At 39.0% G+C, this 57,671-nt stretch carries 63 protein-coding genes (2 of these 63 running past the window's edge); 24 read left to right on the top strand and 39 right to left on the bottom strand.

Features of this window, described 5'->3' with window-relative positions; genetic code table 11:
• From MKZ10_RS03765 to MKZ10_RS03740, 6 genes are all read left to right on the top strand, one after another.
• Positions 1-757, top strand: partial view of a hypothetical protein gene (locus MKZ10_RS03765; RefSeq protein ID WP_342507999.1) — the 3' portion only. 2 nt of this gene lie to the left of the window's left edge; only the last 757 of its 759 coding nucleotides appear in the window; its start codon straddles the left edge of the window (only 1 of its three bases is visible, at position 1); it ends in the stop codon at positions 755-757.
• A 268-nt stretch (positions 758-1,025) separates the two neighbouring features.
• Positions 1,026-1,373 (top strand): hypothetical protein, encoded by a 348-nt coding sequence (locus MKZ10_RS03760; protein ID WP_342507997.1) that lies wholly within the window; start codon positions 1,026-1,028, stop codon positions 1,371-1,373.
• Between the two features lie 322 nt (positions 1,374-1,695).
• Complete coding sequence (locus MKZ10_RS03755) at positions 1,696-2,880, top strand: DHHA1 domain-containing protein (protein WP_342509992.1); 1,185 nt, start codon at positions 1,696-1,698, stop codon at positions 2,878-2,880.
• A 111-nt stretch (positions 2,881-2,991) separates the two neighbouring features.
• The gene (locus tag MKZ10_RS03750) at positions 2,992-3,810 is read left to right on the top strand and encodes a purine-nucleoside phosphorylase (RefSeq protein WP_342507995.1); all 819 of its coding nucleotides are present in this window, start codon (positions 2,992-2,994) and stop codon (positions 3,808-3,810) included.
• A 21-nt stretch (positions 3,811-3,831) separates the two neighbouring features.
• Positions 3,832-4,074: a hypothetical protein gene (locus MKZ10_RS03745; protein ID WP_342507993.1), complete on the top strand. Its 243-nt coding sequence runs from the start codon at positions 3,832-3,834 to the stop codon at positions 4,072-4,074.
• A gap of 170 nt (positions 4,075-4,244) precedes the next feature.
• The gene (locus MKZ10_RS03740; RefSeq protein ID WP_342507992.1) at positions 4,245-4,757 is read left to right on the top strand and encodes a DUF6147 family protein; all 513 of its coding nucleotides are present in this window, start codon (positions 4,245-4,247) and stop codon (positions 4,755-4,757) included.
• Between the two features lie 25 nt (positions 4,758-4,782).
• Here the strand turns inward: MKZ10_RS03740 and MKZ10_RS03735 are convergent, their stop codons facing one another.
• A complete protein-coding gene (locus MKZ10_RS03735) occupies positions 4,783-5,547 on the bottom strand; it encodes a DUF4367 domain-containing protein (protein WP_342507989.1) in 765 nt (254 codons plus the stop codon).
• On the bottom strand, positions 5,540-6,121 hold the full coding sequence (locus tag MKZ10_RS03730) for an RNA polymerase sigma factor (protein ID WP_342507987.1): 582 nt from the start codon (positions 6,119-6,121) through the stop codon (positions 5,540-5,542). Before MKZ10_RS03730 ends, MKZ10_RS03735 begins: the two co-directional genes overlap by 8 nt.
• A 290-nt stretch (positions 6,122-6,411) precedes the next feature.
• Between MKZ10_RS03730 and MKZ10_RS03725 the strand changes: the two genes are divergently transcribed.
• On the top strand, positions 6,412-7,503 hold the full coding sequence (locus MKZ10_RS03725) for a beta-eliminating lyase-related protein (protein WP_342507985.1): 1,092 nt from the start codon (positions 6,412-6,414) through the stop codon (positions 7,501-7,503).
• 175 nt (positions 7,504-7,678) lie between these two features.
• Here MKZ10_RS03725 and proS read toward each other — a convergent pair whose 3' ends face one another.
• Positions 7,679-9,118: a proline--tRNA ligase gene (proS, locus tag MKZ10_RS03720; RefSeq protein WP_342507983.1), complete on the bottom strand. Its 1,440-nt coding sequence runs from the start codon at positions 9,116-9,118 to the stop codon at positions 7,679-7,681.
• A 514-nt stretch (positions 9,119-9,632) separates the two neighbouring features.
• Here proS and MKZ10_RS03715 point away from each other — a divergent pair.
• Positions 9,633-10,451, top strand: coding sequence for an aldo/keto reductase (locus MKZ10_RS03715; RefSeq protein ID WP_342507981.1), 819 nt, complete (start codon positions 9,633-9,635; stop codon positions 10,449-10,451).
• Positions 10,452-10,504: 53 nt separating this feature from the next.
• Here the strand turns inward: MKZ10_RS03715 and MKZ10_RS03710 are convergent, their stop codons facing one another.
• Complete coding sequence (locus tag MKZ10_RS03710; RefSeq protein ID WP_342507979.1) at positions 10,505-13,594, bottom strand: efflux RND transporter permease subunit; 3,090 nt, start codon at positions 13,592-13,594, stop codon at positions 10,505-10,507.
• 100 nt (positions 13,595-13,694) lie between these two features.
• Here MKZ10_RS03710 and MKZ10_RS03705 point away from each other — a divergent pair, with 100 nt between their 5' ends.
• Positions 13,695-14,528 carry a TetR/AcrR family transcriptional regulator gene (locus MKZ10_RS03705; RefSeq protein ID WP_342507978.1) on the top strand — a complete coding sequence of 278 codons (834 nt, stop codon included), beginning with the start codon at positions 13,695-13,697 and terminating at the stop codon, positions 14,526-14,528.
• Positions 14,529-14,594: 66 nt separating this feature from the next.
• Here the strand turns inward: MKZ10_RS03705 and MKZ10_RS03700 are convergent, their stop codons facing one another.
• Positions 14,595-15,329: a sulfite exporter TauE/SafE family protein gene (locus MKZ10_RS03700; RefSeq protein ID WP_342507976.1), complete on the bottom strand. Its 735-nt coding sequence runs from the start codon at positions 15,327-15,329 to the stop codon at positions 14,595-14,597.
• 201 nt (positions 15,330-15,530) lie between these two features.
• Between MKZ10_RS03700 and MKZ10_RS03695 the strand changes: the two genes are divergently transcribed.
• A complete protein-coding gene (locus MKZ10_RS03695; RefSeq protein WP_342507975.1) occupies positions 15,531-15,779 on the top strand; it encodes a hypothetical protein in 249 nt (82 codons plus the stop codon).
• 76 nt (positions 15,780-15,855) lie between these two features.
• Here MKZ10_RS03695 and MKZ10_RS03690 read toward each other — a convergent pair whose 3' ends face one another.
• The gene (locus tag MKZ10_RS03690; protein WP_342507972.1) at positions 15,856-17,337 is read right to left on the bottom strand and encodes a globin-coupled sensor protein; all 1,482 of its coding nucleotides are present in this window, start codon (positions 17,335-17,337) and stop codon (positions 15,856-15,858) included.
• A 248-nt stretch (positions 17,338-17,585) separates the two neighbouring features.
• Between MKZ10_RS03690 and MKZ10_RS03685 the strand changes: the two genes are divergently transcribed.
• Positions 17,586-18,485, top strand: a complete 900-nt coding sequence (locus tag MKZ10_RS03685; RefSeq protein ID WP_342507970.1) for a Gfo/Idh/MocA family oxidoreductase — start codon at positions 17,586-17,588, stop codon at positions 18,483-18,485.
• A gap of 76 nt (positions 18,486-18,561) precedes the next feature.
• Here the strand turns inward: MKZ10_RS03685 and MKZ10_RS03680 are convergent, their stop codons facing one another.
• Positions 18,562-18,945, bottom strand: coding sequence for a VOC family protein (locus tag MKZ10_RS03680; RefSeq protein WP_342507968.1), 384 nt, complete (start codon positions 18,943-18,945; stop codon positions 18,562-18,564).
• 208 nt (positions 18,946-19,153) lie between these two features.
• On the opposite strand from MKZ10_RS03680, the gene MKZ10_RS03675 reads away from it, so the two are divergent.
• Positions 19,154-20,452, top strand: coding sequence for an alpha/beta hydrolase (locus MKZ10_RS03675; RefSeq protein WP_342507966.1), 1,299 nt, complete (start codon positions 19,154-19,156; stop codon positions 20,450-20,452).
• Between the two features lie 59 nt (positions 20,453-20,511).
• On the opposite strand, the gene MKZ10_RS03670 is transcribed toward MKZ10_RS03675, so the two are convergent.
• The 9 genes from MKZ10_RS03670 to MKZ10_RS03630 all read right to left on the bottom strand — a co-directional run bounded on the left by MKZ10_RS03670 (position 20,512) and on the right by MKZ10_RS03630 (position 28,756).
• The gene (locus MKZ10_RS03670; RefSeq protein ID WP_342507964.1) at positions 20,512-20,679 is read right to left on the bottom strand and encodes a YtzI protein; all 168 of its coding nucleotides are present in this window, start codon (positions 20,677-20,679) and stop codon (positions 20,512-20,514) included.
• Between the two features lie 191 nt (positions 20,680-20,870).
• The gene (locus MKZ10_RS03665; protein WP_342507962.1) at positions 20,871-22,385 is read right to left on the bottom strand and encodes an ABC transporter permease/substrate-binding protein; all 1,515 of its coding nucleotides are present in this window, start codon (positions 22,383-22,385) and stop codon (positions 20,871-20,873) included.
• Complete coding sequence (locus tag MKZ10_RS03660) at positions 22,378-23,325, bottom strand: ABC transporter ATP-binding protein (protein ID WP_342507960.1); 948 nt, start codon at positions 23,323-23,325, stop codon at positions 22,378-22,380. Before MKZ10_RS03660 ends, MKZ10_RS03665 begins: the two co-directional genes overlap by 8 nt.
• Before the next feature lie 234 nt (positions 23,326-23,559).
• Positions 23,560-24,126 carry an NADPH-dependent FMN reductase gene (locus MKZ10_RS03655; RefSeq protein ID WP_342507958.1) on the bottom strand — a complete coding sequence of 189 codons (567 nt, stop codon included), beginning with the start codon at positions 24,124-24,126 and terminating at the stop codon, positions 23,560-23,562.
• Positions 24,127-24,138: 12 nt separating this feature from the next.
• Complete coding sequence (locus MKZ10_RS03650) at positions 24,139-25,197, bottom strand: LLM class flavin-dependent oxidoreductase (RefSeq protein WP_342507956.1); 1,059 nt, start codon at positions 25,195-25,197, stop codon at positions 24,139-24,141.
• Positions 25,198-25,439: 242 nt separating this feature from the next.
• Positions 25,440-26,381, bottom strand: a complete 942-nt coding sequence (locus MKZ10_RS03645) for a ring-cleaving dioxygenase (RefSeq protein WP_342507954.1) — start codon at positions 26,379-26,381, stop codon at positions 25,440-25,442.
• A 52-nt stretch (positions 26,382-26,433) separates the two neighbouring features.
• Positions 26,434-26,877, bottom strand: a complete 444-nt coding sequence (locus tag MKZ10_RS03640; RefSeq protein WP_342507953.1) for a MarR family transcriptional regulator — start codon at positions 26,875-26,877, stop codon at positions 26,434-26,436.
• Positions 26,878-27,063: 186 nt separating this feature from the next.
• Positions 27,064-28,155 carry a serine hydrolase domain-containing protein gene (locus MKZ10_RS03635; protein WP_342507951.1) on the bottom strand — a complete coding sequence of 364 codons (1,092 nt, stop codon included), beginning with the start codon at positions 28,153-28,155 and terminating at the stop codon, positions 27,064-27,066.
• Positions 28,156-28,174: 19 nt separating this feature from the next.
• The gene (locus MKZ10_RS03630) at positions 28,175-28,756 is read right to left on the bottom strand and encodes a TetR/AcrR family transcriptional regulator (protein WP_342507949.1); all 582 of its coding nucleotides are present in this window, start codon (positions 28,754-28,756) and stop codon (positions 28,175-28,177) included.
• A gap of 217 nt (positions 28,757-28,973) precedes the next feature.
• Here MKZ10_RS03630 and MKZ10_RS03625 point away from each other — a divergent pair, with 217 nt between their 5' ends.
• Positions 28,974-29,699 carry a sulfite exporter TauE/SafE family protein gene (locus tag MKZ10_RS03625; RefSeq protein ID WP_342507947.1) on the top strand — a complete coding sequence of 242 codons (726 nt, stop codon included), beginning with the start codon at positions 28,974-28,976 and terminating at the stop codon, positions 29,697-29,699.
• 205 nt (positions 29,700-29,904) lie between these two features.
• Here MKZ10_RS03625 and MKZ10_RS03620 read toward each other — a convergent pair whose 3' ends face one another.
• The 5 genes from MKZ10_RS03620 to MKZ10_RS03600 form a co-directional block, all read right to left on the bottom strand.
• Entirely contained in the window at positions 29,905-30,402 is a 498-nt protein-coding gene (locus MKZ10_RS03620) for a hypothetical protein (RefSeq protein ID WP_342507945.1), read from the bottom strand.
• Between the two features lie 182 nt (positions 30,403-30,584).
• Positions 30,585-31,520: a cation diffusion facilitator family transporter gene (locus tag MKZ10_RS03615; RefSeq protein ID WP_342507943.1), complete on the bottom strand. Its 936-nt coding sequence runs from the start codon at positions 31,518-31,520 to the stop codon at positions 30,585-30,587.
• A 17-nt stretch (positions 31,521-31,537) separates the two neighbouring features.
• On the bottom strand, positions 31,538-31,861 hold the full coding sequence (locus MKZ10_RS03610; RefSeq protein WP_342507941.1) for a metalloregulator ArsR/SmtB family transcription factor: 324 nt from the start codon (positions 31,859-31,861) through the stop codon (positions 31,538-31,540).
• A 167-nt stretch (positions 31,862-32,028) separates the two neighbouring features.
• Entirely contained in the window at positions 32,029-32,157 is a 129-nt protein-coding gene (locus MKZ10_RS03605; protein WP_342507939.1) for a hypothetical protein, read from the bottom strand.
• A complete protein-coding gene (locus MKZ10_RS03600; RefSeq protein WP_342507937.1) occupies positions 32,157-33,452 on the bottom strand; it encodes a tetratricopeptide repeat protein in 1,296 nt (431 codons plus the stop codon). Before MKZ10_RS03600 ends, MKZ10_RS03605 begins: the two co-directional genes overlap by 1 nt.
• 338 nt (positions 33,453-33,790) lie before the next feature.
• Between MKZ10_RS03600 and MKZ10_RS03595 the strand changes: the two genes are divergently transcribed.
• The gene (locus MKZ10_RS03595) at positions 33,791-33,967 is read left to right on the top strand and encodes a hypothetical protein (protein WP_342507935.1); all 177 of its coding nucleotides are present in this window, start codon (positions 33,791-33,793) and stop codon (positions 33,965-33,967) included.
• A gap of 95 nt (positions 33,968-34,062) precedes the next feature.
• On the opposite strand, the gene MKZ10_RS03590 is transcribed toward MKZ10_RS03595, so the two are convergent.
• Both MKZ10_RS03590 and MKZ10_RS03585 read right to left on the bottom strand, forming a co-directional pair.
• On the bottom strand, positions 34,063-35,430 hold the full coding sequence (locus MKZ10_RS03590) for a DHA2 family efflux MFS transporter permease subunit (protein ID WP_342509991.1): 1,368 nt from the start codon (positions 35,428-35,430) through the stop codon (positions 34,063-34,065).
• 63 nt (positions 35,431-35,493) lie between these two features.
• Positions 35,494-36,054 (bottom strand): TetR/AcrR family transcriptional regulator, encoded by a 561-nt coding sequence (locus tag MKZ10_RS03585; protein ID WP_342507933.1) that lies wholly within the window; start codon positions 36,052-36,054, stop codon positions 35,494-35,496.
• Between the two features lie 324 nt (positions 36,055-36,378).
• Here MKZ10_RS03585 and MKZ10_RS03580 point away from each other — a divergent pair, with 324 nt between their 5' ends.
• Together MKZ10_RS03580 and MKZ10_RS03575 are read left to right on the top strand one after the other, a co-directional pair.
• Entirely contained in the window at positions 36,379-36,675 is a 297-nt protein-coding gene (locus MKZ10_RS03580) for a DUF3219 family protein (protein WP_342507931.1), read from the top strand.
• A 6-nt stretch (positions 36,676-36,681) separates the two neighbouring features.
• Entirely contained in the window at positions 36,682-37,677 is a 996-nt protein-coding gene (locus MKZ10_RS03575; protein ID WP_342507929.1) for an LLM class flavin-dependent oxidoreductase, read from the top strand.
• A gap of 69 nt (positions 37,678-37,746) precedes the next feature.
• Here MKZ10_RS03575 and MKZ10_RS03570 read toward each other — a convergent pair whose 3' ends face one another.
• The 4 genes from MKZ10_RS03570 to MKZ10_RS03555 form a co-directional block, all read right to left on the bottom strand.
• Positions 37,747-38,151: a GNAT family N-acetyltransferase gene (locus MKZ10_RS03570; RefSeq protein WP_342507927.1), complete on the bottom strand. Its 405-nt coding sequence runs from the start codon at positions 38,149-38,151 to the stop codon at positions 37,747-37,749.
• Between the two features lie 104 nt (positions 38,152-38,255).
• Positions 38,256-38,684, bottom strand: a complete 429-nt coding sequence (locus MKZ10_RS03565; RefSeq protein WP_342507925.1) for an NUDIX pyrophosphatase — start codon at positions 38,682-38,684, stop codon at positions 38,256-38,258.
• A gap of 40 nt (positions 38,685-38,724) precedes the next feature.
• Positions 38,725-39,471, bottom strand: a complete 747-nt coding sequence (locus MKZ10_RS03560) for a methyltransferase domain-containing protein (protein ID WP_342507923.1) — start codon at positions 39,469-39,471, stop codon at positions 38,725-38,727.
• Positions 39,472-39,756: 285 nt separating this feature from the next.
• On the bottom strand, positions 39,757-41,139 hold the full coding sequence (locus tag MKZ10_RS03555; RefSeq protein ID WP_342507921.1) for a catalase: 1,383 nt from the start codon (positions 41,137-41,139) through the stop codon (positions 39,757-39,759).
• 173 nt (positions 41,140-41,312) lie between these two features.
• On the opposite strand from MKZ10_RS03555, the gene MKZ10_RS03550 reads away from it, so the two are divergent.
• Complete coding sequence (locus MKZ10_RS03550; protein WP_342507919.1) at positions 41,313-41,738, top strand: GatB/YqeY domain-containing protein; 426 nt, start codon at positions 41,313-41,315, stop codon at positions 41,736-41,738.
• A gap of 83 nt (positions 41,739-41,821) precedes the next feature.
• On the opposite strand, the gene MKZ10_RS03545 is transcribed toward MKZ10_RS03550, so the two are convergent.
• Positions 41,822-42,853 carry a S66 peptidase family protein gene (locus MKZ10_RS03545; RefSeq protein WP_342507917.1) on the bottom strand — a complete coding sequence of 344 codons (1,032 nt, stop codon included), beginning with the start codon at positions 42,851-42,853 and terminating at the stop codon, positions 41,822-41,824.
• Between the two features lie 226 nt (positions 42,854-43,079).
• On the opposite strand from MKZ10_RS03545, the gene MKZ10_RS03540 reads away from it, so the two are divergent.
• The gene (locus MKZ10_RS03540) at positions 43,080-43,826 is read left to right on the top strand and encodes an alpha/beta family hydrolase (protein WP_342507915.1); all 747 of its coding nucleotides are present in this window, start codon (positions 43,080-43,082) and stop codon (positions 43,824-43,826) included.
• A gap of 65 nt (positions 43,827-43,891) precedes the next feature.
• Here the strand turns inward: MKZ10_RS03540 and MKZ10_RS03535 are convergent, their stop codons facing one another.
• The 3 genes from MKZ10_RS03535 to MKZ10_RS03525 form a co-directional block, all read right to left on the bottom strand.
• Positions 43,892-44,617 (bottom strand): hypothetical protein, encoded by a 726-nt coding sequence (locus MKZ10_RS03535; protein WP_342507913.1) that lies wholly within the window; start codon positions 44,615-44,617, stop codon positions 43,892-43,894.
• Between the two features lie 110 nt (positions 44,618-44,727).
• Positions 44,728-45,906: an XRE family transcriptional regulator gene (locus MKZ10_RS03530; RefSeq protein WP_342507911.1), complete on the bottom strand. Its 1,179-nt coding sequence runs from the start codon at positions 45,904-45,906 to the stop codon at positions 44,728-44,730.
• A gap of 25 nt (positions 45,907-45,931) precedes the next feature.
• Positions 45,932-46,696 carry a hypothetical protein gene (locus tag MKZ10_RS03525; protein ID WP_342507910.1) on the bottom strand — a complete coding sequence of 255 codons (765 nt, stop codon included), beginning with the start codon at positions 46,694-46,696 and terminating at the stop codon, positions 45,932-45,934.
• Between the two features lie 329 nt (positions 46,697-47,025).
• Here MKZ10_RS03525 and MKZ10_RS03520 point away from each other — a divergent pair, with 329 nt between their 5' ends.
• Positions 47,026-47,451 carry a GatB/YqeY domain-containing protein gene (locus MKZ10_RS03520; RefSeq protein ID WP_342507908.1) on the top strand — a complete coding sequence of 142 codons (426 nt, stop codon included), beginning with the start codon at positions 47,026-47,028 and terminating at the stop codon, positions 47,449-47,451.
• A 93-nt stretch (positions 47,452-47,544) separates the two neighbouring features.
• On the opposite strand, the gene MKZ10_RS03515 is transcribed toward MKZ10_RS03520, so the two are convergent.
• Positions 47,545-48,576 carry a S66 peptidase family protein gene (locus MKZ10_RS03515; RefSeq protein ID WP_342507906.1) on the bottom strand — a complete coding sequence of 344 codons (1,032 nt, stop codon included), beginning with the start codon at positions 48,574-48,576 and terminating at the stop codon, positions 47,545-47,547.
• Between the two features lie 327 nt (positions 48,577-48,903).
• Here MKZ10_RS03515 and MKZ10_RS03510 point away from each other — a divergent pair, with 327 nt between their 5' ends.
• On the top strand, positions 48,904-49,296 hold the full coding sequence (locus MKZ10_RS03510; protein ID WP_342507904.1) for a VOC family protein: 393 nt from the start codon (positions 48,904-48,906) through the stop codon (positions 49,294-49,296).
• Between the two features lie 72 nt (positions 49,297-49,368).
• Here MKZ10_RS03510 and MKZ10_RS03505 read toward each other — a convergent pair whose 3' ends face one another.
• Positions 49,369-50,142 carry an IclR family transcriptional regulator gene (locus MKZ10_RS03505; RefSeq protein WP_342507903.1) on the bottom strand — a complete coding sequence of 258 codons (774 nt, stop codon included), beginning with the start codon at positions 50,140-50,142 and terminating at the stop codon, positions 49,369-49,371.
• A gap of 304 nt (positions 50,143-50,446) precedes the next feature.
• Between MKZ10_RS03505 and MKZ10_RS03500 the strand changes: the two genes are divergently transcribed.
• Together MKZ10_RS03500 and MKZ10_RS03495 are read left to right on the top strand one after the other, a co-directional pair.
• The gene (locus tag MKZ10_RS03500) at positions 50,447-51,610 is read left to right on the top strand and encodes a Gfo/Idh/MocA family oxidoreductase (RefSeq protein WP_342507901.1); all 1,164 of its coding nucleotides are present in this window, start codon (positions 50,447-50,449) and stop codon (positions 51,608-51,610) included.
• 30 nt (positions 51,611-51,640) lie between these two features.
• Positions 51,641-51,928: a putative quinol monooxygenase gene (locus tag MKZ10_RS03495; protein WP_342507899.1), complete on the top strand. Its 288-nt coding sequence runs from the start codon at positions 51,641-51,643 to the stop codon at positions 51,926-51,928.
• Between the two features lie 79 nt (positions 51,929-52,007).
• Here MKZ10_RS03495 and MKZ10_RS03490 read toward each other — a convergent pair whose 3' ends face one another.
• The 6 genes from MKZ10_RS03490 to MKZ10_RS03465 form a co-directional block, all read right to left on the bottom strand.
• The gene (locus MKZ10_RS03490) at positions 52,008-52,802 is read right to left on the bottom strand and encodes an EcsC family protein (protein WP_342507897.1); all 795 of its coding nucleotides are present in this window, start codon (positions 52,800-52,802) and stop codon (positions 52,008-52,010) included.
• A 40-nt stretch (positions 52,803-52,842) separates the two neighbouring features.
• Positions 52,843-53,442, bottom strand: a complete 600-nt coding sequence (locus MKZ10_RS03485; RefSeq protein WP_342507896.1) for an RIO1 family regulatory kinase/ATPase — start codon at positions 53,440-53,442, stop codon at positions 52,843-52,845.
• Between the two features lie 658 nt (positions 53,443-54,100).
• On the bottom strand, positions 54,101-54,370 hold the full coding sequence (gene rpsN / locus MKZ10_RS03480) for a 30S ribosomal protein S14 (RefSeq protein ID WP_342507894.1): 270 nt from the start codon (positions 54,368-54,370) through the stop codon (positions 54,101-54,103).
• A 52-nt stretch (positions 54,371-54,422) separates the two neighbouring features.
• The gene (gene rpmG, locus MKZ10_RS03475; protein WP_342507892.1) at positions 54,423-54,572 is read right to left on the bottom strand and encodes a 50S ribosomal protein L33; all 150 of its coding nucleotides are present in this window, start codon (positions 54,570-54,572) and stop codon (positions 54,423-54,425) included.
• Between the two features lie 31 nt (positions 54,573-54,603).
• Positions 54,604-55,710 carry a GTP-binding protein gene (locus MKZ10_RS03470; RefSeq protein ID WP_342507890.1) on the bottom strand — a complete coding sequence of 369 codons (1,107 nt, stop codon included), beginning with the start codon at positions 55,708-55,710 and terminating at the stop codon, positions 54,604-54,606.
• A gap of 25 nt (positions 55,711-55,735) precedes the next feature.
• Positions 55,736-56,824 carry a zinc ABC transporter substrate-binding protein gene (locus MKZ10_RS03465; RefSeq protein ID WP_342507888.1) on the bottom strand — a complete coding sequence of 363 codons (1,089 nt, stop codon included), beginning with the start codon at positions 56,822-56,824 and terminating at the stop codon, positions 55,736-55,738.
• A 525-nt stretch (positions 56,825-57,349) separates the two neighbouring features.
• Here MKZ10_RS03465 and MKZ10_RS03460 point away from each other — a divergent pair.
• Entirely contained in the window at positions 57,350-57,520 is a 171-nt protein-coding gene (locus tag MKZ10_RS03460; RefSeq protein ID WP_342509989.1) for a LysR family transcriptional regulator, read from the top strand.
• Positions 57,487-57,671 carry the 5' portion of a hypothetical protein gene (locus MKZ10_RS03455; RefSeq protein ID WP_342507886.1) on the top strand. It continues 82 nt past the right edge of the window, so only the first 185 of its 267 coding nucleotides appear in the window; its start codon is at positions 57,487-57,489; its stop codon lies beyond the right edge, outside the window. Before MKZ10_RS03460 ends, MKZ10_RS03455 begins: the two co-directional genes overlap by 34 nt.

Below are 57,671 nucleotides of genomic sequence, written 5' to 3'. Positions count from 1 at the left end.
GAATCCCATCGATAAGCAAGCAAAAGAAGCTTTAGATATTCAGACTAAAAAACAAACCTATGGCCTACAAGAAGAAATATGGAATAGTCTAGAACAAGAATTATTCAGCGAAGAGCCACAATCCAGAGGAGATGTGAAGAAAAAGAATAAGAACAAGAAAAGTCGTGTAATTCCCATTATCCTAACAGCGGCGGCAGCCCTAGCCATCGTATTCAGCTTAACAACAGATACAGGAATGGCATTCATGAAAGGCATTAAGGATTTATTCGTCCCAGAAAAAGAAATCATTCAAAGCATTGAAGGTCAAGATGAAGAAACCGACGTTCATTTGAACGAAGGAACAAACTCTGATTATGTGATTTACCTCGATGAAACACGTTACAAAATGATAAACGGTGAAGATAGCGACACCATTACAACAATCGAGCCACTTCCAGCACAGTATCCAGAAGTAACGATGGATATTAAACAAGTTGCAGATGAAAAACCAGAAGATCTTGTGGGTAAAATAGAAGCTGAATTGAAAGAAGATTTCCCTGAGCTGCGGGCAATCGAAACAGTAACCGAACCAATTGAAGGGTTCTGGTTGCACGGCGTGGCAGGTAATGACGCAAAAAGCAAAGTCGTCACAGCTTACGTAATCAGTAATGGCAAAGAAGGCAGCTTCGTCATTACAGAACACTACTTCCTCGAAGCAGCAGAAGGCCATGGTGCAAGATTCCATCATATGTTGGAGAGCTTTGAGATAGTTGAATAATTGGCAAAGGAGAGCGTCCGTTGTCAGCTCTCCTCTCCAGACCCATTTATGACCGGCACAGGGAACTTTGTGACCGCCTTGCGTCCCATTATGACCGCCACGGATATCTTTATGACCGCCTTGAGCAAGTTTATGACCGCCACCAGCCAAAAGAAAAAATTTGAGTATAGTCGTGCATAATAACGGGAATCCTCGGGTATAGATTTAATAAACCATTTTTTAAAGAAGGATCGAACTATATCCTTCTCCCAAGGAGGTCACGATAGTGATGGATGGATTCATAATCGTCATCGACTTACTCGTTATCCTATTCTATATACTGCTGATTGCTTTACTTTCTCCTTATATGATGCGGTTTCTCAAAAAAAGAAATAGTGATCTGTTTTTCCAGCTAATTCCTGTCTTATCACTTATTCTTGTCAGTAGTATTATGGTTTCCATTGGCTACGGTGGATTTTCGGAAACATTTTTCTTCCGACTGACAAGTATTCTTTCTTTAATCCTTTTGCTCTGCCTATTGTTCTTAACACTATTAATGAAAAAAATCTGGTCGGAGAACTACGAGAAGTTACTCATAAAGTTGTCCTTTCCTAAAAAAAAACACCTATCAATCTAAACACATAGTCCTTAGCAAATTCCATGCTAAAGGCTATGTGTTTTTATCTTTGTTCAGCAAAAGACTCCCACCTCTATGGCGAGATGAATGCGGTTTCGTCTTCCTGTTCAGCAGTTGTCCAAAAGCCGGCTGAACAAAGCGGAACGCAGGTTAAGACCGCCACGTCCTGTCGCAACGGTTGCATGACCAGCATCGCGCTGGCCTCAAGCTCGATTCAAAATCTGGACGCAATTACGCCTAGACTTAATTGATGATGATTTCGAATCAAACCTTTTCATCCGTGGTAAAATAAACAAAACAACTAGTGGGAGTCGATAAAATGTTGAAAAATCGGTTGTATTACATAGATGCCTATTGTAAATCGTTTAAGGCGAACGTCATCAAAGCTACGCAGGATGAGCAAGGGCAACCTTATATCGTATTGGATAATACGGCTTTTTATCCCGAAGGTGGGGGACAGCCCTCTGATACAGGAGCATTGAATGGTATTCCAGTGCTACATGTAGAGGAAATAGATGGTGAAATCCGACATACGTTGGTAGAAGAGCTTAGTTCTACTCATGAAGTGGAGGGTATTATCGACTGGGAGCGTCGCTTCGATCATATGCAACAACATGCGGGGCAACATATTTTGTCAGCGGCGTTTGTGGAGTTGTTCGATTTTCCAACGGTTAGCTTTCATTTAGGGAAAGAGATTGTGTCGATTGATTTGGATGTAGAAGAGGTCTCGCCTGCACAATTGGCAGCTGTGGAACGATTGGCGAATGACATCATCCTCGAAAATAGACAAATAGAAACGAAATGGGTGACGGAGGATGAGCTTGACCAGTATTCTCTTCGCAAACAAGTGGCTGTGACAGATGAAATTCGGTTGGTTATTATTCCGAACTTTGATGATAACGGCTGCGGAGGGACACATCCAAGTTCCACAGGCCAAGTAAATGGCTTGAAGATTTTATCGACTGAAAAGCAAAAGCGCAAAGTGCGTGTGCATTTTGTTTGTGGTATGCGTGTGCTGCAGCAATTACAGCAGAAAAATCAGCAGCTAACGTTAGCATCTCAATTGTTAAATGCACCCGAGGACGGTGTAGCTGGGGCCATTGAAAAACTGCTCACTACTAATCATACACTTGAAAAATCACTGGAAGAAGTACAGGAAACGTTATTAACATTTGAAGCAAAAGAACTGTTAAACACACAACAACAAGGCGTTGTCAAAGCAGTATTTACAGGACGGACTGTTCAACAATTACAGAAGCTTGCCAAACTGCTAGTGAAAGAAAATGAGAACGTCATTGCACTTCTCGTCGCAGACAATGAAGAACGACTGCAGTTTGTCGCAGCACGCGGGGCTTCCATCGAAGTAAGCATGAAGAAAGTTTCAGCTACTGCACTTCCCCTCATTAACGGCAAAGGTGGCGGCAATGATGCCTTTGTACAAGGTGGTGGGGAGCAGCTAGTGACTGCGGAGGAGTTAGTGCAAGCTATGATTGAGCAAGTAATCTGAAGCATTTAACAACAAGGTGATTAGTATTCGCCGTGCTATACTAGTAGTACTGCAAACTTTCATAGATGCTAAAAGTAGGTATTGATTATCAAATAAAAGGAGGCACTCCCCGTGCATAAAACAGAAGAAATTGTAGAAGCAAAAAATTATATTCTTAGTAAAACAACAGCTATTCCTGAAATAGGAATTATTCTAGGTTCAGGATTGGGAAGCCTTGCTGACGAAATCACTAACAGTGTTGTCATTCCTTATGAGGACATTCCTTTTTTCTCGGAATCAGCTGCAGTCGGGCACGCAAATGAGCTGGTCATTGGTCAATTGGAAGGTAAAACGGTTATCGCTATGAAAGGACGCTACCATTTTTACGAAGGCTATTCGTTAGACGAAGTGACCTTCCCTGTCCGCGTCATGAAAGCATTAGGGGCAGAGAAATTGATTGTCACAAATGCTTGTGGTGCGGTCAATACTGACTTTAATCCAGGTGAATTAATGTTGATCACGGATCATCTTAATTTAGTAGGTATCAATCCGTTGATTGGTAAAAATAATGATGATTTAGGGACACGCTTCCCAGATGCTTCTGAAATCTACAACAAAGAGTTACGGAACACAGCATTACAAGTAGCTCAGGAACATAATATTACGCTGCGCGAAGGGGTTTACGGCTGGTGGAGTGGTCCTGTTTACGAAACGCCTGCCGAAATCCGCATGATTCGTATTTTAGGTGGAGATGCAGTTGGAATGTCAACAGTACCTGAAGCTGTCGTAGCAACCCATGCCGGACTGAAAGTGTTGGGTATCTCTTGCTTAACAAATATGGCCTCTGGCATTTTAGATGAACCTTTAAGTCATGAAGATGTGATTGCAGTAGCTGCCAAATCTCGCAATTCATTTGTACATCTGATTAAAAATGTTTTGAAGGCAATTTAACCAAGAAGTGAGGGGTAAATTATGTTAAAAAAGTATGCAATCTTTCTTGCCATTTTCATGGTAGTATACGTGATCCTTCAAGTTTCTGTAGGAGCCGTTTTAACTGCGATGTATCAGCCAGACATCACTTCTGTAAAAAACGATGTGGTCTATAAGATAGGTGCCTTCGCACCGACATTGGCCATTCTTTTAGCAGCTGCCATTTCTTATTTCCTCATGCAGAAATTGAGCAAAAAATTAAACTTAAAATCAAGTAGAAAATAGCATAATTCATTATACGAAAGCTAGGTTCTCCACACAGAACCTAGCTTTTGCTATGTATTATCCCGTGATTGAGTGAGAAACACTACCATACATGACTATAGTTACAATGGAACAATTCTTCCGTCCCATTCGTTAACTATGTAACTACAACTATTAGGAGTGAGAGAGCAATGAAATTACTAAACCGGGCAATACTTTTACTACTATTTGCAATTGTAACAATGGGTTGGATCGCACATGACAGTTTGGCTGCTGAAAAAGAATCAATATCTACTATATCTCCCAAAGTCATTCTAACAGACTACTCGGGGGATAAATCAGAAAATATTTACTACGACATTACGCCTTTTGCCACTCAATATGTTAGAAGCGGTCAATCATTAATTGAACTGCTCCCTAATTCAACAACCCTAAGAGTAAGCGGAAGTACGAATGCCTATATTTCTGTAAATACGATCAAGATAACATTGCTACTACAACAATGGAGTCCAGCGCAAAGCAAATGGCTAGATGCTGTAACCATTGGTCCTGAATCAAATTATAGTTCCAATTCTGTTTCATATTCCAAGCAAGTCAAAGTAAGCGCTGGCTACTCTTATCGAATCAAGGCACAGCATGATGTTATCCACAATGGAGTCTTTGAACGATTAACAAGTATATCCAACCAAGTTTATGTAAATTAAACGGGGGCCTCTAGAGGCCCCCGTTTCACATTGATTTTGCTATTCCTATAATTTCTTCCCTTGTCAACTTTCCTTCAATCTCAAAGTAATTCGTTTGTGTTAGCCAAGTAATTTTTCGCACATCATCTTTAAATGACAGGATATTCGCTGTCTGGCCACTTATTAACACTTCTTCTACGGCGGTGTCCTCACTATCCGCTACTCCACCAAAAGCATAGTGCCCGGCTAGTTTCTTCTCGACTACTGTAAATTCACTCTCGCCGTTAACATACTGTAGGTAAACTTCGTTACTCATTTGATCTCCTTCTTGCGTCACAATAACCTTTTCTAATTGAAAGCCGGCTGGTACTGTAGGGATATGAATCGTGAAATTTGTTACCTTCTGTGCCTCTTCTAAGCTCATCTCCTGGGTATTAGTTTCTGAATCCTCAATGATAAAAATACCAGAATTGCCACCTTCATCTCCAATATCTGTATCCCCAGCTGAACTTCCAAACACTTGTACAATAGAGCCTTGCACCTTGTGGAATATCTCACTCCACCGACTATAGGCTCCTCCTTCTTGCGGATAGGCTACAACAATTAGCACTATAAAAATAGAGGCAACAGCTACGATAACCTTTTTTGAAAAAAGATTTCTTTTAGGGTTACGGAATGCTTCTTGCTGCTTGTTCTCCATTTTTCTCCATGCCTCTGCCGCAGATAATCTTGGTAAAGGTAATTCCTGCATCTGTTCATCTAAAACTTCCCGAATCAGTTGATCCAAGTTCTGCTTTTTGGATTCAGCCATGCGATATCACCTCCATCAATTCAGGCTGTTGTTCAATCGATTCTTTCAACTTCTTTTTCGCACGAAACATTCGGGATTTCACTGTTGCAAGCTGAACGTCCAATAATGTAGCAATTTCCTCATATGTCAAATCATGATGATAGAATAATAGCAGTACTTCCTTATGATCTGGCTTTAACTTATCAATTTCCTCAAGTAACAGCTCCTTCACATAAGTCTTCTCAAGTCCTGTTTCCACCGTCGAGATATGATCCAACCGTGTTACATCTGCCCCTGTATCTATATAGACGTCTGAAGTCGTGAAATCATTCCATCTATTCAAACGACGAAGATGATCAATCGCCGTACGTGTGGCGATTATTGATAACCAAGCACCCATTTTTTCTACATCTTGTACCGTATGTAAATTTTTAAATGCCTTCATGAACGTTTCTTGGGTAATATCCTCCGCCAAGTCCTGATCTTTAATAACCCGATAAGCCGCATAATAGACGCGTTTATAGTATTGTTCAAAAATAATTCGCTCTGCCTCTCTATTTTGCTGCTTACTTCTCCGGAAAATATTATTCAGCAACTCTCTCACTTCCCATCTGCTCATAAAATTATGTATGTAAATTAGACAAATATTATTGCAATCATTTCTATTGTACACTTGCTTACAAGGATATTGAAGTATTCCCACAACTTGATTGACATATCAGCCAAAATACCTTAAGCAATTTGATAATGTTAGGTAACGGCTTTAAAAAGAACAAGAAAGATTTCTTCACGAAAAAACCCGATTCCATATGAAAAAAGATTATTTTCTCATATAAGATATAGTATAATTCAAGTATTCTGAAACAGGACGGGAGAGCACAGATTATGAATCAAACAAGTCCATTACAAGATGCATATAGCCAAACCAAATACCAATTGACCAATCATGGAAAACGCAATATCGAAGTTTTAAAAAAAGCTTTTCAAAAGATAGAGGATAATTTGGAAAGTGATATATATGGAAAAGGGCCAATTATTGAAGATTTCCAAGCAAAAATGGCTCTATTACTAGGTAAAGAGAAAGCGATTTTTCTTCCTAGCGGAACGATGGCTCAGCAGATTGCTCTACGCATCTGGTGTGACGAAAAAGGAATAAGAAAAGTTGCTTATCATCCACTGAGCCATTTGGAAATTCACGAACAAGACGGGTTAAAAGAATTACATAAAATTGAAGCGGTATTGCTTGGCGACAAAAACCATGTAATAGAATTGGATGATATCCTGGAGATGGAAAAAGATATTGCATGTGTTTTGTTGGAGTTGCCCCAGCGTGAAATAGGAGGGCAATTACCGAGCTTTGAAACACTTCAACTAATTTCAAAACATTGTCGCGGCAAGGGTATAAAATTGCATCTCGATGGTGCTCGTTTACTAGAAGTACTGCCCTATTACCAAAAGTCTGCCGCTGAAGTTTGCTCACTTTTTGACAGCGTCTATCTATCGTTATATAAAGGAATTGGAGGAATTGCAGGAGCTATTTTAGCTGGCGACCAAGATTTTATAACACAAGCTACAACATGGAAAAGGCGCTATGGCGGTGATTTGATAAGTTTGTATCCCTATATCATCTCAGCGGATTATTATTTTGAGCTACGATCACACAAAATGCAGCAATATTATGAAGATGCAAAAGAGCTCGCTGAACTTTTTAATTCTTGCCATGCAATATCAACTTTACCTCTCATTCCTGTTTCAAATATGTTTCATGTCCACTTCCATCAAGCAAAAGAACAAGCGGAGCCCATTTTGACTAAAGTTCAACAGCTAACAGGGATCGGTATAACAGGCCATTTAAAAGAAATCGATGAAACGACTTGTGCTTTTGAAGTCAATATAGGCGATTTGTACGCGGATGTGCCAAAGGAATCTATAAAGCGAGCCTTTAAGCAACTTGATGAACTCATGAAAAACAACTGATGGGTGTCATTCACGTCGAAGATATTTTGGAAATTATATAAATAGTAGAAATGAGACCATTTTCCATCGCTCCTTGAAATCTTTACGTTGCTAGAGCTTTCAAAGTTTCAAAACTTTTTCTAAATACAAAAACACTCCACTCAATTGTTGCCCGAGTGGAGCTTTTTCCTATTCTTTAATAAGCACGGCCGAACCACACCGTATGCTTCGATTCTTTTCCACAATTGATACAGCTAGATTTCTCTACTGGTGGATTGAATGGAATGTTGCGTGTTGTGAATTTCGTTTCTTCCTTCACTTGTTCCTCACAAGCGTCATCTCCACACCAACCTGCAAGAATCCATCCTGGGATTTCGCCTTTTTCAGTTGAATCAGCAATATGGCTTGCTAGTTGCTCAATTGAATCAACATGCGTATGTGAATGCTGTTTGCGGAATGCGCGTGCTTTTTCGAGTAAACGTGCTTGCATCGTTACAAGTTCTTCTTCAATGCGTGCAACAAGTGCAGAAAGCTCGACGGCTTCTTTCTCGCCTTCGTCACGGGCTTTGATGAGTGCTTGGTTATTCTCCAAATCACGTGGTCCTAATTCAACTCGAACAGGAACACCTTTTAGCTCCCACTCATTGAATTTATAGCCCGGCGATTGATCGGAATCATCTAAACGAACACGGATACCTTTTGCTTTTAATGCTGCAAAAATTTCATCTAACTTCTCCATAATCGCAGGGTTCTTCTTCCACGGACCTACTGGAATTAATACAACTTGCGTTGGTGCAACGCGTGGAGGCAATACAAGACCTTGCTCATCGCCATGCGTCATGATAACAGAACCAATTAAACGCGTAGATGTTCCCCATGAAGTTGTATGAACAAATTCATGCTTGTTTTCTTTATTTAAATATTTAATATCAAACGCTTCCGCAAATTTTGTGCCCAAGTAATGTGAAGTTCCGGCTTGAACCGCTTTACCATCCTTCATCATCGCTTCGATAGAATACGTGTCAACCGCACCCGCGAAACGTTCAGAAGGTGTTTTTTGACCATCATATACTGGAATCGCTAACAGCTCTTCAACAACTTCTTTATAGATGTTCAGCATTTGCATTGTTTCCGCACGTGCTTCATCTTCATCCACATGTGCAGTATGCCCTTCCTGCCATAGAAATTCAGATGTACGAATGAACGGCAGTGTTTTCTTTTCCCAACGGAACACGTTCGCCCATTGGTTGATTAACACAGGCAGATCACGGTAGCTCTTAATCCAATCAGAATACAGGTGACCAATCATCGTCTCAGAAGTTGGACGCAATGCTAAACGCTCTTCCAATTTTTCACCTGCTGCTTCTGTTACCCAAGGAAGCTCTGGTGAAAATCCTTCGATATGATCTTTCTCTTTTTCGAAGAATGATTCTGGAATTAACATCGGGAAGTATGCATTGCGATGTCCCGTTTCTTTAAAGCGTCGATCCATCTCCGCTTGAATATGCTCCCAAATTTCATAGCCATCCGGTTTGAAGGCAATACATCCACGTACTGGTGTATAATCCATTAAATCCGCCTTTTGAATCGTGTCAATATACCATTTTGAAAAGTCTGTTTTTTGTAGATTAGTCATTAATTTCTCCTCCTCTTAATCAATTACGCCTTGGCGTGATTGCGTCCAGATTTTGAATCGAGCAAGCTCGATTAACTCCTTTCAAAATCTGTGACATCCGCCGGAGGCTATTATTTTTATTCAGTGGACTTCTGAATAAAAATAATAAAAAGCACAAATTTGCCCTTATATAAGGACGTCTTTGTGCTGAATGGACGTGGTACCACCTTAGTTTAGCTCGAATGCATTCGAGCCCTCTAAAACGTTTGATAACGAAAACGACTCGGTTATGTTGGCATAACATCTCCGTGGTTGGTTTCAATAAGAAGCGGTGGTCTAGCTCTCAGCAAATCGCTATACTCTCTGGTTCACAATTCTTATTTACTCGGTCACATCAAAGATTGTCTATTGCTTATAATATAACAAATACTTGCTGTTTATACAATGACTCGATAGGTAGGCTTTTTATTTTCAATAAGAGGAATTGAATAGTATGCTTAACTAGATTCAGAATAGTCGGAAGGGTGAGGATAACATGGAGAATGTTACACTAAATAACGGTCTACAAATGCCGCAGCTTGGATTCGGGGTATGGAAGGTTCCGGATGAGATTGCAGCAACTACTGTCGAACATGCACTGGAAGCGGGTTATCGTTCGATTGATACGGCTATGATTTATCGTAACGAGGTAGGTGTCGGTAAAGCGCTTGCAGAAACTACAATTCCAAGAGATGAATTATTTATTACGACAAAATTATGGAATGCCGACCATGGCTATGAAAGTACATTGCAAGCATTTGATGCAAGCCTCGAAAAACTTGGCTTGGATTATGTGGATTTATATATCATACATTGGCCAACACCTTTACATGATAAGTATGTCGAAACATATAAAGCTTTAGAAAAGCTCTATAAAGACGGGCGCGTAAAAGCAATTGGTGTCAGTAACTTTGAAGTTGAACATTTGCAACGTATTTTGGACGAATGTGAAATCGTTCCGGCAGTGAATCAGGTAGAACGCCATCCTTACTTACAACAAAAGGAGCTTAAAGCATTTTGCGATAAGCATTCCATCAAGCTAGAGGCATATAGCCCTCTTATGAACGGGAAAGATGCATTACAAAACGAAGTGATTCAGAATATCGCAGCCCAACATGAGAAAACACCAGCACAAATCATTCTACGTTGGCATTTACAAACGGGCGTCATTGCCATTCCTAAATCCGTAACACCTTCAAGAATCATAGAAAATCTCGATGTCTTTAATTTTGAACTAACCGAGGAAAATATGGCAAAAATCGCTACATTAGATCAAAACCTTCGGGTAAATCGTCATCCTAATGAAGTAAATTAATAATGTGAAAAAATAGCCCTACAAGGAATTCATCTCCTTGTAGGGCTATTCAATCAATCTTCTTCTATATCTACACGATTTTTCTTAAACAGCTTCGATAAAATCTCGTAAACAATCGGTACAACAATCAACGTCAATAGCGTTGAACTGATTAACCCACCGATTACAGTAATACCAAGGCCTTTGGAAATAAAGCCTCCACCGCCGCCTGATCCAATTGCTAATGGGATCAGCGCACCGATTGTAGCAATTGCAGTCATGAGGATTGGACGTAGACGTGTTACACCCGCTTCAAGAACTGCATCACGCATTTTCAAACCTTCGCGTTCCATACGAATAATACGGTCTACAAGTACAATCGCGTTCGTGACGACAATACCAATCAGCATCAGTAGACCCATCATCACAGATACAGAAATCGTCTCACCTGCGATTAACAAACCAACAAATGAGCCAATAACCGCAAATGGTAATGAAACTAGAATCGCAAATGGTGCAACACCCTCACGGAATGTAACTACTAGGATGAAGTACACGATTGCGATTGCCGCCAACATTGCCACAATCAGTTGTGTAAATGTCTCTGTCATATCTGCAGCAACACCAGCTGTACCAACAACAACACCTTTCGGTAAGTCCAATTTATCAATGGCCTTATCTACTTCTGATGTCGCTTTTGAAATGTCCGTATCTAGGATTTTTCCTGAAACCGTTGCATAATACTCCCCTTGGCTTCGGGCAAGAGCATTAAGCGTTGTTCCTTTTTTAACTTCAACAAGTTCAGAAAGCTTCATAGTCGTACCAAGCGCTGTCGGTACTTCTGTTGCCAGTAAATCATCAATTGATTTTGGTTGCACAGCTTCCTCTTGTTGCACAATTACTTTTAATGAATTACCGTCTTTTTCAATCGTCGTTAAGACATCTTGCGTTCGCATCGGGTTTAACGCCATAACAATTTGCCCCGTTGTTAATCCATACTGCAACAATTCATCTTGCTCTACTTTAAGTTTATACTCTACATATGCGTCTTGTGCACTTGAAGAAACATCTTCCAGGCGCTTATTTTCAAGCATAACGCCCTCTACCATACCTACAGCTTCATTTAGTCTATCTAAATTTTCACTATAGAACGTGTAGCTCACTTCATTTGTAGCCCCCATGCCCATCGAAGCAAAGTCTTGGCTCTTCCATTCGCCAGTTTGGCCAATGTTGAAGACATACTCTTCAACTTCAGTGCGAGCCTCCGCAAAGTTTTTCATATCTGGATCAAAGATGAGGAACATTAACGCACCATTTGAACCTCCGCCCATCATAGCTGCCATCGGATCAGCGGCATCTGTAACAGACAATTGAACAATATCAATATCACTGCGTTTTAATAGCTCTTGTTCCACAGCTTCAATATTTACTAACGTATCTTCCATTAGCTCGCCTGTTTCTGGCGTGTACGTTAAGTACATCACTTTTTCTTCTTCACTACCCATGAAACTGAAGCCAATTAATGGCGTCAACGCCACACTTCCAGCTAATAAAACAATGGAAATGATTGAAGTAATCCATTTATGGTTGAGTGTCCATGCTAGAATACCTTTGTACCATGCTGCTAGTTTACCAACCTCTTTGTGACGGCTAGTCGTCTTCTCACTATAAAGCTTTTTCCTAAATAAGAAGTGAGATAATGCTGGCACAATTGTAATCGCAACAAGTAACGAAGCGCCTAACGCAAACGTCATTGTCAAAGCGAATGGCATGAATAACTCGCCGACCATACCACCAACGAAAATAAGTGGTGCAAATACCGCAACTGTTACTAGTGTTGAAGACATGATTGGTTTAAACATTTCAATTGTCGCTTCACGCACTAGCGCTCGACCTGATAATTTCTCTGTTTTCAAATGCAGACGACGATAAATATTTTCAACGACAACAATTGAGTCATCTATGACACGACCGATTGCAACCGTAATCGCACCAAGCGTCATGATATTTAACGTAATCCCCATCCAGTTTAGTAGCAGTAAAGCCATGAAAATCGAAACTGGAATCGATACGATTGAAATAATCGTTGATTTAATATCACGCAGGAAGAGAAGGATGATTAATATCGCAATTCCCCCGCCAAATAGTGCTTTTTCAATCATCGTGGAAACCGATTCTTCAATTGGAGCACCTTGGTCAAGTGATACATCGATAACCAAGCCGTCGATTATTTTCTCTTCATCTTTAATTAATTCCTTCACATCGTTTACAACATCTACTGTATTTGCTTGTTGACCTTTAATAATTTGAATGGAAATCGCGTTTTCACCGTTGGTACGTGAAACCGATTGTACTTTACCGACTACTTCAATAGTAGCGATATCGCCAAGTTTCACAAATGGTGATGGATTTGTTGCAGATGGCGTCACCGGGATAAGCATTCCCTTTAATTCATCCGCTGTCATGAACTTGCCATCTACTGCAACAGCCTGCTCACCTTCTTCAAATTCGTACATACCTAATGATACAGCTAGATCACTTGCTTGAATCATTTGCTTAACTGAATCCGACGTTATACCAAGTTCAGCCATCTTGTCATCGTTATACGTAAGTTGCACTTCTTCAATATGCTGACCTGTAATAGTAGCAGACGCAACCCCATCGATTTTCCCGATTTTCGGAAGTAAGATTTCCTCTACCGTTGATGTTAGTTCAACAATATCTTCTGTCGTACTACTTACACTTAGCGCGACAACTGGCATCATATTCATGCTAATTGCCGTAATTGTTGGTGCTTGTGCTCCTTCTGGAAGAGACACTGCATCAAGCGCAGAGTCTAATGCACGTTTCGCCTCATCCATATCTATGCCATATTCGTATTCTACTTGAATATTTGACATATTCGAATACGAATTCGAATAAACGGATTTCACATGTTCAAGATTTTCCACTGCTTTCTCCAATGGAATAGAGACATCATTCATAACTTGCTCAGGAGTGGCTCCTGGATAGACATCCATCACCATTAAAAATGGAATCGAAATATCTGGAAGCGTCTCTGTTTTCATTTTAGTACCCGAGTAAATACCAGATACAACAATGATGATTGTTAGCAGCCATACGGCTAATTTATTCTTTAAAACAAAATTGACTAAGCCTTTCACTCTTACACCTACCCTTATTTGACTTGTTGAACTCATTTATTTATACTAATGACTATCTAGTCAGATGTCAACGAAAAGACCTAGGAGCGATTATATAGCGATGATAAAAAAACAATTGATTATGGAAAAGGCTTTGGAGCTTTTCGCAGAAAAAGGCTTTGAATCAACTTCTATCCAACAAATAACTGAGCACTGCGGAATTTCCAAAGGCGCCTTCTACTTATCATTCAAATCAAAGGACGAACTAATTTCAGCATTGATTGATTACTTTATGATCAAATTCACCTCAGATATTGACTACATGGTCAACAGCACAAAAGATGATGAAGAGCTTTTATACAAATTTTATTACACCATTTTCAATTCTTTTCATAGGCATGCTGATTTCGCCAAAATTTTTATTAAAGAACAAATGCGATCATTTAACGAAGAACTCATCCTAAAGAGCCGTATTTACGATCAAGCAATGGATAAAGTAATCTTAACGATGGTTGAACGATTATACGGCGATGAGATTAAACAGATAAAGCACGATGTAATTTACTGTGTGAAAGGTTTTATGAAAACCTATTCGGAGTTATTTTTATTCTATGACTTGCCATTGGACTTGGATTTGCTAGCCAGGTCACTTGTAGAAAAAACAAATATACTTGCTAGACATATTACGACCCCATTTATTTCAACTGAGCTAGTTCAACTGCGTCAATTACCAACAAAGGAAGAAACAACGAAGGATCAGATCCTCGAAATCCTTGAACAAACTATACAAGAAATTGAGGAGTCTATTGAAAAAGAATCGTTAGTCCTGCTCAAGCAGCAGCTCCTTGAACCAACGTTAAGCCCTGCTCTTGTAAAGGGATTACTGGAAAACATTCATACTCATCCCCATTGTAAATGGATTTCTTATCTACTTCGAAATTACTTTAAATTCTAACAAAAAGAGCTGTATCAAAAATCGATGATCATCGACTTTTGATGCAGCTCTTTTTCATTCTAAAGCTTATCCAAAATACTCAACAGCAATTTGTACGATTAATAGCACTGTCACAACCCGGAGAATTGGTTTTACATGCTTCGCTTTTAATTTCCGCGCAAGTCGAACACCGAGCTGTGCACCGCTGATTGATCCCAACATTAACGCAATCGTAAGTGGCCATATAATTTTTCCGGTCGATATGTAACTGATGGACGCCCCGAAACAGCTTGAAAAAATCATGATACGCGATAGCCCAACTGCCCTCAAATAAGAGATTTTCAATCGTGCATAGACATACAATGCAAGTGTCCCACTTCCTGGACCAAATACACCATCGTAAATCCCGATACCATAGAAGGAAGCCGCACTCTTCTTCGTAACACGGAACGACTCACTGCCGTCAAAGTCCGCTTTACCTAGAAATGAAGTGATGAAAGCAAAGGTCAGCAACACAATCGCAATGACAATCATCCATTCCTCTTTTAAGTAGGAGGCTATCACCCCACCCGTAATTCCACCCATTAAGCTAAGTGGCACAACCGTCAGTGCTTCTTTAACTGTAACCTCTTTATTTTTATAGATGACAAAAAAACTCGAAAAAGAACTCACTGTATTCGCTACCTTGTTAGCCCCAATCGCCGAGTGAACGGGCAACCCCATCAGTAACATGGCCGGCAAACTGATAAGTCCTCCGCCCCCTGCTAATGTACCGAGCGTCGTTGCGGCAAAACCGATGAAATAAAGCATAATGTATTCCATAAGGCATCCTTCTTTCGATCAAACTCTCTATATGACTAGCATATGCCTCATACCTCCATAAGTAAATTTGATTGTATGAATGTAAAACCATTCAAAAAGTGAATGGCAATAACTCTACCCAACTGCATAGCATCCAATCATAAACACTCCCCATCCGCCATATAGTGAGGCAATAGCTAGTGATAGATAGAGGAGGATATCATGCAAACAAAGGAAATGCGCTTACGTCGAATTCAACACCTGGCCCATGAAATTATGGATGAAATGAATAAAGGGAATGAGTCGAGGCAATTTGAAACGTTACATCAAACAATTGATAATCTATCCCGGGCAATTGGAGATTTGGCAGATCCATTCGGTCACTATTCACTTGACTATATCGAGAAAAAAGTGGGGAATGCCCATTTTCTTTTATTTGAAAATGAACAAAAGGTCAAATTGTATTCTTAACACACGAAAAAACGCCGAACATTTTACTGTTTGGCGTTTTTTGTGCGTACATTCAACTTTTTTCTAATAAATCATATCATCTATCACTGTGACGATAGCCCATCTCCGCATTATAAACCCACCATCGCGCCATCAAGCTTTCCGTTTGCGCGATTCTTTCAAGCTGCGTTGGTGTTAGTTCGGGAATTTCCTCTATTGTCTTTTTCCGCAGCTTGTCGACCTCCAAGCTTACATGGAAAATAGACTCACCCGTTCGATCGGACTGATTTTTAATTCTTTCCGTATGCTCATGGACAATCCCAATTCGCGCCGTAATTTCTTGTGTAGCCGCAGATTGCTCCTCCGCAATGGCTGCAATCGTTCCAGTTGCATCTCCGACTTTATGGACCTTCATAATAATTTGATCTAATGTCGCAATGGCTTCTTTTGTTTGCGATATTCTTCCACCTAATTGGGTAGACATTTCCTCTACAATCAAGCCTACTTGGACTGATTCCTGTTGCATTTTCGTAATGGCTGTTGAAATTTTATCGACCGATTCTTTCGTCTGCTCCGCCAGGTTTCGAACTTCATTGGCAACGACGGCGAAGCCTTTTCCGCTTTCCCCCGCCCTTGCCGCTTCAATAGATGCATTCAATGCCAATAAATTCGTCTGATTGGCAACATTTTTAATAAAATCGACGACCTGCGAAATATCATTGACCTCTTCCACCAATGCATCTATTTTAGTCTTCGTATGAGCAAAATCATTACCCATAGCCAAAAATCCATTTAAGGATACTTCAATGACTTCCTGTCCGACTCTTGCTTCCTCAACCATTTGCTCCGTATTTTCGGAGACACCAACTGCATGATCAGCGACTTCTCTAACGGATGCACTCAGTTCCTGAGCAGATGCACTGACATTTTCAGCCTCCCCTATCGTCGTATCGACATCATCTTTCAAGTCTTTCACTTGGTCGACTCCAATCACATACTCCATAACCTTATTAATTTTTTCAACCATGCTATAGTCATTGGCTTCCTGATAGGCCCCCAGCACGATTAAACTATCGAATGTAATAATGCGGTTCAAGGCTACTAAAATCTCGGATAATTCGACAGGTGATTTTGCAAATCGTGCGATAATATAAGGGAGTAAATACTCATATACCCGAATATAGGAACCGATATACCACTCATCAGTTAGATGGATTCTACTATGAATTTGGCCTATCAATTTTCGATAATCAATATAAGCATCATCGAGGGTCGGCTTCGTTAGCTGTTTATAATACTTTTGAATAGCTGCCGTATAGCGTTCTTTCACTGAATGCTGAACAAAAATCTCCTTAATTTCGGGTATATTCATGATCATGTCATAATGACGATCTGCAATTGTTAACGCATGTTCTTCCATGATATCATCAATTTTCTTCAAGCTCACGAGGTCTTGTTGAGTCAGCTGCGTTAGTTTTAACAGCTCCCGAATCTTCGGATTAGCAGCCTTAATATGGATATCACTTTCTTGAATAGGCGCTAGCACCGTTCTATAACTTTTCGTTTTGGCAAACATCATCTTTATTCCCTCCAGTTAGTATCGCTTTTCTTAACAATACTCCGTTGAGAATGATAATCACTTGATATATATCAAGAATCACAAAAAAAGGTTCTCCAAAAAGGTAGAATCGCTGCGGAACCTTTTGTCTAATCATCATCCAGCAATACGATAATAGATCAATGCCGTATCAGTTCCCAAAAGTCAGATATAGGCATACAGACATCAAATGTTGTAAGATAAGTCTACATACAGTGAGGAGTGATTGAGTGAAGATTGGAATGATTGGAATTGGTGATATTGCCAAAAAGGCGTACTTGCCAGTATTAGCCCAGACAAAAGGAATTGAACTCCATGTTTGCACTAGAAATGAAGAAACATTAAAGGAAATGGCCGAAACGTATTCGATTCAGCATCTCTATCAGAATATCGACCAATGGCTAGCGAGTGGAATTACAGCTGCGTTTGTCCATTCATCAACTGAATCCCATGAAAGCATCATTGATAAGCTACTCGATAACGGTATTCATGTCTATGTCGATAAACCTATCACTTATAACTTAGAGTCATCGACACGTTTAATGAAAAAAGCCGAAAGTAAAGGGTTACTATTAATGGTTGGCTTCAATCGGCGATATGCCCCTCCTTATATGAAGCTAAAGGAATTGGCCGAACCGAATATGATTGTCATGCAAAAAAATCGAGGCCATCACGCAGGGGAAGCACGACAGTTTGTGTTTGATGATTTCATACACGTGATTGATACACTGCTCGATTTATTCCCTTATCCGATTGAGGATATCCGTGTGCGCGGAAAACAAGAAAATGGGTTGCTCCATCATGTTGTGCTTCAGCTGGAATCGGCGCAAGGGACAGCAATCGGGATTATGAATCGTGAAGCAGGTACTTCTGAGGAAAAAGTCGAAGTCATGAGTGCTACTGAAACGCGCAAGGTTATAAATGTCAATGAAGTCATTTCTCATATTGATAAAGACAGCCTCACTTTAGGTAGCGATGATTGGCAGCCAACCCTTGAAAAACGTGGTTTTCATGGTGTCATCGCCACTTTCCTGGAGGCCGTTACAGATGGTTCTGTGTCGCCAAATCACTATCAAAGAGATTTACAAGCGCATTTAATTGCTGAGAAGATTGTAGAAACACTTGGCTAAATGTCTCATACCTAGCAAGACAGTATAATTGGGTGACTGCAATTACGCTAATTTGAATGTAGTCACCCTCTCCATACTATTTCGTGAGTTCGATTTGATTGTCTTCCGGGTCCAACACACAACTTTCATAATAGCCATCACCTGTGGTCCTAGGCCCACTTATGACTGTGTATCCATCATTTTTTAATTGACTGGTTAATTGATCGACCAATTCTTTAGAACCTAGTGAAAAAGCTTGATGGGTAAAACCAGTCCGAAACATCGGCTTATCTTGTAAAATCATATCTGTTCGAGTCATTAATTCGAGTCTGCTACCTTCATCAAAGGACAAAAAATACGTTTCCAATCCCGTTGTAGGGTTATGGTACTTGTCATTCGATGTGGCTGAAAAATAAGTCTCGTAAAAACTCCGCATTTTCTCCAAGTCCGTAACGTAGAGTGCGACATGTTCAATCTTCATATAAATCCCCTCCAAAATTATTATCGGCGAACTATCACCAGCATCAAACATCGTGAAAAATTTCGGTGAATTCATTAACGGCCATATTATCTATCACCCCAAATTTATCATACACCCACTTTCTTCTATTCAGTTAACGATAGCCTATTCTTTACTCACCAAACAACAGCTGTTATACTTTATATAGAACAAAGATGGAGGGTGTCACATGAAAAAACTAAAGATTGTTTTTTGTTTAATGGCCAGTATATTTCTATTAATTGCAGGCTGTAGCAAGAAAAAGGAGACAGAATCAAATGCGAATCCAGATGAGGTGAGTTCATTGGTAATGATTGAAGGTGTATGGAATGGCTCTATTATGATTCCAAATCAACCGCTGCCGATTATACTGACATTCGACAAAACAACCGGAATGATTAGTATCCCAGTGCAAGGTTTAAGTGATTATCCACTAACAAGCGTGAAAATGGATGGGGCAGCTGTATTTTTCGAGATGGACATGCAAGGTCAACATATAACATTCGACGGCAATGTAGCACAAGATAATATCACAGGGACATTCACACAACAAGGGCAATCCTTCCCCTTTGAATTAACAAAAGGCAGTCCAGAACAAGTAACTGAAACAGGGGATGTTGTTCAAGTTAACATCGCTAACGGAACGATGGATGGTCTATTGGAAATCCCACAAGGTGAAGGCCCCTTCCCTCTTATGGTTATTATTGCGGGGTCCGGTCCTACAGACCATGACGGTAACTCCCCTACATTACCTGGAAAAAACAATAGTTTAAAAATGCTTGCAGAAGGTTTATCGGCCGAAGGCATCGCAAGCATCCGTTATGATAAACGCGGAGTCGGGAAAAATATGAGCTTGGCTGGTAAAGAAGAGGATTTGCGATTTGACCACTTTATTGATGATGCCGCCGCATGGGTCCAATTCGCCCAAAATGATGAACGTTTTTCAAAGGTCGGCATTATCGGGCATAGCGAAGGGTCGTTAATCGGCATGGTCGCTGCTGAACAAACAGAGGCTGACCTATTCGTTTCCATTGCGGGAGCAGGTAGGCTCATCGATCAAGTGCTCATGGAACAACTAGAGGTGCAGCTTCCAGCTAACCTACTCGAAGAATCTAACACTATTCTCGCTTCATTAAAACAAGGTGAGCAAGTGCAGGAAATTAGTTCAGAACTGCAAGCTGTTTTCCGACTATCTGTTCAACCTTATATGATTTCATGGTTGAAATATGATCCAACAGAACAACTAAAAAAACTACAAGTCCCAGTCCTTCTCGTGAATGGCGATCGGGACATTCAAGTCCCTGTCAAAGATGCCGGACTGTTGCATGACGCGAAAAAAGACGCGAAGCTACTCATTGTAGACAAAATGAATCATATCTTGAAAGATTCACCTGAAGATCGCGAAGGTAATATCGCGACTTATAGCAATCCAGATCTACCGTTGGCACAAGGATTGATAGAGGGAATTGTTGAATTCCTGCTAAAGTAACAGGTACCCCCAAAAATAAAAAATACCTAGTCTCCAAGCAATTCACACTTGCTTAGAAACTAGGTATTTTTTTCTTCAGCTCTCTCTCTATTCATATCTTTTGTACGTTCGTCAATCGGATCAATCGTATGTTTATATCGATAACTTTTATGGATAACGATGTAGATAAGAACGATTTGTAAAAGTAAAAATAAAAAAATAAGAAAAACCCATATCCCAATCGTCATTTACTTGTCTCCTTCCTCGCTATGTCTATTGTAAGTTTACTACAAAATCTGTTTAGTTATAGGGTAGTTCATTACGAATAGGTGACTTATTTCTCACAATTAAATTGGTCGTGATACCGAAACAATCATACAATTTAAAAATCGTCCTACAAAGAATAGCGCCCGCTTCCCCTGTAAGACGATTCAACCGACTATAACAAGCCTATTTCCTCCAAATACTCCCGTGCCGCTTCTGACGCTTTTTTTCCTTCTACATTTACTTGATAATTTAATTCGCGCATATCAGCGTCTGTTATTTGACCGGCTAATTGGTTGAGGATTGATCCTATTTCAGGATATTGTTGCAGCGTTTCTTTCCTTAATAAAGGCGCACCCTGATAAGGTGGAAATAGCTGTCGGTCATCTTCCAGAACAGCCAAATCATACTGCTGGATTTCACTGTCTGTTGAATAGGCATCCAATACTTGTATATCGCCACTTGCTATTGCCTGATAGCGCAGCTTAGGTTCCATTGTAGCAACGTTCGAAAACATGATGCCATAATGCTTTTGAATGCCTAGATAGCCATCTTCACGATCATTGAACTCCAGGGTAAATCCTGCTTTTATCGTTTTTTGAATGGCCTGTAAATCTGAAATGGTTGTCAATTGGTATGTGTCAGCGATTTCTTTTGAAACAGCTAATGCATAGGTATTGTTGTACTGCATTGGACGAAGCATCACCATATCAAATGACTCCAACATCCCCTTTTGCGCCTGCTGATAGACATCTTCCGCATCATTATTAATAGCTTGTTCTTTTAAAAACTCCGCAATGGCTGTCCCTGTAAATTCGGGATAAATATCGATATCCCCGGATTTCAGTGCATTGAATACAAAGGTTGTCTTGCCAAAACCAGGCTCCAATCGAACATCCAAATCCGTCTCATTTTCAATCAATAACTTATACATATTTATCAATATTTCAGGCTCTGCTCCCAATTTTCCCGCTATCACAATTTCTTCTTTTTCACTACTATTGATGAGAGGAAAAAGAATGATAAGTAGTGCTGTTGCACTAATCGCTCCCATTACACCGATTGTTTTTTTAAAGGACAATGACTCTAATTTCTTCAATAAAAAATCAAACACCAACGCCAAAAGAGCAGCAGGTATCGCCCCTAACACAATAAGCGCTGGATTATTACGGTCAATCCCCAGTAAAATAATATCCCCTAATCCCCCAGCTCCAATAAGCGCCGCCAACGTTGCAGTTCCAACAATTAATACCGTAGCCGTGCGGATTCCCGCCATCATCACAGGCATAGCAAGAGGTAATTCCACTTTCACCAATCTCTTATACCTATTCATTCCCATAGCTGTCGCAGCTTCCTTCAAGGATGAATCCACTTCATTAATACCTGTATATGTATTTCGTAAAATCGGTAACAATGCATAAGCCACCAATGCAATAATGGCTGGCACTTTCCCTATACCAAATAGCGGAATAAGTAATCCTAGCAATGCCAATGAGGGTATCGTCTGCAACACCGCACTAATACCAATAATACTTTCTGCTATTTTCTTCTGATTCGTTAAATAAATGCCAATAGGAATTGCAATGACAACCGCAAAAAAGAGAGCGATAAATGAAATTTGGATATGTTCAAGTAAAGAAACTAACAACTGCCCTTTTCGTTCAGTAAAAACTGCAAATAAGTTAGTCATGACGATCACCTCTTGTCACAGAATCATCTGCTAAAAACTGAATGACTGATTCCCGCGTAATCATTCCTACTACCTCACCTTCATCAACGACAGTTAAACAATCATGCTGAGCCAACTTACTTAAAATAATTTGTAATGAGTCCTGACTAGACACGCTGTGCTGAAGATTGCTTTCCTCCATTAAAGAAGGCTGAATCACGCGCTGAATTTCGAATTCCTTCGTTAATCCCATAAATTCACGGACAAAATCATTTGCAGGATGTTGGATAATTTCCTGAGGTGTGCCAAGTTGCACAATTTCTCCATCCTTCATCACACAAATTCGGTCCCCTAACTTCAAAGCCTCTTGCATATCATGAGATACAAAGACAATCGTTTTACGAATCGTTCGTTGTAGCTTCAGTAAATCATCCTGTAATTTTGCTCGGCTAATGGGATCCAGGGCACTGAATGGCTCATCCATCAAAATAACCTCCGGATCTGCCGCTAGCGCACGAATCACACCAACCCTTTGTTGCTCCCCACCAGAAAGCTCTTTCGGTTTTCTATGACGATAATTAGCGGGATCCAATCCAACCATATCCAATAATTCTTGGACACGGTGTTGAATTTTCTCAGGCTTCCACTTTTTCAGTTCGGGAACGATAGCAATGTTCTCCTCGATTGTCATATGTGGAAAAAGAGCAATTTGTTGTAGTACATAGCCTATATTCCAGCGTAACTCATGCAAGTTATAATCACTTATTCTTTTGCCTTCAATTCTTATCGTTCCATCTGTTAAATGGATGAGCCGATTGATCATTTTAAGCAAGGTCGTTTTCCCACAACCGCTTGGCCCAATAATCACAAAGAATTCCCCTTTTTCAATTGCCAAATTTAGCGATTTCACTGCGATTTGACCGTTATCATATTGCTTGGAAACATTTTCGAACTGGATCATTTCATTCCCTCCCCGTTAAGATAGATGTTCACTTGCTCATCTCCGCTAATTATTTCTTTTTATTTTATCACGCGTGATGAAATAACTCGGAGATCGTGCTTATAGGGATGGTCATTCTATCCAAAAAGCTGTCTAGAAAATCAGCGTTCACTGACTTTCGCAATTGCTTGAGCGCCCGTTCTCCTTCAATAAAAAAAGTTCTAAAACAGCACAACACTGTCTTAGAACCTTTACTCAAAACCCGTATTCCGCATCCTTCTTTTCCCGAATCCCCACATAAGCCTCGACCAGCATCACAGTATCCTCCACTAAACGCTCCATACGGAAATGCACGTCGTCATTGACGATTTCTTTACGGTTGAAGTCCTTTTCTTCTATAAATACATATGTCGGGACAATATGCGCCTTCATATATGCTAAAATTGGCTTCAATTGCTGCTCCACCATCAAATAATGCTTCGGACTACCTGCCGTGACAAGCATACTCACGACTTTGTCACGGAACGCATTGACTGGCAATAAATCGAAGATATTTTTCAGTGTAGCTGGAATAGATGCTTGGAATGTCGGCGTGCCGATGATGATAGCATCTGCTGCCATCAATGTTTCCGTCACATATTTGGTATCGCCCTCATAGTCCATATAATTGCGCCCATCACTAAAGACTACGTCAAAGTCAGCTAGGTCCAGCAAAGTACTCTCCGCATCCGGGTATTTTTCTTGCACTATTTTGAGCGTATAATCCATTGCTGTCCTTGTTTTAGACCCTACTTTAGAGCCCGATAAGAGTACAATTTTCACAATAGCTCCCCCTTACTTCTCCATTGTATATTTCTTAACAGCCGGCATTATTTCTGTCGCAATTAACTCAATATTTTTCATGATTTTATCAAACGGTACACCACCAAAGTCGATTTGTGCCATGAAGCGTTGTTGGCCATATAACTCATACTGGTACAGCATTTTCTCAATAATTTGCTGTGGGCTACCGATCATTAACGCATCGCGCACGTCTGTCGATTGTGCAAACTGTTGCTTCGGATAGCCGCCGCCTCTTAACGCCATCATACCTGTATCAAGATGCGGGTATGATTCACGCAATGCATCCTGGGAATTTTCTGCCGTGTAGAATAAGCTCGTTGTCGCGATTGGTAAAGTAGCCCGATCAAAACCACTGCGCTGCGCCGCCTCGCGGTAAGCATCCACTGCCACTTTAAAATTAACTGCTGGTCCTCCCAATGTTGTCAGCATCATTGGAATCCCTGCATACCCCGCCTTGATGGCACTGGCTGGTGGTCCACCGACTGCACGCCAAATTGGTAAATGACCGTTTTGGGGTTGTGGTAAAATCGTCGCTTTGTCCAATGGCGCACGGAATTGTCCTTGCCACGTCACCGTTTCCTCATCATTGATTTTCATCAGTAGCTCTAGTTTTTCTTCAAATAACTCCTCATAATCATGGACATCATAGCCAAGTAAACTATAAGCCCCGATTCGTGAACCACGTCCCGCAACAATTTCAGCCCGCCCCTTTGAAATTAAATCCAGTGTCGCAAAATCTTCATAGACACGCACAGGATCATTTACGCTTAACACAGTAGCAGAACTCGCAATTTTAATATTTTTGGTCGCCTGTGCAATCGCACCTAAGATGACTGTATGTGCTTGCGTTGTAAAATGCGTTTGATGACTTTCACCGACTGCAAAAACATCCAATCCAGCTTCGTCTGCCAGCTTACTCGCCTCGATTAATTCCTGAATACGTTGCTCAGCACTAATCTTACTACCTGTGAAAGGGTTTAGTAAGTGATCCCCAATCGAATATAATCCAAATTCCATTCCTTTTGATGGTTCAATACGGTATTTCTCCATTATTACTCGCTCCCTTTTCTACCAAAGATGTCGACTTCTAGTTAATTTCTCAACACAATATATTTGATGTATGAATTTCAGCCATGGTGGTGATAAACTAACTTATGCCGGTGATAACTAGGTCCATGGCGGTCATAAACTTTCTCATGCCGGTAATAACCAGGTCCATGGCGGTCATAAACTATCCCATGCCGAGCATAACCACACCGATGGCGGTCATAACGCCGCTCACTGCATTTCATTTAATCAATCGGCTGCAACTTCGCTTCAATTTCTGCACGTCTACCTTCTAAAAACGGCGGTAAATCTAACTTTGTCCCTAGCTCCTCAATAGTGGAATCCTTTGTAAAACCAGGTCCATCCGTCGCAATTTCAAATAGAATGCCATTCGCATCGCGGAAGTATAAGCTTTGGAAATAAAAGCGGTCAATCACCCCTGATGAATCAAAGCCCCGTTCCTTCACAACGCCATCCCAATAACGCAATTCTGCCTCGTTTTTCACACGAATCGCTAAATGATGAATGCTGCCTCGTCCCGGTTTTTCACTCGGTCCCTCTAGTTGCTTCAAGACAATTTCACCAAATGCTTGCCCTTCAACAGATTGATAGATCGCTTCCTCTTCAGAATAGGTCACTTCTGCATAACCAAATAGATCTCGCAACGTTTTAGCTGTTCGTTCCAAATTACGCACAGTGATTTCCGTCGAACCCATCCCTAAAATACGATGCTCTTGCTCGACGCTCGAACCGCCCCAAGCCGACCAAAATTCTGGAATATCCTCACCATTATTGTTCAATAAAATCAGGCGTAAGCCTTCCGAATCCTCAAATGGCAATGCTGCCCGACCTGCATACGTTGTAATTTCTCCATGCATGACATCTAATTGTTCAAAGCGCTGTTTCCAATACGTTAAACTTTCGAGTGATGGTACAAGTAAGCCGATTTGAGTAATGGCATTCGTACCACGAACCGTTCTTCCTGCATTCGTCATTTCAAAAAAGGATAACTCTGTTCCCGGGCTTCCTGTTAAATCTCCATAAAATAAGTGGTACATCGATGGACTATCCTGGTTCACCGTTTTTTTCACACGGCGCAAGCCTAATACTTCTCGATAAAAATGGTTATTCGTCCCTGCATCTTTTGTGATCATTGAAATGTGGTGGTGTCCTGGTATTTTGTACATGATAATTCCTCCTTGGTTTTTTAATTGATTAGTCAAGTGATGGTGAAAAAAATCACTCTGGCGGCAATTCTTTTTTCAGACTATGTTTATGGATACGTGTCATAAGTTTGTATAGTGTTTTCTCTTCTTCCCTTGTTAATACCTCTTCAAAAAATGATGTTTGAAATCCGAGTTGAGCTGGCATGGCCTCTTCTAAGATGATTTCAGCTTTATTCGTGAGACTAATCATTTTTGTTTTCCAATCCTGCTTACGGACAATATAGCCTTCTTTTTCAAGTCGAGCAAGCATGCGGGATATTCCACCTTGCGTCACGATCACTTTGTCAGCTAATTCACTTTGTGTAAGGGGCTGGTATGTTTGAATTTGTACAAGTACATCAAATTGAGCCGTTGTTAAATCAAAACGTTTTAAAAAGTCGTTTGACAACTGGTTACTTTGGTTGGTAAAACGCATTAAGCGTAACCAAATGAGCGAGCCAATCGTATGATTCTGCATTTTGTTTCGCCTCCTTGTTGCTAACCTTACTATCACTTTACCACGCAAGTGATGATGATGCAAGTCATAAATCTCGAATTCAAGATTTATTTAAAGTGAAATAAAAAATCGCGTGTAAGGACTACAAGCGATTTGCACAATTATTCCGAGGTTTAACTTATTTAGTAGAAAAGGCGCTGAAGATAATCAGTGGATTTTTTTGGACATAATATCAATAAGCTTAAACAGTAATCGAAAGGCTTTTCGATTGTAACGAAACTGATTCAAACTTCCGATGAAGTACGTATTTAGCACGGGGTGGTAAAACATAAATGTTCCCGTTGAACCCGCATTTCCCCATGCATTATATCTTTTAGGCATCATGAGAGGAACCGTTTTGAAATGCATTAATCCATAACCGTAATCAATTCCGATAAAAAACTTCGCCTTATCATTTTTCATAGTCAAAATCGTTTCTTCACTTAAAATTTCATAATTGACCAACGCCTTCATAAAAATAAGTAAATCTTCTGATGTTGAAATAATGCCACCTCCCGCATAATTAACACTTAAACTGCGGTAATCTGTGACATTAACTGTCCCCCCATAGAGATGCGCCATTGGATATTCACCACCTACCGATGATAACGAATCACGGAAAAGGTACGAGTGATTCATACCAAGGGGTTCAAAAATATAGAAGCGCAGTGCCTCGGCTAAAGGCATTCCAGTCAATTTTTCGATAATCAGTCCTAATATATTATAACCCGTATCCGAGTAATGAAACCCTTTCCCAGGAGGGAAGTGTGCTGTCAAATGCTCTTTGGACCATTCAATAACCTCCTTCGGCTCCCAGTAACGAGAAGGTTGCTCAAACAACAAATCAATCATAGATTTACCTTGTTTTGGCTTATCCTCAAAAAAACAATTTAAGCCTGATGTGTGGTTTAATAAATGTTTGATTTTAATATCGTTCGTATAGTCCCTTCCTTTATAAACATGAAGATCACGCAATACATCAGGATCCACATATGCGGTGATTGTATCCTCATATGTGAGCCTCTCCTTTTCAACCAATAGTCCAATCAGGACGGAGGTGAACAACTTACCAATACTCGCAATAAAATAAGGTTGCTGGGCATGGGCAGGCATATCGCCTGTCGAACCTTTTGCAGTATGCACATGGATGCCGTGTTTTTCAGAATGGACTAACAAATAAGCATTGTATATATGGGGATTTTTTTCCACAACTTTATTAAAGAGTTGATGAATTAATGTCTCCACTCTTTCGTTAACCATTCGCACACCACTCCATTATTTATTTTTGTTCTTCCATATTACGACGTGACTGTGCTGCAAGTATTAGATCATTTCCCGTACTTTCTAGTAACTCAATTAACTGCTGTTCATCCAAAGCTGTTGGAAGCAGGCCATTGACATCCATCACAGACAACCCCATTTGAAAAACTTTCATCTTAAATAAAATACCGCCCATTTCCTGATCAGTGAAACCATTGAGTGTAGGCGCTTGTTTCATCTGCTGAAGAATCGTATCTGCGGGTGGCTGAACATCTTTCATATACATCGTATTATTCATGATAAGGTCTTTAAAAAGAACAGGATACTCTCTCGAAAATTTCAAACTAGCAATACCTATATTGAGGAACGGATCTTCTGTATATTTCGTCATGAGCATCTGTTGGGAAATCATATGGATTTTCTGGATAACCGACGTCTTCAATTCCTCGATTTCTGTAAAATTGACATAAATCGGAGCAATCGAGCTACCCATTTTGTCCGCAACTTTTCTAACTGTTATTTGATTGATCCCCTCAATTTTTGCAATATCAAAAGCCGCATTAATGATAGTTTCTCTCGTAAACTTTGTTTTAGGTGCCATAAACATCCTCACTTTAGTAGATAAAATCTTTTATTATATAACATATGTTATATATATCTATCATTATATAACTGTTTTACTGTTTGTAAAGAGTAATTTTTTATTTCAAGTGCTAGTTGATAAGACATCATAAAGGGGGTAAAACGAGCAACTATCATCAGTTCTGATAAATATGATAAAATACTAGTAAGTGAATTTGTTAAATGAGAGGTGCATTTTGGAGACTGGATTCGTATTCATATGTATTATATTAGTAGCTTCTATACTACAATCAAGTACAGGCTTTGGTTTTTCTATCATGGCAACGCCATTTTTACTTATGTTATTCCTACCACAGGAAGCTATACAAATAAATATTATTTTATCGTTACTCATCTCTCTATCACTAATTTTAAAAATTCGAAACGACATTGACTTTGTGTTATTAAAAAGATTTATTATAGGCAGTATGATTGGTGTACCATTAGGAATTTTCATCTTTATATCTATGAATATAAATGCTTTAAAGTTAGGCATCGGCATAGTTCTTTTACTATTGACTCTGCTTTTAATAGGGAATGTGAAGGTTAAGTCAACGCCAGTTAGAGATTTCATAGTTGGAGGGATTTCAGGAGTTTTAACAACAAGTATCGGTATGCCAGGTCCTCCGTTATTACTTTATTTCACAGGGACGGATACTGAAAAAGGGAAGTTACGTGCAACTACATTAGCTTTTTATCTCTTTATTTATTTCATCAGTCTACTAACCCAAATCATCTTTACCGGGACCAACAAAATCATCTGGCAGTCCAGTCTTTATGCCATTCCAATTGTATTTCTTGGTTTGTTTATAGGGCAAATTATTTTCAAATGGTTGAACCAACAGGTTTTCAGAGTATTTACATATGTTCTTTTGATTTGCACAGGGATTTTTCTTTTGGTTGAGAGTTTAAGTTCTTTTTAACAGTACGTATTCCTCAGGTCTTATTTCGTACTATTTACATAGAGGCGAGCAGCCCCTACTGAAAGCTTCCACCAAAATAAACTTCGTTAGTTCTATACATCAATTTCACGGTACCAAAAAAGCCAATTGATTTGTTTATAAAATCAATTGGCTTTCTAAAAAATCAGATTGGTTTAAAAGAAAACTCTAAACCAAACATGAAGGTTTATGCAATTTCAGCTTTTCTCGCCTGGCTTTGATGTAGTTTTTTCATAACAAATCGTGCGATTGGCTGTGCAACTAAAAGCTCAATCCAAAACGCAATACCAAAATTTCTTGGCCAAATGTGAAGGAAGTTTTTAAACGGCTCTAGGCTTACCTGCTTCGTACCAACCCAAGTGCCGATTATCGTTAGAAAAACTGATAATACCGTAACATTCAATAACGTATTCAATAAGACCCTGGCATTAAATCCATCTGTTTGTCCTACGAATTTCGGCATCACTTTCCCAACCAATGGTCCTGCAACTAATTTCACCAACAAAACTACAAATACCCACATAATCGGAAGCATAATCAATGTTTCTACATACACTTCTTTGCTGAACCCACGTTCTAATCCAATAATAATAGGCGCTATCGTATTAACTGAAATGATTGAAATAATCAATAAAAACAGTATACCCTCTTTAGCGTTTTGAGGCAGTCGATCTTCCTTGTACAAATTTGTCATCTCCATAATACATATTTCAGATGGCAGAGATTTGTGACACAAGGGAGCTTGTACACTATGCATGAGGGTAAAAAAAACTTACCCCATTACTGCGCATTGATTTTAATAGTATACCAAATCTACTCATCTATAGGAATCATCTAGATAAATTACACAATAAAAAGAATCTTGATTTAATGATGATGCCCAGATGATCCGGCTTTTACCCTACATAAAACCGAATTGTCATGCTGATGTGCAGACGTTTCTAATTGGATTGTTATGTGTTGAATGTTTTTATGTTCAAGGTCATGTTCGATTTTACGTAATAATGGTTCGCTTTCTGCAATTGTCATTTGATCATCCACAACAAGGTGACAAGATAACGCATTTAAACCGCTTGTTATGGACCAAATATGTAGATCATGGACACTTTCAACACCTGGTGTCTGTTGAATCGTTTGAATCACATCATCCATATCTACATTTTGCGGTGTCCCTTCCATTAGCACATGCAGTCCGGATTTTGTCACATAATAACCACTACGTAAAACAAGGACAGCAACAATAACACTCGCCAATGGATCCGCCCATCCCCAGTCAAAAAATAGGATGAGAAGCGCTGCAATAATTGCACCTACTGAACCAAGCATATCGCTAATGACGTGCAAGAATGCCCCACGCATATTTAAATTGTCTTCCACATCCCCACCACGCATCATAATCCAAGCCACCAGAATATTGACCGCTAAACCAATACTACTGATGATTAACATCCCTGTTGTCGCTACTTCAGGTGGATTCGCGAAGCGCTGGATCGCTTCATAAAAAATGAACAAGGCAATGAGTATTAACGTCACACCATTTAAAACAGCTGCTAATATTTCAAATCGTTTATAGCCGAATGTCTTACTTTGACTCGCTGCCTTTGCGCCATATGTAAAAGCAAGCAGGGCGATCCCCAGTGAAATCGCATCACTTAACATATGCCCCGCATCCGATAAGAGGGCCAAGCTATTCGTGATTAAACCACCAATGAGCTCAACAATCATATAACTGGTAATGATAACAAAGGAGATCAGCAATACTTTTTTATTGGCACCATGTGTATGATCATGATCGTGTCCCATATTAATCCCTTCTCTCCCTAGTTATGCGCCGCATGTTCAATCGCTTGTGTCAGCAAATTCATCACGTGATCGTCATCTTTTGAATAATAAATCGTCGTGCCTTCTCTTCTAAACTTCACCAAGCGTAAGTTTTTCAAGAAGCGCAATTGATGAGAAACGGTTGATTGACCTAAATCTAAAGTTTCTGCAATATCATTAACAGAATGCTCTTCCGCACATAATAAGTTTAAAATACGTATTCTTGTTGGATCACTTAGCGCCTTAAATGTTTGAGACACCACAAATAGTGTTTCTTCGTCTAAATGGGATTCATGATGGATGATTTTCTCTTCCTTCTTCATTTATCGGTTCACCTCCTGAATACTAATACATGAACATATACTCATATATAAATTAATATAGCATGTATAGGGTGGATGTCAACTGAGGGGACTGTGTAAACTAAGAAGGGCTGTCCAGAAAATCAGTTTTCACTGACTTGCTGAACAGCCCTTTTCCTTGCTTATTGTTAGAAATCAATTGGAACACTAGTTGTTTTAAATAATCTAGGTAGCTCATCCTTAGTTGCAAAAGCTTGATTCCCCGAAACTCCACTCAAAATTACTACAAGTAAAAGAACTGCTAAAACTTTTTTCATTATAAATCCTCCCACGTCTTTGTTTTTCTGTAAATATAACCAAATTTATTTGCTTCTTGAAAGTAAATAGCTGATAGTTTATATTTTCTGTTACTATAATACCATTCCGCTAATGCAATTGAATATTTATGGACATACTGATAATCCTCTACTGTTTTAAAGTAATCAATTGCTTGTTGGGTAATCCGTTCCGACAAACCTTGTTCGCTATGGAGTGATTTAAAAATATTGAAGTGATAGTGGTATGATGTTAAGTTATTTTCCTCCAACTGAGAAAGTAGCCGGAGTCCCTGATCACACCAATAATTAACGAATTTCTGGTCATTCATTTTCGAATACTCGACAACTAAGCAGAGTATCGATATGAGAGGACTATCTTCGTCCGTTTTAAATTTAATACTTTTCTTATAGTAGCGAATGGCATCTTCGCTATAACTCATCGTCCCATATAACGAACCCAGATTGTGGTACACGATTCCCTTTTCATCATCTAAGTTAAATTCATCACAAATTTGCATTGCCTTTAAATAAGATTCTAACGCCTCTGGGAATTGCTCACTTTTTTTTCGAGTAATTCCAATTAAAATGTAACAATCCAAAACTCTCTTCATTGAAAAATTTTCTCTAAAATAATCAAGAGCGCTTCTTATATAATCAATAGTGGTAAAGATACGGCCATCTGCTGTATATACGACACCTACCATATAATTCAATTCTGCTTTTTCCCAAATTTCTAATGGTATATTGTCTGCTAACGATAGACACTCTTCAAAGTATTCAATCGATTTATTGCGATTTTCTGTAGAATAATAGTAAATTGCTTTATTTATTTTATATAAATACAGTTGTCTTGTATTAAAATCCTTGCATAATGCTTCAAGATCTTCAATTTCCTTTTTTCGTTCAATTAATTTCGTTCCAAGAATAAGCTTAAACCTCATTATAATTAGAAGATACGTATAGTAAAGGGTTTGATTTTCAAATAATGGACTATGCTGTTCTAAATACTCCAGCTTTTGTTTAGTAAAATTTCCGTCACGATTTGTAATCACTTCTTTGTAAATAGCTTCTAACATTTTCTCAAAATCAATTTCAGTTTGCCGATCATTCTTTTGTAACTTCGATGAATCTATGCCTAGTCGATTGAATAATAACGTAACGATGTCCTCACTCGGAAAAATTAAATTCCGTTCTATTTTAGATAGGTAAGAAGGTGTGCAGATTCCCTTTGCTAGTACTAATTGCTTCATGTCTTGTCTAATTCGTTCTGCCCTTATTAAATGACCAACTTTCATTAGCGAATCCCTCTCTTTTATATCATAGTGCATTTGTAATACTAATCATACCATTATAATGTGAGAAATTAATTCCTGAATCATGCAAATAAAGCCTATTTCCGAAAAAAATGTCCCAACCTAATTGGATAGTACTCTAGACCTAAGCGTGATATATTTAACTGAATATGAAAAAAGGATCGTTCGCATGCGAATTGAATATAGTTATTTTGTGGAAGCGATTAAGGATAGTAACTAAATGTAGTGGTAATAATATGTGGGTTGGGGATTATAAAGGAATTTCTAATGTGTTAAATCGTGTATAAACTTACACATCATTTTTTGAAGGGAGTGAGATTATGTCCATGGAGACAGCAAATGAGCAGTTGAATATTGACTATAAAGATATGCAATTACATCAAATGAAAATCGAACTGCTGGAGTTTCTTCAAAAGATGAAATCAAATGGTTTCCTTAAAACAGTAGAATTCCAGGATATCCCGACTGACATCAAACAAATTTATAATCATCAGTAATAATGACATTCACTATTTGAAACGTCAAACGAGCTTAGTCAAATATGACTAAGCTCGTTGTTGTATTCAGTTACTCAAGAAAAGAATAATTAAATTTACTTAATAGTCGAGGCAGGCTTTTTCATAAATAAAGACAGCACAATATTAATCACGGCTAATGCTAAACTGATAGTAAAGACCAATGATGATCCTGATGCTGCGGCTTGCGCCGGCTCATTTGCAACAGTTGCTAGGTAACTATTTTGTTTTGCGGTTAGGAGTGACACCATTACTGCGATACCAACGGCGCCAGCTACTTGCTGGATTGTTTGAGTGATAGCAATTCCATCAGGATAGAATCTTCTTGGAAGAGAATTCAGCGTGTTTGTTTGAACAGATGCGAGCACCGCCCCTACACCTAACATCATAATAACAAAGGATAATACAATCACCCATAAAGCTGTGTCTGTACCAAATTGTGCATACATTACGTAACCAATGGCAACCAAAATTGTGCCAGGTGTAATCACTGCTTTCGGACCATACTTGTCAAATAAACGACCAATAATTGGCGCTAATATACAGTTCAACAAGCTACCTGGTAGAAGGATGAGTCCTGTTGTAAAAGCAGCAATGACTAATGCCATTTGCATATACATAGGTAAAATAACGAGCATCGACAACATATTAAAGAACGTTATGAAGCTCATAATGACACCAATAACAAATAACGGGTAACGGAATGCTCGTAGATTCAGCATAGGATCTTCCATTTTCATTTGTCGAATCGCAAAAATGATGAGGGCTATGATTCCAACGACGATTGTGCCAAGGACAGTTGCACTTGTCCAGCCGGCGACACCAGATACACTAAATCCATAAACAATCCCCCCGAAACCAATGGTCGAAAGAATAACAGACAGGGCATCAATCGACACCTTGCGAATTTCATTGACATCCGGTAAATAAACAAGCCCAAAAATGAGGGAAAACAGTAGGAAAGGTACTGTAACCCAGAAAATCCAGTGCCACGATAATGTATCTAGAATAAGGCCTGCAATTGTTGGACCTAGTGATGGACCCGCTAGCATAACTAACCCCATTATACCCATTGCAGCGCCTCGTTTATTAGGAGGGAAAATCGTAAAAATAACATTTTGTGTTAAAGGTAAACTGATTGCTAGCCCTGCAGCTTGAATGATACGTCCCGCGAGTAATACGCTAAATACTGGTGCTACTGCTGCTACAATTGTACCGACAAGAATTAGTAATACAGAGGTAATAAACATTTGACGCGTCGTGAATTTCTGCATCAAAATACCTGTTACAGGCACTAAAATACCCAACGTTAAAAAATAACCTGTCGCTAACCATTGAACCGTTGTAGAATCAATACTAAAAATTTGACTTAATTCTACAAAGGCAATATTTAATGCTGTTTCACTAAAAAGACCGACAAAACCAGCTACTAAAAGAGCCGCCATTATCGGTCCTGTTTTGATTGGTTGTTTCGTTTTTGCTGCCGTATTGGTTTGTGTATTCACTTATTAAAACTCCTTCAATAATTTTGATAGCACATGCGAAATAGTTTTTAGTGGCTCGCTTGCTTTTTGTGTTAAACAAAGCATTATTCCACCTTCAATAGAAGCGGTCATCATAAGTGCTATTGAATAAGCCGCATCTTTCGAAAATCCGTCCGCTACTAACTTTTGAAAATATATATCTTGCATTTTTTGATACAGCTGAGCGCATGCCATTCGAACTGGATCACTTAGCGAGGCCATTTCGCTAACCATACTGCTAATTGTGTACCCCGTAATCGTTCCTTCTGCTTCAAAATTAACGATTAATTTCGAAACCATTGCATGTGTAGCTTCTTGCGTACTCGGATACCGTTCAAAAATTTCCACGATATCCTCAGTAATCGCTTCATTCAGAGATTGAAGGCAAGCGATTAGTAATTCTTCTTTTCCATTCGAAAAATGATGATAGAGCGCACCTTTTGAAATCCCACATGCTTTTATAATTTCGTTTAGTCCTACGCCCCTATATCCTTTTTGTTGAAAAAGCGTTGTCGCGATGTCGATTATCAGCGATTTTGTATCCATTTCCGTAGCACACCTCCGCCATACCAACCGGTCTGTTCATAACGATATCAAAAAAAATCTCTATAAGTCAACATTTTTAACTCTTTGTCAGTACTTGTTTTCACAACCCTGACACATTTCTTGGTGTATCCTTCGACGGATGCACTCACTCAATCCAAACAATTCTTCTACAAATACCTTTGTAATTTCCATAGCAAAAACTTGAGAAAGTAGATAACCAAATCCTCACGCTACCGAGATTATCTTTTGTGTGCGACAATAATATAAGGTACTTCATTAATTTCTAACGTCACGACTTGGAATTTGAAATAGGAGTGATTTTTCTTGATAAGTAAAATAATCTTAAATGACAGAACAATTGATTTACGTAGCTATGAAGAAGAAAAAGTAAATGGTTTATATAAAGTTTCAGTTGATTTCGACGTAAAAAGTGATGATTACCATGACATCGCAACTTTACTTTATAGCGAATTTTTTGAGGTTAAAATTCCTGAAAGAAACCTAACATTTAGAGGTGTCATTCATAATTACTCCACTTCCCTTACAAACCTATATGTAAAGGATCAAATCGGACAGTATAAATTGACTTTGATAGAAGTGAATCATGAAGAAAAGGACTGAGATGTAATGAGGTTAAGCATATTAGATCAATCCCCCATCTCTTCAAACCAAACCGCATACGACGCATTAAATGAATCGATGAAGTTAGTTCAAGCTGGGGAAGCACTCGGATATACAAGATACTGGATTGCTGAGCACCATGATTTACCTGGACTCGCATGCTCTGCGCCTGAAGTGATGTTAAGCTATATTGGAGCTAATACGAATCATATCCGGATTGGTTCCGGCGCTATTTTATTACCTCATTACCGGCCCTATAAAGTGGCAGAAGTATTTAATACGCTCGCCACATTATTTCCAAATCGGATTGATATCGGAATAGGACGAGCACCGGGTGGATCGGCTGAAGTGACGAATGCTCTGTCTGAAAACTTTTTGCAACAGGTTTGGAATTTCCCTATATTAGTGAAAGAATTGCTCCACTTTTTAGATGGTGATTTCCCGGCGGGTCACGAGTACTCGAGCATTTCCGCATCTCCAACACCTGAAAATCCAGCTGTACCTTGGCTTCTCGGCACAAGTAAAAAAAGTGCCTTACTCGCAGCAGAAAATGGCATGCCATATACTTTCGGTCATTTTATGAGTGACAATGATGGGGCGGCTATCATCAAGGGCTATATTGAAACCTTTAAGCCAAGAAAAGAACAACAAACGCCGCAAGTCATCGTAACAGTTTCGGCTATTTGTGGGGAAACAACCGAACAAGCGGAAGAGATCGCACTAAGCAACCTCATATGGTCTTTGCAAAAAGAAAAAGGGGAGGGACATCAAGGCGTTCCTTCTATTGAAGAAGCAAAGAAATATATGCTAACCGAAAAAGAAATGGAATCGTTAAAAACAATGAGACAGAACATGATTATCGGCAATCCTCATGAAGTGAAGCAGAAATTGTTTGAGCTACAAACTAACTACCAAGCAAACGAAATCATGATTAACACAATCACATACTCCCCGGAAGATCGAATTCAATCCTATAAATTAATTGCGGAAGAAGTATTTTAAAGGGTGACACTATAAATTAAAAAACGCTTGCATAAACTCGCAAGCGTTTTTTAATTTATAGCTGTCTTTTCAACTTCCAGATTGCCTATGATAGTTCCGCAAAATCATACCATTTGTCCGCAACATACCGAGCTTGTCATAATAAGGAACTAGGTCATCATCACAACATACATCAATCATATAGATGTCATCCAGTTCTTTCAACATTCGCTGTACTAATCCTTTGCCAATACCTTTATTTTTATATGCCGGTAAAACCTCAAGCAATGGAATGTAAGCAGATAAAACACCATCACTAATCGCTGTGATAAATCCAACTACTTGATTAGACTTATCATCCACCGCAATAATCGCTTTGCTACTGTTCTTTAACAGTTTTAAGTGCGTTTCTGGATTTGGCTGATTGGGCCAATCTACAAAAAAACCTTTTAGCATATCAGCAGAAATTCCATCGAGTTCGTTTTGGTATATCATAACTATATCAACTCCTCAATTATAGTAACTTTAAAGAGACGATATCTATCAAAAGTAAAGTAACAAAAATATAACCCCCAAGCGTTCCAATTGTAAGACTAGCACTACATATATTCACTTTGAATTAATGTCTGTATCTTTTCCCAAGTTTCCCTATTGCTATCCCAATATAAACTGCTTGAAATATTTTTGGGTGAAACCCATTTATATTCATCATGTTCCTCTGAAATAATTACCTCGCTATCATTAATTATTCCTAAAAACAGACTCTTTTTTATGTTTAAAGTCGGTGTGTTTATACGTATTGCTCCTTGCCAACCTATTAAATCTTGCTCATTTATAATCAAACCAGTTTCTTCAACGACTTCTCTACTACAAGCTTTTAGCGGAGACTCATTCTTCTCAATGCCGCCTGTTATAGGTTGCCAAAATGGTACACTCGAATCTTTTGAAATAGGTACATGCAATAACAAAACCTTTTGAGTTACCCGATTGAATATCCAACACTCAATACTTTCTTTAACTCTAGTCATAGCTTTCTCTTTCCCCACAAACCTGTAGTAAAGCCCACTGCTAACATTTTTTACTCTTTATGATCAACGTTGTCGGCATCATCTTCGCTTTTTCGTAGGAATACCATCGATTCGTGTGCCTTTCCCTATCTTCCTCTGACAAAGAAACCTCCTCGATGACCTTCTCAATTTGGAATCCACATTCGATTAGTGTATTGATATATGTACTCACTTTGTACTGCTGCATGATCACCGGTTCATGCCAAGCTTCATGGTAATAAGAACCTTCTTCATGATAGGATTTATGGAAGCGAAGCCCGCTCTCTGTAAGTTCGGTCCGGCTGAATAACGGATGTTCCCAACTGAAAACGAAAATGCCGCCTGGTTTCAAATATTGGTGGATGTTTCCAATCGTTTGATAAAGATCAGTTGTCCAGCCTAACGCATAAATCGAGTAGACAATATCAAAGTAATCATTGGGCAAACCTGGATTTTTCTCCATAGGTGATTCGAATAACTGGACAGGTGATTTGCACGAATTCAGTAGCCCTCTGGCCGTTTCAATCTGTGTCTTCGAAAGATCCACTCCCCAAAGCTCTTCAGCATACTGTTGGTCCATATATTGCAATGAATGACCGCTACCACAACCGATATCTAACACTTTGGAGCCCGCCACATTGCCCAATAAATTCAAATTCTCTTCCCGAGGAGCAAGCGGTCCATACTCTGGAAGAGGATTGCGCCCGAAAAATCGAGGAGCAACCTCATCCCAACTTTTTTTATTAAGTATTAATGCATCAACGCCCATATTCAAAACCTCCAAGATCCTTATAAGGATACATTCAACAAACAAGGGACCGTTTCCTTTTATTTCTCCCAAAGTAATAATGGTAAATGCTAACGATTGTTATAGAAAAGCACATTAGTAGCTATATCTAAGAAGTTTAATGCAACGACAAAAGAAAATAGCCCTCTGACCAAGCGATGGTTGAGCGACTTTTTCTAATTGCAATTTTTATTATAAACATTGAACTCAATTCTTTATGAGGCTGAGCACTATTTATAAAACTTCCCCGATTTCCAGACCACGAAATTAACCCTTCATCTGCATGTCGATCCCCCGGGCAACCCGCTCCCCCATTTCCGGTGATGCATTGTACAGATATGTCAAAACAACACGTCTCGTTTCATGAGATATACCGGCAAGATCGGTAGCCAGATTATTGACTAGATGGTCTTGTTGCTCAGCGGGAAGAGCTTGATAAAATTGTCCGGCCTGTGTAAAGTCATCCTGTTTGGGCAAATCGGATCGTACAAGATGCCCCTCCACATATCTGCCATTGCCGCTTGTCACAAGAGAAGATGGCGACCAATCTTGCTGGTGATTGATTAGTATTTTGCGGAAATCGGGTCCTAGCCGTCGACGCTGGGAATCCCAGTAAATATTAGCGCGTCCCTGCAACATCTTATCATCCGATAATTCGACCCCCTCCAAAAGATTGGACGGTGAAAACGCCACTTTCTCCACTTGTTCCATATAATTATCCGGATTTCTGTTCAAGATCATGCGGCCAACTGGTATAAGAGGGTACTGCCATTCATCCCAAACTTTTGTATCATCCAATGGATCATAAGAAAGAGTAGCTTCGTCTTTTGGATTCATCAGCTGCACATAAAGCCCATAGACAACAGGCTTACCCTCCGCTAGTGCATCATATAAATCCTGACCTGCAATATCCGGATTCTCTCCATTCCATCGAGCGGCTTCCTGACTGTCTATATACTGCTCGCCAGCGCCAGGAATCCAGTGATATTTAACATAACTCCGAACGCCCTGTGCATTCCTCCAAACGTAGGTGTTTACACTATGCCCCGGCATATGCCGAAAGCTTTTTACTGTTCCTGCATCGGAGTAAAGCCTAACTACAAAATGGGTGGATTCTGGCGCTCTAGCTACGAAGCTCCAAAACCGTTCGGGATCCATCAAGTTATTTAGCGGTGAGGGTAAAAGAGCCTGAATAGCCACTGGAAAACGTATAGCATCCCGTATTAAAAATATCGGAATATGATTGCAAACTAAATCAAAAACGCCCTCTTCAGTGTAAAACTTAGTAGAAAAGCCACGCACATTTCGGGAAGTATCTGGGGTGCCTTTATTGCTTACGGCAAGCGAAAACCTAACCGTGACGGGAACCTGCTGTCCAGGATTTTGTAAAAAGCTAAGCTTTGTGTATTTTGCCATCGAATGCACGGTCTCAAAGTATCCGAAAGCACCAAAGCCCTTCACATGCACGGGTCTTTCTAAAATTTTTGTATAGACAAAGCTCTCCAAAGTTTCATGCAAAATAGTATCCTGCTCCAATACAGGACCTCTTTCACCTACAGTTTGTGAATGCATTTCATGAGCCCATATGTTTGATATATTTCTGTTTACATCCGTTGAAGAGTCTAATTCTTCTCCATTGTTTTCCCTCATAACGATTCCCGCCTCCTATACCTACAAGTTAATTCCTTAAGATACAGTATTATTTATGTGAGGCATCATCTAATTATGAATTCAGATATCCACAGACACATCCAATCGTCATTTGTTGCTTTTCACATACAGCTCTTTTATACTATTAACCACTAATGGGAGGAGATCCGAACATGTTAAAGACAACCGTATTCGAACATTTAAAAAATGCTATGAGAGAAAAAGACGTGCTCTCAAAAGGTGTGCTAACATTATTGAAAGCAGGATTGGATAGCGCGGAAAAGGAAAAAGGTGCTGCTCTTTCAGCTGAAGAGGAAGTTGCCATCGTCAACCGCGAAATCAAACAGACCCATCAGGCGCTGGAAGGTGCACAAACGGCACAGCGTGAGGACTTAATTGAACAAGAAGAAGCAAAATTGGTGCTTCTCAAAAAATTCTTACCTGCACAACTTAGCGAGGACGAAATCATAGCGATATTGACAGAAGCAGGAATTACTAAAGGCATGAACATGGGTGATGCTATGAAAATCGCAAAACCATTACTTGCCGGTAAAACAGACGGCGGAACGATGTCGAAAGCAGTGAAAAGTTTAATTTAATTTTAATATGGGGTTCCTGTGCGACATAATTGCTTCTCGCATAGGAACCCCATATTTCTTTCCATCACTGTCGCTCAAATATATTACTCCACGCCACTTTCCAAAATAGAAAATGTAGCATTTTCACAATTTATTTCAGCCATTGCTCCATACGGTAGTACAAACTTGGGCTCTGTATGACCAAAGTTCAAATTATAAAGAATAGGTAGCGAAGTTAGATCTAATTCCTTCATAATTTTTACGATAGACTCTTTGTATTCCTCATAATATTTTTCCTTAAGAGGCTTACCAAATACAATACCCTTAGCCTTTTGTAAAATGCCTTGCGAGCCATAGTTTCTCAACCAATATTCGACTTGGCTTGGCTCAGGTTTCTCTTCTGACGTTTCAAAAAATAAGATACTGTCTTCCCAATACGATTCGTTCGGCCAAAGTGATGTTCCTTTCGCAAACTCTAGTACTTCTATACATCCTCCGATTAATCTACCCTGAGCAACTCCTGTACCTTGCAGCAGTTCATATCCATTATTCGGATTCATTGTTCTTTGTCTATTTTTATTTTCAATAATCCATTCTACGCGCTCACTCGTCCATTCTGTGGCAGGCTTTACTTCGCCTATTACATCATTTGCAAAAAGAGTTTTTCTCAACGCTTCCACTGTATACGGATGCATCTCCACATTTTCAGCGAAGTCTACCAAAATCGAGGGTCCATAAAAGGATGTAATCCCTGCTTTATGGCAAAACAAATGTGTAATCGTAGAGTCCGAATAACCGATAAATATTTTAGGATTATCACGAATTACATCAAAATCGATATAGGGTAACAGACGAACGCTCTCGCTCCCTCCAATATTTGAAATGATTCCTTTAATCGAAGGGTCTTTGAATGCATTCATTAAATCTTCCGCACGTGCTTTGGGATTGTCATATAAAAAATCAGATCCTTTTAAACTATTGGGCATTGCAACAACCTCCAAATGAAAAACAGTTCTGAGCCTCTCAATCCCTTGTTCATAGCGCCATTTCAATTCTGGTTCTCCAGCTCCACCCCAAGATAAACTAATCGTCGCTACTTTATCTCCCGCTTTTAGTGCTTTTGGTTTCATTAACATCGTAAAGCCCCCCCTCATCACTTGAACTAATTCGGCGCTATCTTGGCACCACGTTATTTCAAAATCATTAGTTCAAAAAGTTAATAAATCTAATTATAATGGATAAATACAGAAATAAGTATATTGAATTATACAGGTTGCTTTTCACAGGTACCTATTTTATACTTTTAACCATTAATGGAAGGCGATAAATGTGCAAATATTCATGATTGGAGGCAGTAAGTAAATGAAACAAAAGAAATCATGGAAGGTTAAAATCTTTACTGGAATCGCAATTTTTCTAATCCTATTAGTGGCGGCATTTTTTATGTATGTAAGTTCATACTATAAAGCTAGTTCATTAGCTTTGGATAGTTTGAAATCTGACTCTTTAGTTACAGTTGAAGATAACGGAGATATTCTATTTGAACCCGTATCCGACGCTAAAAATATAGGGTTTATTTTCTATCCAGGCGCCAAGGTAGAAGCTTCAGCATATGCCACTTTAGCGAAAGAGATTGCCTCCAATGGCTATACCGTTATTATTGCTAAAATGAACTTTAACTTAGCCATTTTATCGCCTAATCGAGCAGATTATATAATTAGTGAGCAGAAAGATATTGATACTTGGGTGATAGGCGGGCATTCTTTAGGGGGAGTTATGGCAGCAGATTATGCACTTGAAAATGAAGAAATAAAAGGGTTAGTATTGTTAGCTTCCTATCCCCAAAGTAAAACGGATCTTAACAATACACCAATAAAAGTCTTATCATTATGGGGAGAAAATGATAAAGTTGCAGATTTAAACAAAGTAAAAGAGGCTAAAAATATTATGCCAGGCGACTCAGAATTTATAGAAATAACAGGTGGAAATCATGGAGGTTTTGGAGATTATGGTCACCAAAAAGGTGATGGTAAATCTTCGTTAACAAATATACAGCAGATGATGGAAACATCAAAATATATTATAGAAACTTTAGATAGCTTAAATTAGAACTGATTAACCAAAAAGGTGCCAATCTCTCTAACAAACAAGAGACTGGCACCTTAATACGTTATCTAGTTCTCAAGCGATTCACTTACTAACTCTTCCCTTTCTTCCTTGGTAGAAACATTCTCATTCATTTCGGTAGAAGATTCTTTCGCTTTTCTAATTTGGTTGTTCATTTCGCTATCGAGGCTCCGTATACGCCCCGCAAGTTCTTCAATTTTCTTTGCCTTACTCTCCATAAATGTCCCGCGTCCCAAGTCATTTTCCATTTCTGTTTTGAGGCGACGATGCGCATTTTCGATAGGTACTTTCACTTGTTGTAATGCGCTAAGTTGATCAAGGGATTGGACGGATTGAAGAAGGGATGTCAATTGGACAGCTTCAGATTTCTCTTGTGTTTTGGCAGCAGCTTGTTGTTTTTCTTCTTGTTCACGCTGTTCTCTCTCGCGTTTCTGTGCTTCTATTGCTGCCATTTGTCCTTCGATTTCAGCAATTTGTTCGTCGAATGCTCCCAACTGCTCCTTAATCGTAGAAAGTTCTTCTCCAGCTTCCAATGTACGTTCTACCAAATTACTTTTCGCCTCTTGAACTTTTTGGCGTTTTTCCAATAAGCTTTCAATCATGTTGGCAGATCTTTCCCGCCAATTCCCTAATCGCGCTCGTGCTTCATCACTAATGATAATAGAATCTCTTTTGCCAGATTTCTCTGCGTTTTCATCATTCGCTTTATGGCTGATATGTGGTGAAAAAGTTTTTGTGACTAGACTTACTTTTAATCCACTAAACACTTTCATTTCCCAACACCGTCCTTTTCAACTTCTTACTTCTCTATATCGACATATATTGGGTTTTATTTAAAATATATTCCCGCTGATTAAGTGAGTAACTATCACCACGGTTTTTATTATTTAAAAATCAGCTCACTAGTCGTAAAGACTTTTTGTTCATTTTGACGATATTTATCAAAAAACTCCTTTTCTATACCCGTTAATATCGTTAGAAATTCTTGGTCTACTTTTAAATCCTCCATTAAACTGGATACAGAATAAAGCTCTTTTTCAAAAAGAAGCTGTAGTATACTTTTTATCTTCATCGGATGGCTAATTGAAAGCTTGTCATCAAGTGGTTCCTGCGTTTTGTATCCCTTTTTGTTAATGGACATGAAGAAATAACGATACTGTTGATATTCCATTAGACCCAATTTATACGCTTTCATTGCAATGGCCTGTAACGAAACTTCCCATTTTTGTTTGATATCGATATACGAGTCGGGATTTGAAACTTTAGCGATTCCTTCACAATCTTTTTTAAATTCTTCAGGCAATAGAAATTCAGAAGCAAAACTATATGCCTCATCCTCCAAAGTTCTATAGGATTTTCTATCTTGCATGTTGAATTCAACTTTATAGTGCAATAATAAATGACCTAATTCATGTGCCAGATCAAAGTTCCTTCTAGCAGCCGACTTTTTAATCGTTCCCAACATAATATAAGGTCTATCGTCTTCCGTCCAAAGACTGTAAGCATCAATGGTTTCCCCAATTTCTTTCTCAAAAATGAAAGCACCGGCTTTCTCCAATAAAAAAAGAAGGTTTTGGTTGGAATTTTCGGGTAATCCGATTGTTTGGCGCGCTAAGTCAGCTATGCATTTAATTTGGGTTTCCCGATCAACATTTGGGTTTTGTCGGAAATATTCAAGCGTCTCTTTGCGTAATTGCAACAATAAATTGGATGGATAACTTATTTTGGATTCAATTTTTTTTATAAATTCATCTAAAAATCGAATATGCATTAATTCACTTTGCGTTTTACTCAAAGAATTTATTGTTTCAGAACGATACGCTATATGTTGAAGTTGTATATTCTCAAATTCAACCTTATCCAATAAATCTACACGATAAAAATATGAAGCTTTCACCTTAAAAGTCAGCTTCATTTTATTCACAACTTCTAATTTAGGGGACGTGTATCCATTTTCATATTGCCAAATAGCCTGTTCAGTTACGCCGATTTTCTCTGCTAATTGACCCCTACTCAAATCATTCAAAATACGGATATTGGTTAAACTTTTACCAATAAACAAGAAGGCACCTCTTTTCTATAAACATTCAACTTTCCTGTTCCTCCACATCATCAAGGACAATACCAAATGCAGTTGCATCCAGCACACCTTCAGCTGCGATTGTTTGTGCTAGAACTGACTTTAGATCTTCCTCAATCTCAAATAAATGACCAGGTTTTTGACCAATATATGGTGTTAACTCACTAATTAAGTATGCCTTATTATCAGCCGGATTAGGCATCCATAAGCGGATTTCTCCAATTTGATGATCTTCTCCAATATTATAGGTAGCGATATAAAATCTATCAAATTGTGTATCCATACCTTTTGTATCCTCTGCTTCAAGTGTCACTGGCTGAAAATCCTCTAATAGCTCTAATTGTACAGATTGATTGAAAATCTTTGCGGGAATCTCATCAAACTTAACCACACTATTAATATCCATTAAATTCTTCATATATGACGCTTTGCTTCCTCGCGTACGACCTTTCGCGTCTTTCCCTTTGTCTACCTCTTCTATATTAAAATACCGGACATTTTTCACAATAAACAGCGTCTTCTTATCCTTATCTGAGAACTGTAAGTATTGCCAGGTCAAACCCGCTTTGGCTAAAGTACTGGTAACACCATGATCTTCACAAGACAAAGCTACATAATGATCTATATGATTCCCCTTAACCCAGGCATAAGCACCGTGTACCTTTAATTCATAAGATTTTTGACGTCGCACATCTAAGTAATCCCTATACCCTTCAATAATTCCATCAACAATGCCTTCATTTAAATTCTCTGGTAAACGGTATTCTTTCACTTGACATACACCCCTATACATTTTTATGAAAGACATCTTACTTTATTAAATAAAATATGATTTGAATACATTATACTTAAAGTTATAGAATTTTGATAGAACTATTTATAAAGGTACCAAAGCGTTTGAATCGTGATAGCGTCATCAAAACAATTCATTATCATATTGATGATATTTGTAACAAATGATTTCATTCTTTTTTCAAAGTATATATGTAAGACAAAACAGCAAATAAGTTCCGATATTCAAATAGCTGTCCAATCATCATTTGTTGCTTTTCACATGCAGCTCTTTTATACTTTTAACCACATTTGGGAGGAGATGTAACAATGTTAAAGACAACTGTATTCGAACATTTAAAGAATGCTATGAGAGAAAAAGATGTGCTCTCCAAAGGCGTACTGACATTATTGAAAGCAGGACTGGATAGCGCGGAAAAGGAAAAAGGGGCGGCTCTTTCAACTGAAGAGGAAGTTGCCATCGTCAATCGTGAAATCAAACAGATTCACCAAGCATTAGAAGGCGCACAAACAGCACAGCGTGAAGACTTAATTGCACAAGAGGAAGCTAAGTTGGTTCTTCTTAAAAAGTTCTTGCCTGCACAACTTAGTGAGGAAGAAATTGTAACGATGTTGACGGAGGCAGGAGTTACCAAAGGTATGAACATGGGTGACGCTATGAAAATTGCAAAACCATTGCTCGCTGGGAAAACAGACGGCGGAACGATGTCGAAAGTTGTGAAAAGTTTAATCTGATTTTGGTATGGGGTTTCTGTGCGACTTAATGGTTTCTCGCACATAGAAACCCCACATTTTTCCGATCACTGTGCTGCGGTCGACCCAAACCTATTATTCCACGCCACTTTCTAAAATAGAAAATGTAGCATCCTCACAATTTATTTCAGCCATTGCTCCATATGGCAGTACAAATTTAGGCTCTGTATGACCAAAATTCAAGTTATACAGGATAGGTAGCGAAGTCAGCTCCAATTCCTTCATAATCTTTACGATAGACTTTTTGTATTCCTCATAGTATTTCTCCTTTAAGGGTTTTCCGAATACAATACCTTTTGCCCTTTGTAATATGCCCTGCGAGCCATAGTTTCTCAACCAATATTCAATTTGGGATGGCTCAGGTGTCTCTTCGGATGTTTCAAAAAATAAGATACTGTCTTCCCAGTACGCTTCGCTCGGCCACAGTGATGTTCCTTTCGCAAATTCCAGTACTTCTATACATCCTCCAATTAATCTACCCTGAACAACTCCCGTTCCTTGCAGTAGCTCATACCCCTTATTCGGATTCATTGTTCTTTGCCTATTTTTGTTTTCAATAATCCATTCTACACGCTCACTCGTCCACTCTTTGGCAGGCATTACCTCACCTATTGCCTCATTTATAAAAAGAGCCTTTTTCAACGCCTCTACAGTATACGCATGCATCTCCACGTTTTCAGCGAAGTCTACAAGAATCGAGGGTCCATAAAAAGACGAGATCCCTGCTTTATGGCAAAACAAATGCGTAATTGTCGAGTCCGAATAGCCGATAAACACTTTCGGATTCTCGCGAATGACATCAAAATCAATATACGGTAACAAACGAATGCTATCGCTTCCTCCAATATTTGAAATGATTCCTTTAATCGAAGGGTCCTTGAATGCATTCATTAGATCCTCCGCACGTGCTTTTGGATTGTCATATAAAAAATCAGACCCTTTTAAACTATTTGGCATTGCAGCAACTTCCAAATGAAAAACGGTTCTAAGCCTCTCTACTCCTTGTTCATAGCGCCATTTTAATTCCCGTTCACCCGCTCCACCCCAAGATAAACTAATCGTTGCTACTTTATCTCCGACTCTTAACATTTTCGGTTTTATTAACATCGTAAAGCCCTCCTCATCGCTTACTTTAATTCGATATCATCTCGGCACTACATTATTAAAAAAGTATTTACCCAAAGAGTTCAACCAATCTAATTATAATGTATAAAGGAAATTCTTAACATTGTATTATTACTACTTATATTACAAAGAACCCACTAATTTGCAACTCATTCAAAAAAGTTGTTCAATCTATGAAATATCCATTAGAAAGAATATTCTCTCTAATGTTACAATTGAGCGTGGCCATAGATTTTATTAAGAAGTTTAAGGACAATAAGTAAAGTACTAAAAACGATTAAAACAATAAGAAAACAAGGAGGATGAACGATGATTACAGGAATTGGTCATGTAGGATTTAGTGTAGTAGATATGGAACGCTCATTGGATTTTTATTGCAATAAACTTGGTTTTAAGCAAGCGTTTGAATTGAATCAACCAAATGGTGACCCGTGGATTGTATACGTGAAGGTAGCTGATGGGTGTTTCATTGAATTATTTTACGGAGGTAACGATGGCGTTAAAGAACGAACAAAACATATCTGTTTCGAGGTAGATAATATCCAGGAAACAGCCGATCGCTTGAAGACAAATGGAATCTCTTTAGAAATAGAAATTTCCCAAGGAGTGGCTTTGAACTACCAATTTTGGATAGTAGATCCTGATGGAAATTGGATTGAATTCATGGAAATGAATCCTGAATCCCCTCATATGAGGAGTTAAGAAAAGGCTTACCTATTCTTCTTCCCCCCCGGCCCCATTCTTCCAAGAGGATGGGGCCTGATTTTTCATTCTTTATTGTTTACTAGCAAAGTGGTGGTTGATCTTTTGACAGGTATCGAGAAGGGCAGCCGCAAGCTTCTCTTCATTGCCATAAAAACGAGTGAATGGGATGGGGATTGAGACAGCATGTAGATTTCTCATACTATCAAAAACAACCGCACCTACCGCACAAATCCCCTGAATATGCTCCTCCCTCGCAAAAGCAATCCCATCTTTACAGACCCCTTCTAACTCTTTAATCAATTCCTCCCGATTCGTAATCGTTTGATCATTGTACGGTTTTAGCTGCTCCGGTAACAGTTTCTCAATCTCAGCCCTTGGCAGTGATGCAAGTATGGCTTTTCCATTAGCCGTGCAATGTAACGGAAAAGATGCACCAGGTTGAGAAGTTGCCTGTAATGGATGCGGGGCAACAATTTGATCTACAAAAAGCACCTTGCCGTTATCTAATACCGAAAGGTCAACAGTTTCATTCACTACATTAGAAAGGTGTATTAAAAATGGTCTAATTTCTTCTCTTACATCACTACGGACAGCAGCGGCAAGTAGCGTAATCTCAGGTCCGAGACGAATACCGCCGCTAGTAGAAGCTGCTACGACAAACCTCTCCTGCTCTAATGTAGTCACAATTCTTTGAACCGTCGATCTAGCTAGATCCACTTCTTTTGCAATTTCCGATAGACTTAATCCTTTCGGATGATCTCTAAGCGCCCTCAATATTTTAGCTGCGCGTGAGATAACTTGAACATTTGATGTTTTATGTTGATCTTGTTTTTCGTTGTTCAAAAGTAAGTGCTCCTTCCTTTACATATACTAATCTAATTATATCTAACAGCATGTACAATGAAAGATTGACAAAATATTTTAATTTATTATACTTATGTTAACCACCATGCAATACAACTATACCACATCGTGGTTGTCAATAAAATAAATAGCAGAATAGATTAATAGGGCTTTTGTGACGGGACAACATTTCTATAAGGAATCAAAGAATAAAAAACCAGACATCTTGAGTGTGAAATATCCAATTGATTGCTTGTATTTTTCATTTTTCTTCAAATAAATACTTATAAATGGGGTGGAATCTATGAGTTTGATTAAAGTTGGCGTCATCGGAATAGGAAATATCGGCAGTTCACATGTTCAAATGCTGGATACAGGACAAATTGAAGGTGCAATATTAACAGCCATTTGTAGCAGTAATGAAAGTCGAATCGAATGGATTAAAAATCATACTACAGGGGATATTCAAATTTTTCAGGACGTTGATACTTTTTTTGACGAATCAGGAATTGATGCCGTCCTCATTGCGACACCACATTACAGCCATCCAAAGCTGGCAAAAATGGCATTTGCTAAAGGGATACATGTCCTCATTGAAAAACCCGCAGGTGTCTATACAAAAAATGTATTGGAAATGAATGATGCAGCCAAAGCAAGTGGAAAAATGTTCGGTATCATGTATAACCAACGAGCAAATCCCCTTTATCAAAAATTGCGTGAGCTCATTCAATCAGGTGAATTGGGAGCTATTAAACGGACCCATTGGATCGCAACTGGTACTTACCGTCCACAAAGTTATTACGATTCCAGTAAATGGAGAGCCACATGGAAAGGTGAAGGCGGTGGGGTTTTAATCAATCAGGCACTTCACCAACTAGATATTTGGCAGTGGACAACGGGGTATATGCCAAAGAGTGTTCGTGCCGTGTGTAGTTTTGGAAAGTATCATGATATTGAAGTTGAAGATGATGTAACCGCATATGTGGAATACGAAAATGGGGCGACGGGCGTATTTATTACTTCAACCGGAGAAGCACCTGGTACGAATCGATTCGAAATCGTTGGTGAACGTGGAAAAATAGTCGTGGAAAATGAAGCCCTTACTTTTTACCGCTTAACGCAATCAGAACGTGAATTTAATGCAACATTTACCGGCGGTTTTGGAGAGCCTGAATGTTGGAAAATCGACATTCCCGTAAAAAATGAAAATGCTGGTCATATAACTATTATCCAAAACTGGATTGATTCGATTGTCAAAGGTTCACCTTTGCTTGCACCAGGCGAGGAAGGTGTAAAGGCATTAGAAATTTCAAATGCCATTTACTTATCTTCTTGGCTAAACAAAACGGTAGAATTACCAGTCAATCCAGATTTTTATCTCGAAAAATTACAAGAAAAAATTGACACTTCCACTTTTGAGAAAAAACATGTAACGAACACTACATTAGATGTCACTGGAACTCATTAAATATGATTTTTAAAAAAGGAGCTAATTTAAATGATTAAAGTTGTAGCTAAAGCCAAACTAAAACCAGGTGTAAAGGTTGAAGATTATTTACGAATCGCTAGAGAAGTTATTTCAGAAACCCGAAAAGAAAAAGGGTGTATAACGTACACTCTTCATGAAGACATCAATGATCCGACTATCCTGACGATGCTCGAAGAGTGGGAAAACGAAGAGGCTATACATCTACACAATAAAACGGAACATGTTTTAAAAATTGTTCCAGAGCTTAGAAAACTTCGAGAAAGTACAGAAATCAATATTTATAGAGAACTAAAGTAATTTTCTTTAGAGTCGGGTACCAGCGTTCCAAAATCAATTCATAAATTAACGAGAACCTGGTACTCCTCACTAAGAAGCTTTACATTAAGCTCAGCCTATTAACAATTCTTCTTTTTCGATACAGCATTTTTCCCGCTTCAGCAATATCATTTACAGCGGAACGATTAATGAATGCACCGAACAAGAGACCTGCAATCGGAATCATTTGAAAAAACTTTTTCCCACCAAGTTGATCCCGATAGGAAAAAAAGACTTCACGCCAGCCCTGTAGCTCAGAAATCATCTCACGCTTTGAAGCATCATCAGGTGAATCAAATCGGGACAATTGAGTCAAGATAGCCTGTTTGCCTACAATGTCGGCAGAAACATACTGCAGGCATTTTATGATAAACAAACGTTCTTCTTTCTGATTGGGGTCATAGCCATAACAAATCGCTATGTCTTGCAATGTTTTTAATTGCAAACCAAGCAGTAACGGAATGTCAATTGTTAATGTGAAAACACCGCCAATACCTGTACTTGCTCCTTGTAGCGTTGCAAGTTTTTTGCGATTACCAGTAATTTGTTCAACAGCGGCATCCATAGTAGAAATCGGGAGCTTTTCAACATTTTCTAACGTACTTACACCCAAGTTAGGGTAATAAGAAGAAATTTTAGAGACTGAGCTTAAATAACTCCCCCCTGTTTGAATGTACTGGCCAAGCTCGTCCAGGAGTATACCGATTTTACGCTGAATGAAATCTGGCGTCCATTTATCAATTATTTTAAACGGCAAGCGGCCTAACTTTTCCCAAAACCATAAATCACTCTGATCTTTTTCCCATTCTTCTACTTTTTTAAGCTCTTCTATGAGCTGTTCTTTAGAATCAATCACCGTTCTTTCCCCCCTTTCTCGAATTGGTAATTTACGCCTACTAAAATCCGATCCATCCTTTTTTATAAAGACTAGCAATGAGATTTAGGAATGGAACAGGAATTTTCTTTGGAAATAAACGTTTGCAGTAAAATTTATCATAAGCCTTTTTTAAATCTTGCCATTGTCTACAATGTTTCGTTTGTCTAAAACGAGCGACGTCAATGATTTTTGTCTCACCGGTAAAAGTGATTATAATATTTCGCAAGTGAATATCAGATGGATTTAGTCCCCTTGAAGCTGCTAAAGATAGGGCATAATCGATTTTTTTAATATATGCAAGCGTTACATTTTCCCCACGAGATAAGCATTCAAAAAGGGTATGGCCCTCAATATAATCCATTACGACATAATTCGATCCTGAATCATAGACGGATGGATAATACGTGAAGTCTTGAAGTTTTTTATAAATTTCAGTTTCCTCTTTGGCAAGATACTCAAAGGCAGGGAAATATACTTTCATTGCCCTCATTGTGGATTTTATTCTAAACACAAATGCACTTCTTCCTGTTCCAACATGCTCTAACGAATCATCAAAGCAAATTAAACGGTTTTTCTCATTTATCTTAACTGTTTTTGCAAGCGCTTGATAGGTTTGCAAAGTTTGACCTCCAATAATTTCAAAATGACAAAGGTAATATGTCCAATTACTGGTCATATCACCTCTTAAAAAAAAATAAAAGACCTCACCAAATAATCGGTAAGATCTCGCAAACAACTGTCGTTGCCAACAAAGCCGGGGATTGCAATCCCGTAATGACGACTTTGCTGTATAGCTACTCCTCTTTAAGGAAGTTGTATATTTTTTTGTATGTTTATTGTAAGTGCTATCGTAATTGGAGTCAATTCAATAGCCTTGTGATTCATGACAATCAAAAATGGACATGCCTGTCGATTAGCCAAGAATAACTAGTCAATCACATAATCAAACACTAGGTACTCCGTGAATAATTTCTTTTGGATTGCTTTGGATGGAACGATTTCCAAACGATCTTAACGGTACTTGCCCCTCGACTAGGATATCGTAAATCGTTTGCCGAAAGCGGACCGGAAATGCTCGAGTAACAATAGATGTTTTCCATCCTTTTTCGACAGTGTTTTATGCAAATAAATGGCTAATCAACAGACGTGAGAAATGATTATTTTTTTATCAATCGATACAGATTTCTCTTTTCTTTCGAAAGTTTTCTAACCTCACTTCTAAGTAAAGATGCCATTAACCAGTCCTGCATTTTCCTCATATCGATTTCAACCAGGAACTACCAACTCGATTTTGTAACGCCAGGAATTTGACCTTTATGCGCCAGCTCTCGGAAGGCAATGCGTGACATGCCAAATTTTCGCATATATCCCCTTGGTCTTCGAGTTAGTTCGCAACGGTTTTTCAGCCTTGTCGGGTAAGAATTCTTGGGTAGCTTATTTAAAGCTTCATAGTCACCTTTTTCCTTCAGTTCTTTACGAAGTGCCGCGTAATGAGCAACTAACTGCCTCTGTCTTTTATCCTTCGCTATCTTTGATTTTTTTGCCATTTTATCCCCCCTAATCAGTAATCATTCCGATTTAAAAAACACAAAAAAATTTTCACTTCGCTTCTCTATGAAGTGTGACTTTTTTCAAGCGTGGGCAGTATTTATTTAATTCAATCCGCTCGGGATTGTTACGTTTGTTTTTTGTCGTAATATAATTGCGATCTCCTGTTTCTGTACAGGCCAATGTAATATTTACCCTCATACTAAATTCCTCCTATAGATTATTTTTCAGCTTAAAAAACAGGCAATGGATCTACAAAACTGGTCCAATCTTGCATTAACTCTTCTTCTGTAAGTAAGCAATTGTCCAAGCCTTCCGTGATTTCCGGCTGATTCATGCCAATACCAATTAAGACGAATTCATTCATCTTTTCACCGGAATCTGCATCCCAAAATCCAGCACTTTCAATACTTAAAGATGGACCCGCTTGGGAAATTAAAACCGCGATATCATTGCGAGTAGCCAACCAAAGAAATCCTTTTGCACGAACAACTTCAACCGGCCATTCTAAAAGCCAATTTTTCAAGCGCTCCGGATGAAATGGTTTTTGACTCCGGTAAACAAACGATGCGATTCCATACTCTTCCGTCTCCGGGACATGCTCTTCATTTAGCTCTTTGATCCATCCAGCACTATGACTAGACGTCTCAAAATCAAACAATCCTGTGTCAAGCACTTCACTTAGTGCTAGTTGAGATTGCACCGTTTCGATGACCTTCGCATCGGGGTTTAACGCGCGAAGAACCCCTTTCAACTCGCCCACCTTTTCCTGAGGAATTAAATCTGTCTTGTTCAACAACAGCACATTGGCAAATTCAATCTGATCGATAAGCAAATCAGCAATCTCTCGTTCATCAACTTCCGTGGCGGCCTCTTTCCGGTCAAGCAAGGTTTCACCTGATGTGAAATCTCGCCAAAAAGCATTGGCGTCCACAACGGTAACCATTGTATCCAGTCTGCAAATCTTCGACAAATCGATACCAAGTGTTTCGTCTATATAGGTAAATGTCTGCGCTACCGGAATCGGCTCACTAATTCCCGAAGATTCGATAACGATGTAGTCGATATCGCCAAGAGTCGCCAGCTTTTCCACTTCGAGAACTAAATCCTCTCGAAGCGTGCAGCAAATACAACCATTTTGTAACTCCACAAGCTTTTCTTCCGTGCGTGAAAAGCCGCCTTGTTTAATCAAAGAAGCATCGATATTCACTTCACTCATATCATTAACAATGACAGCAACTTTCAGTTCATCTCGATTGTGTAATATATGATTCAATAAGGTTGTCTTTCCCGCACCTAAGTATCCACTTAAGACAGTGACCGGTATCTTTTCCATCATTTCCTCACCCTTCTTGCTCCAAAATTTATTGATTGCTCAATGCTTTCGCCAACGTTTCGATGTTGTATTCCATTAAAGATAAATAGTCCTCTTTTTTATCCACATCCTCGGTCGTTAAGACACCAAGATTATGCAACATCAGTGAATCGGCACCGATTTCTTTTCGAATGATGTCGGTTAATTTAGAAGAGACGTTTTGTTCGAATAAAACATATTTTACGTCATGCTCTTTCGCGTATTCAACGAGGGAAGCTAGTTGCTTTTGCGAAGGTTCGCTTTGCGAATTCAATCCGGCAACTGCCACTTGTTCAAATCCATACGTATCAGCGATATAACCAAAAGCTGCGTGTGAGACAAAAAATGTTTTTATAGAAGCATTGGCTGCCATATCTTTAAATTTTTGATCAATTTCAAGTAAATCTTTTTTTAGTCCTTCAAAGTTTTGCTCAAATGCATCCTTTTTGTCAGGAGATGCCTCGATGAGCGAGTCTTTAATAGTTATTGCAAGTTCTATACTTAATATAGGTGATATCCATATATGGGGATCGAACTCTCCATGGTCGTGCGAATCATGCCCCTCTTCGTCATGCTCATGTGACTTATGTCCTTCTTCGCCGTGATCATGGGATTCGTGTCCCTCTTCGCCATGACCATGTGATTCGTGTCCCTCTTCGCCGTGACCATGAGATTCGTGTCCCTCTTCGCCGTAATCGTGGTCATGACCCTCCCCTAGCGACTCTTCTGGAATATCATCAGCGACCGCTACCATTCTGACACGTTCGCCTTCCATCGTCTTTTCGGCATTTTCCACAAATCCTTCAAGTCCAAGTCCGATATAAAAGAATAAATCCGAATCAGCGAGTGCGATCATATCCTTTTGCGTAGGATCAAACGTATGCTCATCGGCCCCCGGCGGATAAATAGATTGGACATCAACCGCATCCCCGCCAATCCGCTCGGTGAAGTATTGAAGCGGATAAACAGTTGTGTAGACAGATAAAACATCTTCACTTGCCTCCGTTTTCACCTTCTCTTTTGCTGACTCTTCGCTGCCACATGCTGCGAGTAATAATAGGGTAATCACTGATAAAATCAAAAATAATTTCTTATTCATTGAATCAATTCCTCCTTCATTTCCACAAATCGTAATCATTACGTTTTATGTATTTGCCTATCATACAAGAAGCATTTATTTTTTGCAACTGCATTTATTCAAAATGTATTTTTTTAAGATGAATTCCATTCTATAAAATGATTGACTAAGAGTGTTTCCCTCACACATATAGTGTGAACAAATCAAAGTTACGTTACTTTTTGTAAAATGAAATTATCGTACCTTTAAAGGCAACCAGCCGTGTACACAGCCATCGCGAGTTCCTAAAGTGGATCCGGCATAAGTCTGATTAGCTTGAAACTTTCACAGAAAAATAAAAAACGACTTCGTTGTGAAGTCGTTTTTTACGTTTCCAGTAATCTTCCTTTGAAATTCTCTTTCGGCTCCCTTTTTTCTCCAACAACCTATGAACAATATTGATGTTTAACATCTCTATTATTGATATCATAGAAAGAAAGTTAAAAGGGATAATCATATGGAGTTTAAAGACTTAGAAATCTTTCAAATGGTCGCAAAAAAGGGACGATTACTGAAGCTGCAAAAGAATTAAGTTACGTCCAATCCAATATTACATCAAGAATCAAGAAGCTTGAGGCTGAAATGAATACGGCTCTATTTAACCGCCACAACCGCGGAATGACGTTAACACCTGAAGGAAAAAATTGCTTGTCTATTCCGAGAAAATCCTATCGCTAACAAATGAAATAAAAATAGTCGTCCAAAGTAAAACTGAGCCGGCGGGCAAACTGGAAATTGGATCTGTTGAAACAGTCATTAATCTTGTCCAGTGTCATTACTCACCGGAAAAATATAGTAAAATCAATACCGTATTCACGAGAAGAAAAGA

It is taken from the genome of Sporosarcina sp. FSL K6-2383 (genome assembly GCF_038618305.1).
In the GTDB taxonomy this organism is placed as follows: Bacteria; Bacillota; Bacilli; order Bacillales_A; family Planococcaceae; genus Sporosarcina.
The sequence above is the reverse complement of the archived record's forward strand: the minus strand, read 5'-3'. Positions and strand labels throughout refer to the sequence as shown.

Excerpts from the sequence above, each read along its gene's own strand:
- MKZ10_RS03760 (WP_342507997.1), top strand. The coding sequence starts at position 1,026 with ATGGATGGATTCATAATCGTCATCGACTTACTCGTTATCCTATTCTAT.
- MKZ10_RS03745 (WP_342507993.1), top strand. The coding sequence starts at position 3,832 with ATGTTAAAAAAGTATGCAATCTTTCTTGCCATTTTCATGGTAGTATAC.
- MKZ10_RS03740 (WP_342507992.1), top strand. The coding sequence starts at position 4,245 with ATGAAATTACTAAACCGGGCAATACTTTTACTACTATTTGCAATTGTA.
- MKZ10_RS03735 (WP_342507989.1), bottom strand. The coding sequence starts at position 5,547 with ATGGCTGAATCCAAAAAGCAGAACTTGGATCAACTGATTCGGGAAGTT.
- MKZ10_RS03725 (WP_342507985.1), top strand. The coding sequence starts at position 6,412 with ATGAATCAAACAAGTCCATTACAAGATGCATATAGCCAAACCAAATAC.
- proS (WP_342507983.1), bottom strand. The coding sequence starts at position 9,118 with ATGACTAATCTACAAAAAACAGACTTTTCAAAATGGTATATTGACACG.
- MKZ10_RS03715 (WP_342507981.1), top strand. The coding sequence starts at position 9,633 with ATGGAGAATGTTACACTAAATAACGGTCTACAAATGCCGCAGCTTGGA.
- MKZ10_RS03705 (WP_342507978.1), top strand. The coding sequence starts at position 13,695 with ATGATAAAAAAACAATTGATTATGGAAAAGGCTTTGGAGCTTTTCGCA.
- MKZ10_RS03700 (WP_342507976.1), bottom strand. The coding sequence starts at position 15,329 with ATGGAATACATTATGCTTTATTTCATCGGTTTTGCCGCAACGACGCTC.
- MKZ10_RS03695 (WP_342507975.1), top strand. The coding sequence starts at position 15,531 with ATGCAAACAAAGGAAATGCGCTTACGTCGAATTCAACACCTGGCCCAT.
- MKZ10_RS03690 (WP_342507972.1), bottom strand. The coding sequence starts at position 17,337 with ATGATGTTTGCCAAAACGAAAAGTTATAGAACGGTGCTAGCGCCTATT.
- MKZ10_RS03680 (WP_342507968.1), bottom strand. The coding sequence starts at position 18,945 with ATGAAGATTGAACATGTCGCACTCTACGTTACGGACTTGGAGAAAATG.
- MKZ10_RS03675 (WP_342507966.1), top strand. The coding sequence starts at position 19,154 with ATGAAAAAACTAAAGATTGTTTTTTGTTTAATGGCCAGTATATTTCTA.
- MKZ10_RS03670 (WP_342507964.1), bottom strand. The coding sequence starts at position 20,679 with ATGACGATTGGGATATGGGTTTTTCTTATTTTTTTATTTTTACTTTTA.
- MKZ10_RS03665 (WP_342507962.1), bottom strand. The coding sequence starts at position 22,385 with ATGACTAACTTATTTGCAGTTTTTACTGAACGAAAAGGGCAGTTGTTA.
- MKZ10_RS03660 (WP_342507960.1), bottom strand. The coding sequence starts at position 23,325 with ATGATCCAGTTCGAAAATGTTTCCAAGCAATATGATAACGGTCAAATC.
- MKZ10_RS03650 (WP_342507956.1), bottom strand. The coding sequence starts at position 25,197 with ATGGAGAAATACCGTATTGAACCATCAAAAGGAATGGAATTTGGATTA.
- MKZ10_RS03645 (WP_342507954.1), bottom strand. The coding sequence starts at position 26,381 with ATGTACAAAATACCAGGACACCACCACATTTCAATGATCACAAAAGAT.
- MKZ10_RS03640 (WP_342507953.1), bottom strand. The coding sequence starts at position 26,877 with ATGCAGAATCATACGATTGGCTCGCTCATTTGGTTACGCTTAATGCGT.
- MKZ10_RS03635 (WP_342507951.1), bottom strand. The coding sequence starts at position 28,155 with ATGGTTAACGAAAGAGTGGAGACATTAATTCATCAACTCTTTAATAAA.
- MKZ10_RS03630 (WP_342507949.1), bottom strand. The coding sequence starts at position 28,756 with ATGGCACCTAAAACAAAGTTTACGAGAGAAACTATCATTAATGCGGCT.
- MKZ10_RS03615 (WP_342507943.1), bottom strand. The coding sequence starts at position 31,520 with ATGGGACACGATCATGATCATACACATGGTGCCAATAAAAAAGTATTG.
- MKZ10_RS03610 (WP_342507941.1), bottom strand. The coding sequence starts at position 31,861 with ATGAAGAAGGAAGAGAAAATCATCCATCATGAATCCCATTTAGACGAA.
- MKZ10_RS03605 (WP_342507939.1), bottom strand. The coding sequence starts at position 32,157 with ATGAAAAAAGTTTTAGCAGTTCTTTTACTTGTAGTAATTTTGAGTGGA.
- MKZ10_RS03600 (WP_342507937.1), bottom strand. The coding sequence starts at position 33,452 with ATGAAAGTTGGTCATTTAATAAGGGCAGAACGAATTAGACAAGACATG.
- MKZ10_RS03595 (WP_342507935.1), top strand. The coding sequence starts at position 33,791 with ATGTCCATGGAGACAGCAAATGAGCAGTTGAATATTGACTATAAAGAT.
- MKZ10_RS03590 (WP_342509991.1), bottom strand. The coding sequence starts at position 35,430 with ATGGCGGCTCTTTTAGTAGCTGGTTTTGTCGGTCTTTTTAGTGAAACA.
- MKZ10_RS03585 (WP_342507933.1), bottom strand. The coding sequence starts at position 36,054 with ATGGATACAAAATCGCTGATAATCGACATCGCGACAACGCTTTTTCAA.
- MKZ10_RS03575 (WP_342507929.1), top strand. The coding sequence starts at position 36,682 with ATGAGGTTAAGCATATTAGATCAATCCCCCATCTCTTCAAACCAAACC.
- MKZ10_RS03570 (WP_342507927.1), bottom strand. The coding sequence starts at position 38,151 with ATGATATACCAAAACGAACTCGATGGAATTTCTGCTGATATGCTAAAA.
- MKZ10_RS03565 (WP_342507925.1), bottom strand. The coding sequence starts at position 38,684 with ATGACTAGAGTTAAAGAAAGTATTGAGTGTTGGATATTCAATCGGGTA.
- MKZ10_RS03560 (WP_342507923.1), bottom strand. The coding sequence starts at position 39,471 with ATGGGCGTTGATGCATTAATACTTAATAAAAAAAGTTGGGATGAGGTT.
- MKZ10_RS03555 (WP_342507921.1), bottom strand. The coding sequence starts at position 41,139 with ATGAGGGAAAACAATGGAGAAGAATTAGACTCTTCAACGGATGTAAAC.
- MKZ10_RS03550 (WP_342507919.1), top strand. The coding sequence starts at position 41,313 with ATGTTAAAGACAACCGTATTCGAACATTTAAAAAATGCTATGAGAGAA.
- MKZ10_RS03545 (WP_342507917.1), bottom strand. The coding sequence starts at position 42,853 with ATGTTAATGAAACCAAAAGCACTAAAAGCGGGAGATAAAGTAGCGACG.
- MKZ10_RS03540 (WP_342507915.1), top strand. The coding sequence starts at position 43,080 with ATGAAACAAAAGAAATCATGGAAGGTTAAAATCTTTACTGGAATCGCA.
- MKZ10_RS03535 (WP_342507913.1), bottom strand. The coding sequence starts at position 44,617 with ATGAAAGTGTTTAGTGGATTAAAAGTAAGTCTAGTCACAAAAACTTTT.
- MKZ10_RS03520 (WP_342507908.1), top strand. The coding sequence starts at position 47,026 with ATGTTAAAGACAACTGTATTCGAACATTTAAAGAATGCTATGAGAGAA.
- MKZ10_RS03515 (WP_342507906.1), bottom strand. The coding sequence starts at position 48,576 with ATGTTAATAAAACCGAAAATGTTAAGAGTCGGAGATAAAGTAGCAACG.
- MKZ10_RS03510 (WP_342507904.1), top strand. The coding sequence starts at position 48,904 with ATGATTACAGGAATTGGTCATGTAGGATTTAGTGTAGTAGATATGGAA.
- MKZ10_RS03500 (WP_342507901.1), top strand. The coding sequence starts at position 50,447 with ATGAGTTTGATTAAAGTTGGCGTCATCGGAATAGGAAATATCGGCAGT.
- MKZ10_RS03495 (WP_342507899.1), top strand. The coding sequence starts at position 51,641 with ATGATTAAAGTTGTAGCTAAAGCCAAACTAAAACCAGGTGTAAAGGTT.
- rpsN (WP_342507894.1), bottom strand. The coding sequence starts at position 54,370 with ATGGCAAAAAAATCAAAGATAGCGAAGGATAAAAGACAGAGGCAGTTA.
- rpmG (WP_342507892.1), bottom strand. The coding sequence starts at position 54,572 with ATGAGGGTAAATATTACATTGGCCTGTACAGAAACAGGAGATCGCAAT.
- MKZ10_RS03470 (WP_342507890.1), bottom strand. The coding sequence starts at position 55,710 with ATGATGGAAAAGATACCGGTCACTGTCTTAAGTGGATACTTAGGTGCG.
- MKZ10_RS03465 (WP_342507888.1), bottom strand. The coding sequence starts at position 56,824 with ATGAATAAGAAATTATTTTTGATTTTATCAGTGATTACCCTATTATTA.